Origin of the sequence: Massilia yuzhufengensis, from assembly GCF_900112225.1 — a bacterium.
GTDB classification, from domain to species: domain Bacteria; phylum Pseudomonadota; class Gammaproteobacteria; order Burkholderiales; family Burkholderiaceae_D; genus Telluria; species Telluria yuzhufengensis.
In genome coordinates this window covers 281,215-336,215 of sequence record NZ_FOLD01000002.1, presented here as the reverse complement: position 1 = coordinate 336,215, position 55,001 = coordinate 281,215, and the positions used below count along the sequence as shown (strand labels likewise).

Below are 55,001 nucleotides of genomic sequence, written 5' to 3'. Positions count from 1 at the left end.
AATGCGGCGCCGATTTCCTTGTGCAGGGTTTTCAGCTTGGCCTGGGGTGTCGCGTCTTCGCGGTACCAGCGCGAGGGATCGCCCTGGGCAATTTCGCGGGCCTGCTGTTTGGCGGCGACAGGATCGACCACGGCATCGCTGTTGGTCTGGGCGTGGGCGAGCAGGGTGCTGCCCAGCAGGAAGGCGCAGGCGCCGCGCATTACGGTTGAAGAAATTCGCATGGTGTCCTCCGGCATTCAGGTCGGCAGTGGCGTGATCTGGCATGCCGCCGCGGGTGAGCCGGGCAAGGCGTTCAGCCAGCAGGTGTGGCTGGGGCCCTGCGGCGCGAAGCGCGGGCAGGGCCCCAGCTGCCGGACTGCGAACAAAGGCGAGCCTTCCGCCATGTCTTCGCGGGTCCGGATACGGCGATCAATAGCGGTAGACGCGGCCGTCGACGATGCGAACGCGGTTGCCCACGCGCAAGTCATACACGCTGTCCTGGGACACGGCACGGTACTCGCCGTTATCCATGCGCACGTTGATCTGGTACTGCTCCTGGCCACCTTCATTGCGGTTACGCTCGACGTTGTTGCCGATCGCCGCACCGGCCACGCCGCCTGCGACGGTGGCTGCCGTGCGGCCGCTGCCGCTGCCGACCTGGCTACCGGCCAGTGCGCCGACCACGCCGCCCAGGATCGCGCCGGCGCCACTGGTACGGTTGGCGCCCTGCGTGACCTGGATCGACTCGATCGTGCCATAGCCCATCGACACATTGTTATAGCCACTGTTGTAGCCATTGTTGTACGGCTGCGAAGACGTGCTCGCACAGCCGGTGAGGAGGGCGGTGGTCGCCAGTACAGCAGCAGCAAGGGTACGGGTTGCTTTCATGTTGTTCTCCTGACAAAAGTATGGCTCCAGCTTAGTCACTGCCGCGCAAGGGGTCTGTGCGTTGCCTAACCGTCCTTGCCTGGCAAACTGAATCGTGGGGGTCATCGAAATACGGATGAGTTGTTGCATCGACGTTGATGTGTTCGGCACCGAACAGATAGCGCGGCTCGTGACGTGTAAAACGTCTCTTGCGTGTTGACAAATGGAGAATAAAAAATGAAAAGAACCCATGTATTCCTGCTCGTTGGCGCCGCGCTCGTCTGGGCAGGCCCCGGTCGTGCCCAGGCAATGCCGGACGCAAAAGCAAGCTTCGAAGCCGCCAAGGCCAATGCCGAAGCCAGTTTCAAGTCGGCCCGTGCCCGCTGCGACCTGATCGCCGGTAATCCGCACGACTTGTGCATGGCCGAAGCCAAGGCAGCCCGGGTACGCACCGAGGAAGAAGCCGAAGCCGCGTACAAGAACACGCTGTCGGCCTATACCCAGGCCCGCATGCGCATCGCCTCGGCCAATTATGACCGCGACAAGGTGCGCTGCGCGGCGGTCACCGGCAACCCTCGCGACGTCTGCCTGGAGCAGGCCAAGGCGACCCTGGTCGCCGCGCAGGCCGATGCCAAGGCCGACCGCAAGAGCATCGAGGCGCGCCTCGATGCGCGCGAAGACAAGCTGGCCGCCGAATACCGCGTCGCCATCGAGAAATGCGACGCCTACGCAGGCGCCGTCAAGGACCAGTGCGTCAGCGCTGCCAAGACGGCCTTCCGTAAATGATTTGCGGGCCGGCGTGCCGGTACCGCCCACCTGCCCGCACTGGGCTTTGTTTTAGTAGTTTGTTCATCCACAGTTTTTAACCAAGGAGCTATCATGAAAATCGCACAACGCATCGTTACCGCCGCCTTCACCGCTGTCGTCGCCCTCACCGCCGTCGGCTGCGCATCGACCTCGAACCGCGAAAGCGCCGGCGAGTACGTCGACGACGCTGTGATCACCACCAAAGTGAAAGCCGCCTTCGCTGCCGATCCAACCGTCAAGGCCACCGAAATCAACGTCGAAACCTTCAAGGGCGACGTCCAGCTGTCGGGCTTCGTGGCCCAGCCTGGCGACGCACAGCGGGCGGTGGACATCGCGCGCGGCGTGAAAGGTGTAACCTCGGTAAAGAACGACATCCGCGTCAAGTAATCCCCTGTGCCGGGGCGGCCCGGCTCCCTTGTCAAGGTACGATCCATGCAGCTTGCACCACCTGAACCGGCCCATCCTGCGACCGTACCCGACATTGCCGCCCCGGTGGCGCCGGTCTCTCCCGAGCCCGGCGTCGAGCCCGGCCCTGCAGGCGACGAGCTCACGATGCACGTGGGCGGCCTGCGGCTGCCGATCCACGTCAACGCACGCGGCCTGTCGCTCGGCATCCTCACCACCATCGCCTGCGTGTTCGCCCTCCAGTGGGCCCAGAAATTCTTCGTGCCGCTCCTGCTCGGCATCTTTATCGCCTATACCCTCAATCCGGTCGTGCGCTGGCTCGAACGCTGGCACATCCGCCGCGTCGTCGGCGCGACCCTCGTTACCGTACTGATCCTCGGCGCGATGGGCGGCACCCTGTACCGCTTGCAGGACGAATTCTTCAACATCATCGACGAACTGCCCGCGCTCACGCACAAGGTCACCAAGATCCTGACCAGCAGCAGCGGCGAACGCTCGACCATCCAGCAAGTGCAGGCCGCCGCCGCCGAGATCGAGCGCGCCGCCTCCAATGCAGGCGGCGGCGACCAGCGCCGCGCGATCCAGAAGCGCACCCAGAGCGTGCCTCCGGTCCCCGCGGCCGGCGGTGCGTCCAGCATCCGCGTCATGGACTGGGTGGTGGTCGGCTCGGTGGGCCTGGCGACCTTCCTGTCGCAGGCCACCATGGTGATCTTCCTCGTGTTCTTCCTGCTGCTGGCGGGCGACACCTTCAAGCGCAAGCTGGTCAAGCTGACCGGCCCTTCGCTCACGCGCAAGAAGGTGACGGTGCACATCCTGGACGACATCAACAACGCGATCCAGAACTACATGTTCATGCTGCTGGTTACCAACGTGATCCTGGCGCTGCTCACCTGGGCGGCGCTGCGCGCCATCGGCCTGGAGAACGCCGGCGCCTGGGCCGCGTTTGCCGGCGTGGCCCACGTCATTCCCTATTTCGGTCCGCTCCTGATCACGATCGCCACCGGTGCGGTGGCCTTCTTCCAGTTCGAATCGCTGCGCATGGTGATCCTGGTGGCCGGCGCCTCGCTCGGCATCGCCACCCTGGTCGGCATGGTCGTCACCACCTGGATGACCGGCAAGATCGCCAAGATGAACCCGGCGGCCGTGTTCGTGAGCCTGCTGTTCTGGGGCTGGCTGTGGGGGATGTGGGGCTTGCTGCTGGGCGTGCCCGTGGTGGTGGTGCTGAAGGTGGTGGCCGAGCGGGTGGAGGGGATGGAAGTGCTGGCGGAACTGCTGGGCGAGTAAGCGGACCTGCGCACGAGCTCTTTGCTTTACCTGGAATGTAGCTCGTGAAACGGATTCTCCCCTATATCAGCGTTGGGCTCACCCCTGAGATCATCGAACGAAACTTGTCGAAGCAGCGACCACGTTCGGCCAAGAGCGGACAGTGGTGTGATCACGGCAGATTTTACTGTGCGCCTACATTGAACACGTGGGCGGGAAGACCCGCCCACCCTACGATTACACGGCCCGGCCATCCTTCCAGGTAGCCATCGGCGCCTCCGCCGGCTCATCCTTTTTCTTGTCACCCGTTTCTTCCTTCGGCTTGTGCTTCAGGCTGCCCAGTTTGAGCGCGTACTGGCGCGCGAACTCGGCTCCGAGGAAGAAGATCTGCGCCGAGTAATACACCCACAGCAGCAGCGCGATCAGCGAGCCGGCCGCACCGAAGCTGTCGGCCGCGCCGCTATTGCCGATGTACAGGCCGATCAGGAATTTGCCCAGGGTGAACATGGCCGCGGTGCCGAGGGCGCCGATGGTCACGTCGCGCCAGGACAGCTTGATGCGCGGCAGCAGTTTGTAGATCACCCCGAACAGCGTGGCGATGACCAGGAAGCTGATGGCCCAGGCGACCCAGCCCATCACGACCGCGGCTTCTTTCCACATGCCGCCGATATACTTCTCGACGACGGCCAGTGCGGCGCTCACGACGAGCGAGATCATCAGCAGGAAGCCCAGCACCAGGATCAGCCCGAAAGAAAGCAGGCGGGTGCGCACGATGTCCCAGAAGCTGCTGTCCTTGGGCGGCGGCACGTCCCAGATTTCGTCCAGGCTGTCCTTGAGTTCGGCGAACACGCTGGTGGCGCCGATGAGCAGCAGCACCGAGGCGACGATGGTCGCGAACATGCCGTCTTCCTTGTCGCGCGCACCGGCCAGGATGGCCTGGATGGTTTCTGCCCCCTGGGCGCCGACCAGGCCGCGCAACTCATTGAGCAGCTGGCCCTGCGCCGCCTCGGGCCCGTAGAAGAAGCCGGCAATGGCGATCACCAGCACCAGGATCGGCGCCATCGAAAACAGGGTGTAGAAAGCAAGCGCCGCGCCCTTGCTGGAGGCGCGGTGCTCGAGCCATTCTGTCACGGCACAACGCATCACGCGGACCAGTTCGCGCGAATACGGCACCCATTTCTTACCATCCATGTTCTATTCTCCAAATTAATAAGGGGGCCGAAGCCCCCATAGTGCACCCGCCTCGCCTTTGGCGGCGGCACGCTGCTACCCGCCTGCGCGTGGCAGGGCAGCAGCGGCAGGCCGGGCCGGCTTACTGGACGCGTTTCTCGACGGTGATCTGCTCGACCTCGACGCGGCGGTTCGGTTCCAGGCAATCGATCAGGGCCTTGCGGTTCTTCTCGGTGCACTGGACCAGCGGATTGGATTCGCCCTTGCCGTAGGCCTTCAGGCGGTTGCCGTCGACACCCTTGCTGACCAGGTAGTCGCGCACGGCGTTGGCGCGGCGCTCGGACAGTTTCAAGTTGTATTTTTCGGAACCCAGGCGGTCGGTGTGGCCGGTGATGTCGACGTCGGTGATGCTGGTGTCGGCCATCAGGGCGGCAGCGATTTCATCGAGCTTTGGCGACGGCATGATGATGTCCGATTTATCAAACTCGAACAGCTTGGTCGCTTCCAGGGTGACTTTCTCGAAACGTGCCGGCGGCGGCGGCGGGGCGACCGGGGCTGGCGCCGGAGCCGGGGCTTCGACCACCGGGGCCGGGGCCGGCGCTGGTGCGGCTGCCACTGGCGGCGGGTTGAACGCGTAGTTCAGGCCGAGGGTCAGGTATTTGTTGTTGCTGCGGCGGAAGCCGAACTGTTCGTGGTCGCGCAGGAAGCCGCGCACGCTGCGCAGGTCGGCCTGGAACGACCATTGCGGGGTGAGCGATGCCTGGAAGCCGATGCCGGCGGTGAGGTAAGGGGAATTCTTGCCCACGTTGCGCAGTGGGTTTTGCACCTTGTCGCGCTCGAGGCCCAGGCCCACGAGGACGAACGGACGGAAGCGCTCGCGCGAGAACATCAGCAGGGCATCGGCGCCCAGCAGGGTCTGGCGGTAGCGGGCTGGGCCATCTTCGAAACGGACCTGGCTGGCGCCGAACTGGATGTCCCACATTGGCGACACGGCCTTGCCGAATTTCAGGCCGCCGCCCCAGTCGCGGTCATTCACGCCGAAGTCTCCATCCGGCTTCGCGACAATCACGTTCGGCTGGATATACCACGATGGGTTGACTTCTTGGGCCATGGTGGTACCAGCCGAGCACAGGATGGCGACGGCCAGGGCGATCTTCTTCGAATTATTCACAGGTAACTCCCATAAGGTGAAGGGTTGTTGACATCGCATGCCTTGACACAGATGTTGGATAAAGAATAACAGTGCAAGTTCCACGGTCTCGGTGCGGTACCGCACTCTCTGGACTGGCCTGTGCAATTTTACAACAGTGGTGAAAAAGCCACATTCAGCGCCGGAGAACCGGTGGCACCTTGTTTTTTTGATCACAACTTTCTGGCTACCCGGAAAGGCAAGCGGGTTTGTCAAAAGTGCCTGCAGGAATGTTCTCGAATGTTGGATGGCGCACAGACCGTGAGGGCTGACGCAGGCAATCTTGAGGCCAGTTAAGCGGAACCCGAAGTGTTGTCAGGGTGTCAAACGACACACAGCGACCCGGACCACACAGTCTCTCTCAATTTTGGAGCTCACCAATATGCATGCAACGACCCATCACAACGCGGTGCAAGGCGGCGACATCGGCGCAGTGCACACTTCCAGCAACTCTGCGCTGATCGAACGCGTTCCGCCGCAACCAACCGAGCGGGCACCCATTTCGCTGGCACCGATCGAGCGCGTGCGGTCGACGTCCGCCACCCAGCGCCGGATCGAAAACATGCAGAAGCTCATCAACGAGCTCTCCACCCACGAGATGCTGGCTGACGAAATCGCCTGGTTCCTCAAGTTCTCGCCATCGGGCGCCCGCAAGTACATCCGCGACCTGCGTGAAGCCGGCGTCATCGAACTGGCCCGCTACATCGAAGGCACCGCCACCTACCTGGGCAAGGCCGTGTACCAGATCTGCCCCGACCAGGACCGCGTCAAGGCCTTCCTGGCAGCGATCTGCCAGCCGAAGCGCGAAGGCGCCGCCCCACGCAAGGAGCGTCCGGGCCTGCGTGAGCAGAACATGGCAGGCAGCGGCCGTCACTTCCACATCCTGGCCGACGATACCCACTATGCGATCCGCGTGAACCGCAGCCCGGTCGCCCGCGACCCGCTGGTCGCCGCGCTGTTTGGCCCAGCCCCAGGCCAGCCAGCAGGCAAATAACGCGCCCTAGTGCGCCCCCGTCCTGCCGCGGAAGAGACCCGTGGCAGTGCCGGCCAGACGATCGCTGTCGTCATTCAGCCGCGCCTTGTGCGCGGTTTTGTTTTTCAAGCGAACAATTATTTAGCCACCGCGCGTTGAAATCCCGTCAAGTGTCCTTACCTCCGTCCCAACGCGGCGCAGGCTGCCGCTCCCAGGAAAGGACGACCCGATGACATCCAGCACCACCATCCCGAGCGCCGACTCGCTGCAGGGCCGGCCGGTCCCGAATGTGACCTTCAAGGCGCGCCCCGGCGACGCATGGCAGGACCTGAGCACCGACGAGCTGTTCAAGGGCAAGACCGTGGTCGTGTTCTCGCTGCCGGGCGCCTTCACGCCCACTTGTTCGTCGACCCACCTGCCGCGCTACAACGAGCTGGCGCCCGTGCTGCGCGCAAACGGTGTCGACGACATCCTGTGCATCTCGGTGAACGACGCGTTCGTCATGAACCAGTGGAAGGCTGGGCAGGACGCGGGCAACGTCACCGTGATCCCGGACGGAAACGGCGACTTTACCGAAGGGATGGGCATGCTGGTCGACAAGCGCGACCTCGGTTTCGGCAAGCGCTCGTGGCGCTACTCGATGCTGGTCAAAGACGGCGTGATCGACAAAATCTTCATCGAACCGCAGCGCGAAGGGGACCCATTCGAGGTCTCGGACGCCGATACGATGCTGAGCTATATCAACCCGGACGCAAAGATTCCCGAGCCGGTCGTCATGTTCTCGCGCCCCGGCTGCCCGCATTGTGCGCGCGCCAAGGCAGCATTGAGCGACAATGGCATCGTCTTCACGGACATTTCGGAAGACCAGAAAATCACGACCGGCGTGCTGCGTGGCCTGACCGGCCAGCTGACCTGGCCGCAGGTCTTCATCGGCGGCAAGCTGATCGGCGGCGCCGACGACGTGATGGCATTCGTTTCATCGAACCAGGGACGCTAATGGAAGGCATCATCGCCGGCCTGCTGGCGGCCGGACTGCTGGGCGCCTGGATGTGGCCCAGGTGGCGGCTGCGGCGCGCGCTCGCGCGTCCGCTGCCCGCGCCCCTGCGCGCCATCCTCGACCGCAACGTGGTCCAGTTCAAGGGCATGACCCCGGCCCACCGCCAGCGCCTGCAGCGCCTGGTCCAGCAATTCCTGCACGAAAAAGCCTTCGTTGGCTGCGCCGGCCTGGAAATCACCGACGAGATGCGCGTGACCATCGCCGGCCAGGCCTGCCTGCTGGTGCTGGGGCGCGCCGGCGACGCCAATCCGGCCTCGCTGTACCCGTCGCTGCACGCGGTGCTCGTGTATCCAGGCGCCTTCCTGGTGCCGCGGCGCGAAGTCGACGCGGCCGGCGTCGTCACCGAGCAGCGCCAGGACCTGCTGGGCGAATCCTGGGGCGACGGCCGGGTAATCCTGTCGTGGGACCACGTGCGGCGCGCCGGTATCGACGAGCCGCCCAGCCATAACGTCGTCCTGCACGAGTTCGCCCACCAGCTCGACAGCGAGTCCGGCAGCACCAATGGCGCGCCCTACCTCGGCAGCACCGAGCGCTACCGCAGCTGGTCCGAAGTGCTCTCGCGCGACTTCGCCAACTTGCAGCGCGACGCCATGTGGGGTCAGCGGGGCGTGCTCGACCATTACGGCGCCAGCAGCCCGGCCGAGTTCTTCGCGGTGGCCACCGAAAGCTTCTTCGAGCAGCCCTGGGAGCTGGCCGCGCGCCACCCGGACCTGTTCGGCGAGTTCCAGAAGTATTTCCGGCTCGACCCGCGCGCCTGGATGCCCGAACCGGCGCCCGCGGCCGACGACTTCCACGACGCGAACGTGGTGTACGGGCAATGGCGGTAAGGTGAACGGACTGCGTGCGTCCGCGTACAGAGCACGATGCGCGGCGCGGGCATAGTTGAGTTACAACGATCAGGAGAAATCGCTATGTCCACCATTATTGCAGGGCGTTTCCAGCTTCAGGACGACGTCGACCGCGCCCGCGCCGCCCTTGAAGCCGCCGGCTTCGACGCCAGCCGGATCAGCGGCTTTTACCTCACCCAGCCGGGCCAGCACGACCAGACCCCGATCGGTGGCGACCACCTCCAGTCGCCCGGCGCCAAGGAAACGCCGGAAGGCGTGGTCAAGGGTGTCGCCACCGGCGGCGCCGTCGGCATGGCGATCGGCGCGGCCACCTCGCCGGTCACCGGCCCGCTGGGCCCGATCGTCGGCGGCCTGGTCGGCGGCCACGTCGGCTCGCTGTTCAGCTTTTCCAAGATGAAGGACCGGGGCGAGTCGGAAGAGGGCGGCGAGAACCGCGTGCCGCCGCGCGAAGCGGGCATGCTGGTGGCGGTCGCGTTCGACGATGCCGGCCTGGCCGAGCGTGCGGTCGACGTGCTGCGCCAGCTCGGCGCCCACCACATCGAGCAGGCACAGGGCAATATCGTCGGTGGCGACTGGGCCGACTTCGACCCCGCCAGCCGGCCCCAGCTCATCGCCTGAGTACATGGGCACGCTTGATCTGCCTCAATAGGTTGCTCAGGCCGCTTCCCTACACTGGGTAGTTCGCGCCCCGGGAGTCCTCCCACGGGCGCGGATAACCATGTTCAGGGGACATTCATGATCAAACGCGTCGCCCTCGTCACCGGGGGCATGGGTGGGCTTGGCACGGCCATGTGCCGCCGCCTGCATCTCGACGGCTTCACCGTCGCCGCCACCTTCTCGCCCTCCAATCACCACCACCACGAATGGCTGGCCAGCCATCGGCGCGACGGCATGGAATTCATCGCCGTCGAAACCGACGTGGCCGATTTCGAGGCCGCCGGCCGCGCCGTGCAGCGCCTGCTCGACCATGCCGGACGAATCGACGTGCTCATCAATAACGCCGGGCTCACGCGCGACTGTGGCCTGCGCACGATGGGGCTGGACGACTGGCATGCCGTCATGGGCGTGAACCTCGACGGCGCCTTCAACATGGCGCGCCACGCGATCGCGCCGATGCTCGTGCAGCAGTGGGGCCGCATCATCAACATCGGCTCGGTCAATGGCCAGCAGGGAGCGCTGGGCCAGGTCAACTACGCCGCCGCCAAGGCCGGCCTGCACGGGCTCACCAAGGCGCTGGCGCTGGAATCCGCGCGCTACGGCGTCACCGTCAATACCGTCTCGCCCGGCCACCTCGATACCCGCACGGCACATGCGGTACCGCCTCAGTTGCTGCACGAGCGCATCCTGCCGCAGATCCCGGTCGGGCGCCTGGGGCAGCCCGACGAAGTGGCTGCCATGGTGTCCTGGCTGGTGTCGGAAGAAGCGGGTTTCGTTACCGGAGCCAATCTGGCGATCAATGGCGGCCAGCACATGTGCTGAGCGGTTTTGTACTCGTTGCCTCGGCGCGCTAGTCGGAATGCGAGCATCAGCGGGGGACGGCGTCGCGGCAGTGCATATGAAATTTGAACGCGCGCTCGGCATCGCCGCCGCTCATGGCCCGGAGCACCCTACGTCACCGGTGGTGTTGGCTTGGGCTTGAGCGCGCCCAGGGCCTTGGAATGCTTTTCCACTTTTTCGATGGCCGCAAGCAGCGGCATCGGCTGGCCCGTGATGGCGGCGCCGGCCAGCGTCAGCAGGCCGCCCACCAGGCCGGTGGCTTCGCCGATGACGGCGATCTTGCGGATCTTTTCAGCGGCGTCGGCGGTGAGCCTGGCCAGCTGGGCCTGCGGCTTGCCGAGTCCCTTGACGATGAAGGCGGCAGCATCGGCATACAAGCTGTTGGCGCGCTGGCGCATCAGGGTTTCGTCTTCCAGCAGCGCGCGCGCGGTGGCCTGGACGCCCTCGGGCACCGGCCCGCCCTGGTAGGAGCGGATTTCCTTCATGACGCGCTCGTGGATCTGGTCGGCGCAGGCGGAAAGCTGGTCGGCCAGCTCGATGATGTGCGCGGGAGAAGAGAGCGCGGCGGCGGCGGGGGCGGGGGCGGGTGCGGCGTCGGGGCCGGCAAGGGTGGCGGCGGCGGGACGGGTCGGGGTGGTAGCCATGTGCTCTCCTGTCAGTCGCCGGACAAGCCGTCGCGGATGGTGCGCAGGTCGCGTCCGTAGTTGGCCAGCAGGCGCCGGACTTCATCGTTCGACAGCTTGCCGAGGTTCTCGCGCATTTTCTGGTGCCCCAGCGCCACCTTGGTCAGGCCTTGCAGGGCCAGCTCGTAGCGGCGGTCGATGATCTTGTATTCGGTGGCCTTGTTCAGGTAATGCACCTTGGCCAGCGTGACCAGCATGCGGTCGGAATTGCGCGTCGAGAACGGGATTTCGACGTCAAAAATGCCGAGGATGGTCTTCTTTTCATTCTCGTTGGTCTTGTAGTAGAGCCGGGTGAGCTGGATCATGGCGTCGAGCAGCACCTGCACGTCGGCGTCGCCGTCGCGCACCATGGTTTCCACGCTGCGGTTCTGGTAGCCGGAGGCGATCACGCGGGTCAGCAGCCGGGTCATGCCGGTGTAGGCCGTGATGTGGCGCTGCTGCAGGCCAGACTCGGTATTCGCCTTCAGTCCGTTGCCGAGGTCGTCGATGCGCTCGGACAGGTCGTAGCGCGCGTCGCCGGCCAGCAGGCTCAGCGTCTGCATGTAGAGCACCATGGTTTTCTGGATTGCGATGAAATCCTCGAACACGGCGCGGCGCTTGGCGTCGTTGTCGCGCGCCAGCTTGTCGGCGGCCGGCGAGAGGTAGGGCTGCTCGCGCTCGTAGGTGTCCCGGTAGCGGCGCGCCAGCTCGGCGTAGCCGCCGAGGCGCGCGGACGCATCGGCGAACTCGCGCACCTCCTGCAGGCTGACCGGTCCGCCCGTGGAGGCGCAGCCGCCCAGGAACAGGGCACATACCAGGAACAGTCGGATCGAAAGATATCGCAGCATGTGGGTCCTTTCAGGCCGGAGGGGGCGGCCGGAAAGATCCCATTGTTTCAAACTCCGTCAGGCGGAGTTTTGCTGATGGTCAATTGACCGAGCTTACTCGACCTTCGCGCGGTCGAAGTGTGGGTTCTGGATCACGCCGAACAGGTTGCCGTCAGGGTCGCGCACGGTAGCGACGCGGATCCCGCCGCCCACGTCGGAGACCGGCGCATCCACTTCGGCGCCCAGGGCCACCAGGCGCGCCAGCTCGGCGTCGGCGTCGGCGGTTCCCCAGTAGGCGGTGGCGCCGCTACTGCCGGGTTGGCCATCGGGAATCAGGCCCAGTTCGAAGCCGCCGACCTCGAAGCCGACATAGAAGGCTTCATTGAAGTACGGGGCCTTGCCCACTGCCTGCTCGTACCAGGCGGTCGCTTCAGGCAGGTTGGTGACGGGGTAAATTACGGTGCGCAATCCCTGGATCATCGTACTTCCTCGGCTGGATAAAACCCCAATGTTGCCTGACCGATCAGGCCTTGTCCAGCAGCAGCGCCGCGGCCCGCTTGCGCTCCTGCGCGAGCCAGCCGAAGCTCGCCATCGTCTCGCCCTGCGGATGGTATTCGCAGCCGACCCAGCCGTCGTAGCCCAGTTCGTCGAGCAGGGTGTACAGGTAGGGGAAATTGATTTCGCCGGTGCCCGGCTGGTGGCGTCCCGGCACGTCGGCCAGCTGGATGTGGCGGATCAGCGGGAGGTACTGGCGCAGCGTGCCGGCCAGCTCGCCCTCCATGCGCTGCATGTGATAGATGTCGTACTGCATGAAGAGGTTATCGGCGCCGCATTCCTCGATGACGGCGGCGGCCTGGCGGCTACCGGTGAGGAAGTAGCCCGGGATGTCGCGCGTATTGATGGGTTCGATAAGCAGGTCGATGCCGTGCGGGCGGCACTGGGCCGCGGCGTAGCGCAGGTTCTCGACGTAGCAGGCGTGGGCGCGTTCCTGCGGCACGTTGGACGGCAGCTTGCCGGCCAGGCAGTGCAGGCGCTTCACGCCCAGTTCCAGCGCGTAGTCGATGGCCAGGCCGACGCTGTCCCGGAATTCGGCGCTGCGGCGCGGGTCGCAGGTGATGCCGCGCTCGCCCGCGTTCCAGTCGCCCGGAGGCAGGTTGTGCAAGACCAGTTCCAGCCCGTATCGCCGCAGGCGCTGGACGATCTGCTCCGGCTCGAACGCATACGGGAACTGGAACTCGACCGCGTCGAAGCCGGCGCTGCGGGCCAGGGCAAAGCGCTCGAGGAAAGGAGCGTCGGGGAACAGCGTGCTCAGGTTGGCGGCGAATTTCGGCATGGGATGAAGGCTTGCTGTGGCAATCCCTTCATCCTAGCCGATTCGCCCCCCGGCCGTCACGGCCTCCCACTCAGCCCTGTTGCGCGGCCGGCGTTGCGTCGGCCAGCCGGGCCATCGGCGTGAACTGCCAGGCCAGCAGGGCCGCCACGGTCAGGAACAGGCCGGCCCCCATGAACAGCGTGGCCAGGCTGATGAAACTGGCGAGCCAGCCGGCGACCGCGGCGCTCAAGGGCGCCAGGCCCATGAAGACGAACATGAAGATGCTCATCATCCGGCCCAGCATCGCTTTCGGCACGCTTTGCTGCAGCCAGGTGAATACGGCGACCTGGACAAAGCCGCCCAGCACGCCCATCGCCACCAGCAGCAGCATGCCCTGCCAGCTCTCGGTCACCATGCCCAGCGGCACCAGCAGCAGGCCGGCGATGCCGTCCACCAGCAGCAGGGTGATGCCGAGGTTGACCACGCGCCGCTTGCCCAGCACGCCGGACAAGGCCATGCCCGCCAGCGCGCCGGCGCCATGGGCGCCCATCAGGAGGGCCAGTGCCGAGGCGCCGTGCAGGCGTTCGCTGGCCAGCAGCGGCAGGCCTACCTGCATCAAGCCGCCGATCACGCAGGCGCACAGGCCCCAGTACAGGAAGGCGGTGCGCAGGCGCGGGTCGCGCCACACGGTGGCCAGCCCGGCGCCGACGGCGCGCAGCACGGGCTCCGGCGCCGCCTTGTCCTGGGCCGGCGCCGGGAGCGGCCGGACTTTCGACAGGGTCCAGGCCGACACAAGATAGGTGAGGGCGTCGAAGGCGAAGGCCAGGCCGAGGCCGCGCGCGTCCCCGGACCCGGCGCTGCCGTCGCCGGCCAGCACGAACAGCAGGCCCGCCAGCAGGGGCCCGGCCAGCATGGTGAGCTGGCGCATGCCCATCATCGCCGCGTTGGCGCCTCCCAGCAGCTGGAGCGGGACGGCATGCGGCAGCATCGAGGTGCCGGCCGGGATGCTGAAGGCCGACGCCAGGCTCAGGCCGATCGCCAGCAGCGCGACCAGCGGCAGGCTGGCCTGGCCCGACAGCACCAGCGCCGCGAGGATGGCCAGCAGCAGCGTGTTGGCATGCTTGGTCAGCATCAGCACGCGCTTGGGCGAGTAGCGATCGACCAGGGCGCCGCCGAACAGGATCAGGATGGCGCGCGGCACGCCCATCACCGCCACCATCACGCCGAGCATGAGCGGGTCGCCGGTGAGCTGCAGCACCAGCCAGGGCAGGGCGATCAGGGTGAACTGGTCGCCGAGGGCGGAAATGACGCCGCCGCTCATCAGCCAGGTGAAATTCGGATCCCGGCGCAGGGTGGTGGGCAGGCTCATGCTTGCTGGCTGCCGCCCAGCTGCGCCAGCAGCGCCGAGGTCGACGCGAGCAGTTCGCGCGACGGCGCCCCCAGCACGGCGCGGCTGACGTTGTGCACCACCACGCTGGCGTTCGTGACCAGCTCGCTGCCGGAGGGCGTGATGATGGCGTAGCCGACCCGGGCATCGCGCGGATCGCTCTGGCGGCCGACCAGGCCGATCTTTTCCAGCGGCAGCAGCGACCGGGTCACGCCCGAGGCGGTGAGGCCCAGTTTTTCAGCCAGGTCGACCCGGCGCAGGCGTCCGCCCGGCGCCCGGAGCAGGCTCAGCAACAACTGGTAATCGGCAAAGCTGATGCCGTGCAGGCTGCCGAGGGAATTGTCCAGCCGGCGCGACAGGGCCGCCCAGGCACGCGCCATGCGCAGGCAGAATTCGCTGGTCGGGCTGTCGAAAGGGGCGGCGGGGACGTCGTTGTTCAGGTCGCTCATGGCGGGCTCCGTTCATTGATAGATAGTTGATCGCTCAAATATATGCCGCTTTGCCCGCCCTGGCAAGTACTTGTGCATTCAAGTATTCAGAGAGAGGTCCGTGAACGCCGGTTCATCACGGATGAGCTTGAGCAGGGCGCCCAGCACCGGATCGTCGGGCGCCAGCGCTGCTTTCCCGAACAATTTCTCGGTGAACGCGCGCTGCTTGTCGAGCTGGATGATGCAGCCATGGTTGCCATCGTCGCCGGGCTGCAGGATCGCCCCCAGCATATAGCTGCGGCCGCCATTCTGGACGAACCCGCACCATCCCCAGTCCTCGGGAATCGGCTCGGACACCGGCGCCAGTAGGAAACGTTCCCGCACATAGTCCAGCAGCAGCTTGCCGGGCGCGTCGTTATGTGGATTCTCGGGCTCGTGCGCCAGGTCGAAGAGCCGTGAGTTGAAAAAAATAACTGGATGCATAAAAAAATGGGGTCAGGGTCGAATGGCTCGGAAACGTTTGACTGTTTCCCAACAATTCTACCCTGACCCTCATTGGCGGGTGGCTGCACGAGCCACCGGTGACGACTTAGCGGTCGCGGCCTGGGCGCGAAGCGCTGGCAGGACGGGGGCCGTTATTCGAGCGCTTGGCGCCGGCCGAGGCGGGTGCGCCGCCCGGGCTGCGCGGCTTGTTGCCGCCGCCATTGCCGCCGCGGTTGCCCGCCGGGGCGCCGCGGCCACCGCCGCCACCGCCACGGTTACCGTGGCCAGGCGCGCCGCTGCGCAGCTGGATCGGCTGCGCCTTGGCGTTCAGGTCCGGCTCGAAGCCAGGGATCACGTGACGCGGCAGGGTCTGCTTGATCAGCTTCTCGATGTCCTTCAACATCTGATGCTCGTCCACGCAGACCAGCGAGACGGCTTCACCGGTCGCGCCGGCACGGCCGGTACGGCCGATACGGTGCACGTAGTCTTCCGGGATGTTCGGCAGGTCGTAGTTCACCACGTGCGGCAGCTGGTCGATGTCGATGCCGCGCGCGGCGATGTCGGTTGCCACCAGCACGGTCAGGCTGCCGTCCTTGAACTCGGCCAGCGCCTTGGTGCGCGCGGTCTGGCTCTTGTTGCCGTGGATTGCCATGGCGTTGATGCCATCCTTGCCCAGCTGTTCGACCAGCTTGTTGGCGCCGTGCTTGGTGCGCATGAACACCAGCACCTGTTCCCACGCGTTGGACTTGATCAGGTGGGCCAGCATCGGGTGCTTCTTGTCGCGGTCGACCGGGTGGATTTTCTGGGCGATCACTTCCACGGTCGAGTTGCGGCGCGCGACTTCGATCGAGGCCGGGTTGTTCAGCAGCTTGTCGGCCAGGGCCTTGATCTCGTCCGAGAAGGTGGCCGAGAACAGCAGGTTCTGGCGCTTCGGCGGCAGCACCGCCAGCACTTTCTTGATGTCGTGGATGAAGCCCATGTCCAGCATGCGGTCGGCTTCGTCCAGGATCAGGATTTCCACTTTCGACAGGTCGACGGTACGCTGGCCGACGTGGTCGAGCAGGCGGCCCGGGGTGGCGACGAGTACGTCGACGCCCTGCTTGAGCAGCTTGATCTGCGGGTTGATGCCGACGCCGCCGAAGATGCAGGCCGAATTCAGGTTGGTGTACTTGCCGTACAGGCGCACGCTTTCCTCGACCTGGGCCGCCAGTTCGCGGGTCGGGGTCAGCACCAGGGCGCGGATGACGCGCGGGGCGGTCTTGCTCTTGATGGCGGCGCCGACCGCATCGGTCGACAGGCGCTGCAGGATCGGCAGGGTGAAGCCGGCGGTCTTGCCGGTGCCGGTCTGTGCGCCGGCCAGCAGGTCGCCACCGTTCAGGACGGCTGGAATTGCCTGGGCCTGGATCGGGGTAGGGGTGGTGTAGCCTTGTTCAGTGACAGCGCGAACGATCGCATCGGACAAACCGAGAGTAGAAAATGACATGAATTCTTTATCAAAAGTGGGCCCGCACCAACATGGCGCCAGTCCAGGAAATCGGATTAGTCATTGCAGGCGGGACGCGGTGACACCGCGGGAACGCCGGACGCTGCCGCTCGTGGATAGACGAGCAGGACAGCCGGGATTATAGAGGAGCTGTTTCTCTATGGAAAGTTTCTGACCGGGACTTTCCGTCCGGTGAAGCGGGGCGCGTTGATCACGCCCCAGAAGCACAGCGGGTATTTTACTTGAAAGCGGCGAGGAGCGGGACCATGGCGCCGAAAACCTTCGGACCGGCGGCGATGATGTCGCCCTTGTGCAGGTAATCCGACTCGCCGCTGAACTCGCCGACGATGCCGCCCGCTTCGGTCACCAGCAGGGCACCGGCGGCGATATCCCACACTTTCAGGCCCTTCTCGAAGAAGCCATCGATGCGGCCGGCGGCGACGTTGGCCAGTTCCAGCGCGGCCGAACCGGCGCTGCGCACGCCGTGGCAGCGCGAGGCGACGGTTTCGTACATGCGCAGGTATTCGGCCAGCGCCCGTGGGTCGGGGCCATGGCCCGCCGACAGCAGGGCCTTGCCGATGCGGTCGTGGTTGCGCACGCGGATGCGCTTGTCGTTGAGGTAGGCGCCGGCGCCCTTGGTGGCGGTGAACAGGTCGTTGCGCACCGGGTCGTAGACCAGGGCGTTGGTGATCACGCCGCGCTGTTGCAGGGCGATCGAGATGCAGTAGTTGGGGTAGCCGTGCAGGAAGTTGGTGGTGCCGTCGATCGGGTCGATGATCCACACGTTTTCGCTCTCGTCATTCAAATTCGCCGATGCACCGCTTTCTTCCGCCAGGATGGCGTGGTCCGGATAGGCCTTCAGCAGCGTTTCCACGATCGCCTGCTCCGCCGCCTGGTCGACGTCGGTCACGAAATCGTTGTGTTGTTTTTCAGAAACAGTGATACGGTCGATGTCGAACGACGCCCGGTTGATGACGGTGGCGGCGCGGCGGGCGGCTTTGATCGCCGTGTTGAGCATTGGGTGCATGGAGGCTTCCGTGGGAAAAACGCGAGCGCCCACCACGCCGCGAGGCGCCGTGAACGGTCAGCTAAATTAGAGGATGACAAAGAGCAAAGCGGTGCCGAACCCGTTAGAATCCCGGACTTGATCGTCCCGAATCCCAACCGTCCGCACCGCGCGATAGCGCTATTTTAAATGAACCCGACCGAAATCAACACGTCTCTTTTAAAACGGCTGCGCTTTGTGCTGGTCGAAACCAGCCGCGCCGGCAATATCGGCTCGGTCGCGCGGGCCATGAAGACCATGGGTTTTAGCGAGCTGGTGTTGGTCACCCCGCGCTGCGCCGAGCCCTTGACCGACCCGGAAGCGGTCGCCTTCGCCAGCGGCGCCCGCGACGTGCTGGACAATGCCCGCATCGTCGGCAGCGTGACCGAGGCGCTGGAAGGCTGCAACTTCGCGGCAGCGGTGTCGGCCCGCCTGCGCGAGTTTTCGCCGCCGGTGTGGACCCCGCGCAGGTTCGCTACGCATGCGGCCGCGCAGGGCGATCTGCGTCCCGCCATCATTTTCGGCAACGAGCGGGTCGGCCTGCCGAACGAGATCGTCGAGGGATGCAATGTGCTGATCAACATCCCCGCCAATCCCGACTACTCGTCCCTGAACCTGTCGCAGGCGGCGCAGGTGCTGGCCTACGAATGCCGTCTCGCCGCCCTCGGCGACACGGTCGACGAGCGCGGCGTCGGCTTCCATGGCGACGCCGCCAGCCTTGCCCAGGTCGAGGGCATGTACGCCCATCTCGAAGAAGCCCTGGTGGCAATCGGCTTCCTCAATGCCAACAACCCGAAAAAACTGATGCCGCGCCTGAAACGCCTGTTCGCCCGCACCGGCCTCGAGACGGAAGAAGTCAACATCCTGCGCGGCATCGCCCGCGAGATCATCAGCCAAGCCCCCAAAAAATAAACTTCGGGGTCAGGTCTGACAATCGGACACGGCCTGGGCTGTAGAAGCGAGCGATTGCGGCGGCGCGGCCCGATCGAAGCTGAGCTCGTGTCCAAATGTCAGACCTGACCCCGAAGTTTTGCGGCTAGACGGAGCCCTCTAGTCCAGCTTGCCTTGCTCGCTTGCCCTTGTCGTACACTTGGAAAAACACAAGAGGCGGCAATGGGGACTTCACGACGGACTTTCCTGGCATGCGGTGGGCTGGCGGCGCTTGCTCTGGCGGCGGGCGGCGCGCTTTACCGCGCCAGGCAGGGCGCAGCATCGCACCGTTTCGCGCTCGACGGCGAGGCGCAGGCGGCGCTGCATGCGATCGTGCCGGCGATCCTGGCCGGTGCGCTGCCGCAAGGGGCGGGGCGAGCAGGGGCGATATCGACCACCATCGACGGGGTCCACCAGGCCATCCTCGGCCTGCCGCCCGCCACCCAGCAGGAAGTCCAGGACTTGTTCGGCCTGCTCGCGCTGGCGCCGGCGCGCCGCCTGCTCACTGGCATATCGGGCGGGTGGGAGCGTGCGCGCAGCGAGGACGTGGCCGCCTTCCTGCAGGATTGGCGCCTGCATCGCCTCGGCCTGCTGCGCACCGCCTACCACGCGTTGCACGACCTGGTGCTCGGGGCCTGGTATGCGCAGCCAGCGAGCTGGGCCGCGACGGGCTATCCGGGGCCGATGAAGGAACTGGCATGACGGCGCCGCTGATCCTTGACCCGATCCGGGCCGGCATCGTACGCGGCTGGAGGGTCCTCGATGCGGCGACGCTCACTGCGGACCGCGGTCTGGAGGCCGACGTCGTCATCGTCGGCAGCGGCGCCGGCGGCGGCGTGACGGCGGAGATCCTGGCGCGGGCGGGGCTATCCGTCATCGTGGTGGAAGAGGGCGCGCTCAAGTCCTCCGCCGACTTCAGGATGCGCGAGGCCGAGGCCTACCCGTCGCTGTACCAGGAATCGGCTGCGCGCAAGACGGCCGACAAGGGCATCAACATCCTGCAGGGCCGCACCGTGGGCGGCTCGACCACCGTCAACTGGACCTCGAGCTTCCGCACGCCCGCCGCTACGCTTGACTGGTGGCGCACCCACCATGCGCTGCCCGACGCCACGCCGGAAGCGCTGGCGCCCTGGTTCGCCATGATGGAGGCGCGCCTGCAGATCGCCGACTGGCCGGGCGCGCCCAACGAGAACAACGATATCCTGCGCCGCGGCGGCGCGCAGCTCGGCATCCCGACGGGCCTCATCCGCCGTAATGTCCAGGGCTGCTGGAACCTCGGCTACTGCGGCATGGGCTGCCCGACCAACGCCAAGCAGTCGATGCTGGTGACCACCATCCCGGCTGCGCTCGAGCTGGGCGCGCAGCTCGTCACGCGCGCCCGCGCCGAGCGCTTCGTGCTGGTGAAGGACCGCGCCGACGAGCTGCTGTGCCATGCGCTCGATGCGGCCGGGGTCCACCCGACCGGGCGTGTGCTGCGCCTGCGCGCGCGCCATTTCGTCGTGGCCGGAGGCGCCATCAATTCGCCCGCGCTGCTGCTGCGTTCACAGGCGCCCGACCCCAGCGGCCAGCTCGGTAAGCGTACTTTCCTGCACCCGACCGTGATCTCGGCCGCTTTCTTCCCGCAGCGCGTGGAGGCCTGGGCAGGCGCGCCGCAAACCGTCTACTCCGACCATTTCCTGGCCGGTCCGGTCGACGGACCGATCGGCTACAAGCTCGAGGCCCCGCCGCTGCACCCGCTGCTGCTGGCCACCACCATGAACGGCTTCGGGCAATCGCACGCGCAGCTGATGCGCGACTTTCCGCACCTGCAAGGCATGCTCGCCTTGCTGCGCGACGGCTTCCATGAAGGCGCTCCTGGGGGCACGGTGCGCCTGCGCGCCGACGGCAGCCCGGAGCTCGACTACCCGCTGACCGATTACCTGTGGGACGGCGCACGCCGCGCGCTGCTGTCCATGGCCGAGATCCAGTTCGCCGCCGGCGCCAGCGCGGTACAGCCGGCGCACGAGATGGCGCGCCGCTACACCTCCTGGCGCGAAGCGAAGGCCGCGATCGCGGCGCTGCCGCAGCAGCTGCACCTGACCCGCGTGGCCTCGGCCCACGTGATGGGCGGCTGCGCGATGTCGGGCGGCGAGCGCCAGGGCGTCGCCACGCCCGATGGCCAATATCGCGGCATCGCCAACCTGTCGGTGCACGACGGCTCGCTGTTCCCGACCTCGCTGGGCGCCAATCCGCAGCTGTCGATCTACGGGCTCACCGCCAAGCTGGCCACCGGCCTGGCAAATCGCCTGGCGGGGAGCAGGACGGCATGAGCGCGCGCCTGATGCTGCGCCTGATCCTGGTGCTGCAGGCCTTGGCCGCGCTAGGCATCGGCGCCGCAGCCATCGAGGTGTTCGGCGCGACGCGCTGGCAGGCGCTGGCGGCGGGCCTGGGCAGCGTGGTGCTGGTGCGCCTGCTCATCAACGCCAACAACTTCTTCATGAGCGCGCGCTTCGCCAGCCCGACACCCAGCGAGTACCAGCTGGAAATCGGCGCGCGGCTGCGCATGTTCTTCGAGGAGTTCAGCGCCAGCATGCTGCAATCCTCCTGGACCATGCCGCGCGCCGCCGCCTGCACCCGCATCCACGCCGGTTCCGGCGCGCCACCGGTGCTGCTGCTGCACGGCTACGGCTGCAACAGCGGCTACTGGTCGCACCTGGCGCCGCGCCTGGATGCGGCGCGCATCAGCTACGCCACCGTTGACCTGGAGCCGCTCACCGGCGACATCGATGCCTACGCGCCGCTGGTCGAGGGGGCGGTCGATGCGCTGCTTGCGGCCACCGGCGCGCACAAGGTGGTGATCGTCGCCCACAGCATGGGCGGGCTGGTGGCGCGCGCCTGGATGCGCGCCTGCGGCATCGACCGGGTCGCGCGCGTCGTCACGCTCGGCACGCCGCACCATGGCACCTGCCTGGCCGCCTTCGGGGTCGGCCTGAACGCCGCCCAGATGCGGCGCGCGGCAAGCGCCGAACCGCCCGAATGCGCCTGGCTGCGCGAACTGGCGCGCGGCGAAGCGGCTGCGGCGCGCGCGCTGGTCACCTCGATCTACACCCACCACGACAACATCGTTTCGCCGCAGACCTCGAGCGAACTGGCTGGCGCGCGCAACCTGGCCTTCGGCGGCGTCGGCCACGTGGCGCTGGGCCGCAACCCACGCGTGCTGGACGCGGTGATGCGGGAAATCACGCAGCTGTGCGAGCACCCGGAACAGGCGTATTGACGGCGCGCGTGCTACAGTGGGCACAACGCCGCAATTTGGAGCGCCTCCTTGGCCCGCATCCTGATCATCGAAGACAATCCCGCCAACGTCGAACTAATGGCGTTCCTGCTTACCGCCTACGGTCATACCCCCATCAGCGCCCCGGACGGCGCGCGCGGCATCGCCGAGGCCCGCGCCCAGCGGCCCGACCTGGTGGCCTGCGACGTCAACCTGCCCGGCATGAACGGTTTCGCGGTGCTGGCCACGCTCAAGGCCGAACCCGCCCTGGCCGAGGTCCCGGTGCTGGCCGTGACTGCGCTGGCGATGGCGGGCGACCGCGAGAAAGTGCTGGCCGCCGGCTTCGACGGCTACATCAGCAAACCGATCGAACCCGAGAGCTTCGTCGCCGAACTCGAAGCCTTCCTGCCCGGCGCCGGCGTGCCGCCGCCGCCCGCCGCCGCCGCGCACCAGGCGCGCAACACTGCAGTGCCCGTGCCGCCCACGCAGTCGGCCTACCCGGCCGTGCTGCTGGTGGACGACGACCCCTTCATGCTGGCGGTGCTGGCCGACATGCTCGGCGACGAGCCGGTGCGCGTGCTGTGCGCGAACTCCGGCTTCGATGCGCTGGCGCTGCTCGAGCGCGAACCGGTCGAAGTGATCCTGTGCGACCAGGCGATGCCCGGCATGCGCGGCACCGAGGTGCTGGCACAGGTCGCCGCGCGCATGCCGACCACGGTGCGGCTGATGCTCACCGGCCAGCAGGACATGGCCGAGATCGAGGCGGCGCTGCGCAGCGGCGTGGCCGACGCCCACTACCCCAAGCCGGTGGCCGCGGCCAGCCTGCGCGAACGCATCCGCCAGGCGGTGGCCCTGCAGCGATCGCGCGTGGCGGTTTAGAATCCCGGTTCTAGCGTACGTGCCTAGAATGGACCGTACCAGCATCGAGAGGGAACATCCATGACCAAGAAACTCCCCGCGCCCGACGACGACGAGGCGCTCGCCCGCGCGGTGCGCGCATCGGCCCAGCAGATCTGGCAGGCCGGCCTGGGCGCATTTGCCAAGGCCCAGGAAGAGGGCGGCAGCGCCTTCACGCGCCTGGTGCGCGACGGCAGCGTGCTGCAAAAGCGCGCGCGCGAAGTCGAGGAAGCCACCGACACCGTGGCGCGCGCCGCCGAACGCGCCACCCGCCGCAGCGGCGGCTCCTGGGGCAAGCTGGAGCAGGTGTTCGAGGAGCGCGTCGCGCGCGCCCTGGCCACCATCGGCGTGCCCGCCGCCAGCGAGGTGGAGGCACTGCGCCGCCGCGTCGACCAGCTCGAACTGGCGCTGGCCGACCTCGCCGCGCGCCTGCCGGCCACGCCCGCCGGCGCCGCCACGCCGCGCACCCGCCGCGCCCCGAAGGCGGCCCCGCCACCGAGCGACGACGACGGCGCTTGATGAGCGCATGCCGATGCTGTCTCAATGACAGCATTTGGTGTTATCCTCGCGGCTGGAATCACAAACTTCGCCCTTCATGCAACAAAAAGCTCCGCGCCGGACCCGTGAACGCATCCTCGAGCTCTCGCTCAGGCTGTTCAACGAGTTCGGCGAGCCGAACATCACGACGACGGTCATCGCCGAGGAGATGAATATCTCGCCCGGCAACCTGTACTATCATTTCCGTAACAAGGACGACATCGTCAACTCGATCTTCAACCAGTTCGAGGCGGAGATCGAGCGCATCCTCACGGTGCCGGCGGGCCGCCGCTCGAACATGGAGGACGTGTGGCTCTACCTGCACCTGATGTTCGAACTGATCTGGCGCTACCGCTTCTTCTACCGCGACCTCAACGATCTGCTGTCGCGCAACCGCAAGCTCGAGCTGCACTTCAAGGCCATCCTCGCCCACAAGATCAAGGTCGCGCGCCAGCTGTGCGAAGACCTGCGCAGCGAAGGCTCGCTGGAAGCGGGCGACCAGCAGATCGGCGCGATGGCGACCAATATGGTGGTGGTGGCGACCTACTGGCTGTCGTATGAATACGTGCGCAACCCGCGCAAGTACAGCGAGCAGCAGGCGATCGCCGACGCACTGGCGCGCGGCTGCTACCAGGTGCTGTCGATGGTGGGCCCCTACCTGCGCGGCGACACCCGCCTGCTGTTCGAAAAACTGTCCGAGGAATACCTCAAGAAGCTCTCCGCCGAGGCCAGGCCCGGCGCCGATTTCCTGTAACAGGTTCGCCCCATGAAAACCCTTGCCGTCTACTGTGGCGCCTCGCATGGCGTGAACCCGCTCTACACCGATGCCGCGCGCCTGCTGGCTGCGGCGCTGGTCGAGCACAATATCGGCCTGGTCTACGGCGGCGGCAAGGTCGGCCTGATGGGCGTGATCGCCGACGAGGTGCTGCGCATGGGCGGCGAAGCCAGCGGCGTGATCCCGAAGGCGCTGGTCGAGCGCGAAGTCGGCCACGCCGGCCTGACGCGCCTGTTCGTGGTCAAGGACATGCATGAGCGTAAAGCTATGATGGCGGAGCTGTCCGACGGCTTCATCGCCATGCCGGGCGGGATGGGCACGCTGGAAGAACTGTTCGAGATGCTCACCTGGGCCCAGCTGGGCATCCACGCCAAGCCGATCGGCCTGTTCAACGCCAACGGCTTCTGGGATGGGCTGGTGGCCTTCGTGCGCCACCAGTGCGAGGAAGGATTCGTGCGGCCCGAGCACCTCGGCCTGATGCAGGTCGACGCCGATCCGCGCGCGCTGGTCCGGCGCCTGCAGGCCCGCTGAAAAAGCTGGAACTTTTTCCGCTCCCGGGCGGAATAGAGGCAATGGTCTCCCGAACCACCCCGGCAGAGCGCCTGCCCCCTACCGGAGCGAACACCGCCCCATGACTGCCGAATCGATTGCCCTTAACCGTTTTGGACTCGGCGCCCGTCCGGGCGACCCCGTGCCAGCCGACCCCAGGGCCTGGCTGCTGTCCCAACTGGACGCCTACGAGGCGCTGCCCGCTGCCTGGCAGGCCTTGCCGCATACGCAGGCGCAAACCCAGGCGTGGATCGCGCAGCAGCGCGCGGCGCGCCAGGCGCCGGAAGACCAGCGCGCCGCCATCCGCGATGCCTACCAGCGCGGCGCGCGCCAGGACCTGCAGGCCGCCATCGGCGCGCGCACCGCCAGCGCCCTGCAGACGCCCACGCCTTTCGTGGAGCGGCTGGTGCATTTCTGGTCGAATCATTTCGCGGTCTCGGTCGACAAGCAGCCGGTGGTGGGGCTGGCCGGCAGCTTCGAGATGGACGCGATCCGCCCGCACGTGCTGGGCCGCTTCGAAGACCTGCTGCTGGCCGCCGTGCGCCATCCGGCCATGCTGCTGTTCCTGGACCAGGCCCGCTCCACCGGGCCGGACAGCCCGGCCGGGCGCCGTTCGCGGCGCCGCCGCAATGCCCAGGGCCTGAACGAAAACCTGGCGCGCGAGATCCTCGAGCTGCATACGATGGGTGTGCGCAGCGGCTACACGCAGGCCGACGTGCTGGAGCTGGCGCGCGCACTCACCGGCTGGACCTTGCCGGACGAAGAGGGCGCCGACACTGACGCGGCCCCGTTCCGCTTCGCGCCCGCGCTGCATGAACCTGGCGCCCGCAGCCTGCTCGGCCGCAGCTACCCGGATACCGGCGAAGCGCAGGCGCGCGCCATCCTGCACGACCTGGCCACGGCCCCCGTCACCGCGCGGCACATCGCCACCAAGCTGGCGCGCCACTTCGTGGCCGACGAGCCTCCTGCCGGCCTGGTGGCGCGCCTGGCCGAGCGCTTCATGCGCAGCAGCGGCGACCTGGCCGCCGTGTACCGCGAACTGGTGATGGCGCCCGAGAGCTGGGCCGCGGGCACGGGCAAGTTCAAGTCGCCGTGGGACTGGGGCGTATCGAGCCTGCGCGCGCTGGGCCGGCGCGAGCTGCCCGCGCCGCAGGCGGCCAACCTGATGAATCAGCTGGGCCAGCCCGTATGGCGGCCCGGCTCGCCCGCCGGCTATGGCGACCTGGCCGCCACCTGGGCCGCGCCGGACGCGCTGCTGCGCCGGGTGGAAGCCGCGCAGCGCCTGGGCGCCCAGGCCGGCGCCTCCATCGACGCGCGGGCGCTGGCGCCGCGCATCCTGCCGGGCGGCCCGGGCGAGGCGACCGGCACCGCGATTGCCCGCGCCGACAGCCCGTCCACCGCGCTGGCGCTGCTGCTGGCCTCACCCGAATTCCTGCGGAGGTAAGATGGCCTTGAATCGACGTCACTTCCTGTCCGGCGCTGCGGCGCTGCTGGCCCTGCCCAGCGTCACGTTCGCGCAGGCCGCGGGCGAACGGCGCTTCGTCTTCATCATCCAGCGCGGCGCGGCCGACGGCCTGCACACGCTCATACCGCATGCCGACCCGCACTACGCCAGCCTGCGCGGCGCGCTCGCCATCGAGCCCGACGCCGCGCTGAAACTGGACGGCAGCTTCGCGCTGCATCCGGCGCTGGCCGAACTGGGCGCGCTGTACGCGGCCGGGCAGGCCAGCTTCTTCCACGCCGTCGCTTCGTCCTACCGCGAGCGCTCCCACTTCGACGGCCAGAACGTGCTGGAGACGGGCGGCCGCGCGCCCTACGCAGTGAAGGACGGCTGGATGAACCGCCTGGTCGGCTTGCTGGCGCGCCCCGGCAAGGATGCGATCGCGCTGGCCCCGACCGTGCCGATGGCGCTGCGCGGCGCGCTCCCGGTGACGTCCTATGCGCCGTCGACCCTGCCGCAGCCGAACGAAGACCTGTTGCTGCGCATCGAGCAGCTGTATGCGGGCGACGCCCAGCTGCACGCGCTGTGGTCGGCGGCCCAGGAAGCGCGCAGCATGGCGGGTGGCATCGCCAATGGCGGCAATCGCCAGGGTCCGGCGGAACTGGGACGCTCGGCGGCGGGCTTCCTGGGCCGCGCGGACGGCCCGCGCATCGCCATGATCGAGACCGGCGGCTGGGATACCCACAGCGGCCAGGCCGGCCGCCTGGCGGCCCAGCTGCGTGGCCTGGATGGCCTGATCGCCGGCCTGCGCCAGGGGCTCGGGCCGGCCTGGGACCAGACGGTGGTGCTGGTGGCGACCGAGTTCGGGCGCACGGCCGCAGTGAACGGCACCGGCGGCACCGACCACGGCACGGGCGCGGCGGCGATGCTGGTGGGCGGGGCGGTGCAGGGCGGGCGGATCGTGGCCGACTGGCCGGGGCTGGCGCCGGCCGATCTGCTCGATGGCCGCGACCTCCGCCCGACCCTGGCGCTGGAGGCCTTGATTGCGCAAACCTGCGCGGAGACCTTCCGGGTCGATCCGGGGAAGATGGGGCGCGCGCTGTTCCCGCAGGCGCTGCTGGGCAAGCCGCTGGCGCGGTTGTTGAAGGCTTAGGATCTCGCTGACAGGTAGGGTGGTCGGCGCAGCCGACCACCCTACCCCTGGATGCGCACCGCGGCGCAGCAGCTTACCAGGCCAGCACCACCGACGTCATGGCAGGCAGCGCGAGCGGCGTGCGCAGGTCCACCTTGGCCCCGGTGAGCACGTTGGTGGCCGAAGGCGCGCCCTTGATCATGCCGGCGAAGCGTTCCAGCGCGAGCCGGGTGTCGCCGGCGTTCTTGTTGATCACCACCATGACCGTCTGCTTGCCATCGTGCCGGAAGTAGACGTAGCTGCCGTCCTGCGGCAGGTAGTGGGTCAGCTTGCCGCCAGTGACCGCGGAACTGGTCTTGCGCCAGTTGAAGAGGGTGCGCACGAAGGCCTGCATGTCGCGCTGGCTGGCGCTCAAGCCGGCGCCGGTGAAGGCGCTGGCCCCGTCGCCGGCCCAGCCGCCGGGCATGTCGGCGCGCAGCACGCCGTCCTCGCGCTGTTTCGGACTGCCGATCAGCACCTCGGTGCCGTAGAAGACCTGCGGGATGCCGCGCGTGGTCGCCATCAGCACCAGGTTGCTCCTGGCGAGGTCGATGTTGTTGTCGACCTGCGCCAGCACCCGCGGCCGGTCGTGGTTGTCCGGGAAGACCATCAGCTTCATCGGATCGGCGTACAGGTAGTCTGCGGCCAGGATCTCGTAGATCCGGATCAGGCCCTTGCCGCTTGACTCAGGCGCGAGCAGGGCTTCCGGCGCGGTGTCGCTCAGGGGGAAGTCCATCACGGTGGGCAGCTCGGAACGGTAGCCGTCGCGATTGACGACGCCCTTCTGCCAGTAGGCCACCATGTGCGGCCGTGCATCCATCTCTTCGCCGACCACGTTCATGTGCGGGTATTCGCGCACCAGCGCCCGGTTCCACTCGTTGAGGAAGGCGGGATCGGAATACGAATAGGTGTCTTCGCGGATCCCCGCCAGGTCGGCGTACTCGACCCACCACAGCGTGTTCTGGATCAGGTAGCGCGCCACCAGCTTGTTGCGCTGGTTCAGGTCGGGCATGGTCTCGACGAACCAGCCATCGAAGAAGCGGGCCTTTTCTTCCGGCGCCGCGTGGATGTCCTGGGCCACCGTATGCTGGTTGTTGGTCGGTTTGAACACGGTGCCGTGGTTGATCCAGTCGCGTGCCGGCAGGTCGCGCATCCACCAGTGGCTGGTGCCGATGTGGTTCAGCACGATGTCGTGGATCACGCCGATGCCGCGCGCCTTGGCGGCGGCCACGTAGGCGCGGAAGTCTGCATTGCTGCCGAAGCGCGGGTCGATCTTGTAGTAATCGGTCAGCGCATAGCCATGGTAGGAGTAGGCCGGCTGGTTGTTCTCGAGCAGCGGCGTGGGCCAGATCATCGTGAAGCCGAGGTCGCGGACGTAGTCGAGCCCGGCCTGCATGCCCGCCAGGTCGCCGCCATGCCGTTTGTTCGGTGCCCTGCGCTCGGCGCCTTCCAGCATGCCGGCCTGGTCGTTGGCCGGGTTGCCGTTCGCGAAACGGTCCGGCATCAGCAGATAGATCGCATCGCTGGCATCGAAGCTGCGGCGCTCGGCCGAGCCGGCGCGGCGTGGGTCGAGCCGGTAGCGGTGGCGCGCCGCCACTTCCTTGCCGCGCTTGAACTGCAGCTCGAGTTCACCCGGCCGGGCATCCTTGCCGATGTCCAGGGTGACGAACAGGTAGTTGGGGTTGTCGGTGCGTTCGACGCCGGTGATGCGCACCCCCGGATAGGCCAGCGCCGGCTCGAGCCGGCCGACCTGCTCGCCGTGCACCATCAGCTGCAGGCTGGCCTGCTTCATCCCGACCCACCAGCTGGGTGGTTCGACATGCCCGATGGCGGGACTCGATGCGCCCGCCGCAAGGGGCAGGACCAGGATTGCCGCAAGAAGGAATTTGACCACCGAAGCTCCGATAGGATATGTCGATGTAGTAAAGTAACAGAAGAATGGAGGGCAGGCAATCACCTGCACCCCAGTTATCTGTAGTTTTACTTCGTCATCCGGCGATGAGGGTCAGGCCAGCACGATCCGGTCGCGGCCCGCTTCCTTGGCCTGGTACAGCGCATTGTCGGCCCGGTGGATGGCGTCGGCAAACGGCTCGCCCGCGCGCCGCGTGGCCAGGCCGGCCGAGAAGCTGATGCGGCGGCCCTGTACCCCCGGCACCGGCATGCCGTGCACGCGCTCGGCCATCCGCTCCAGCACGTGGCGTGCGTCTTCCGGCGCGGCGTCGGGCAGCAGCAGCAGGAATTCCTCGCCGCCCCAGCGCGCCAGCACGTCGTTGGCGCGCAGCGAGGCGCGCGCCGCGATCGAGAAGCTGCGCAGCACGGCGTCGCCGGCGGCGTGGCCGAACTGGTCGTTGACCTGCTTGAAGAAGTCGATGTCGAGCAGGGCGATGCAGGTGCCGTTCTCGTCCGGCTGGCGCCGCTCCTCGGCTTCCAATACCTCGTGCATGCGGCGCCGGTTCACCAGCGAGGTCAGTTCGTCGACGGTGGCCAGCACGCGGATGGTCTCGAGGGCATCGCTGAGCTCACGGCGCTGGCGCTTCAGGCGCGAGCGCAGCTTGCTCATCTCGCCGCTGAGCAAGGCGGTGGCGAGCAGGGCGCCGGCCAGGTAACCGAAGGTGAGCAGCTCGGTCATGGGCGGGTAGCGCAGCGGGTCGTGCGCCTGCAGCCAGTACATCACGCCGCCCGCACCAGCCAGCGAGCCGATCGACAGCAGCAGGGTCTGGCGCGGCCGCGCCGCGAACATGCAGAACGCGATGATCAGCACCGTCATGACGAGGACCGCGGCGCGCAGCGGCCCCGAGATCGCATACGCGCACATGGTGCAGATCATCGAGAACACCGCTTGCGATACCGCCAGCTGGTCCGGCTTCAGGCCCAGGCGGGCGCTGGCGCGAATCAGGGCGTAGAAGGCCAGCGCCCCCCAGCTGCCGAAGACGATCAGGCGGTGCGCGGTCTCGCCGTCGGTCATGCCGCGGCTGACCTGCACCAGCACCAGGCCGATGCACACCACGTACAGCACGCAGGTGGCGGCCCAGTACTGCAGCATGCGGCGCAGCGCGCGGTCGCTGCCGTACAGGAGCTCGACGAGGCGGCGCAGCAGGCTCACGGCAGCTCCCCGGCGCCAGGCTGTTGCGCCAGCATCGCGGCGATGCGCTCGGCCGGCACCGGTGGGCTGAACAGGTAGCCCTGCATCTCGTCGCAGTCGTTCGCACTCAGGAAGGCGCGCTGCTGCTCGGTCTCGACGCCTTCGGCAATCACGCGCAGGTTCAGCTTGTGGCCGAGCGAGATGACGGCCATGGCGATGGCCTGGTCGTCGGCGCTGTCGGCCAGGTCGGACACGAAGGACTTGTCGATCTTCAGGCGGCTGATCGGGAACGACTTGAGGGCCGACAGGCTCGAATAGCCGGTGCCGAAATCGTCGATCGACAGCGAGATCCCCATCGCCTTGAGCTCGCGCATCTTGTCCACCGAACGGCCCAGGTCGCGCATGATCGAGCTTTCGGTGACTTCGACTTCCAGCGCTTCGGGCGGCAGTCCGGTATCGCGCAGGGCCTGGGCGACGCGTTCGACCAGGCGCTTTTCCTCGAACTGGCGGGCCGACACGTTCACCGAGATGCTCAAGGCGGGCAGGCCGGCGGCGCGCCAGGCCTGGCCCTGGGCGCAGGCGCTACGCACCACCCATTCGCCCAGCGCCACGATCATGCCGCTTTCCTCGGCCAGGCCGATGAAGCGCAGCGGCGAGATCAGGCCGTGCTCCGGGTGGTTCCAGCGGATCAGGGCCTCGACCCCGAACAGGCGGCCGCTGCGCAGGTCGATCTTGGGCTGGTAGAGCAGGTGGAACTGGCAGGCGGCGCCGCCGCAGTCCTGGCTGTCCGTGCACGACTCGAGCGCGCTGCGCATGCCTTCGAGCAGCACCAGCTTTTCTTCCACGCTGGCGTTCATCTCGCTGGCGTAGAACTGGAAGCTGTCCTTGTTTTCCTTGGCGCGGTACATGGCCGCGTCGGCGTTCATCATGAGGGTGTTGGCGTCCCCGCCGTCGCGCGGATAGAGCACCACGCCCATGCTGCAGCTGACCTGGACTTCCTGTCCCTCGACCTCGACCGGTTCGGTGACGGCCTGGCGCACCTTTTCCAGCAAGGGCGTGATCGCCATCGGGTCGCCAGACAGGTCGGGCAGCAGGATCACGAATTCGTCGCCGCCGAAGCGCGCCAGGGTGTCGTTGCGGCGCAGGCAGCGGCCCATGCGCTCGCCCACCACCTTCAGCAGTTCGTCTCCGGCGTTGTGGCCCAGGCCATCGTTGACCAGCTTGAAGCCATCGAGGTCGATGAAGGCCAGGCCCACGCTCTTGCCCTTGCGCTCGGCGTCGCGGATGGCCTGGCCGAGGCGGTCGCGCAGCAGGCTGCGGTTCGGCAGGCCGGTGAGGTCGTCGTGGTGGGCCAGGTGGCGGATGCGCTGCTCGGCCAGCTTGCGCTCGGTGATGTCGCGCACGATCGCCACCACGCCGCCTTCGACCGGCACCACCTGGCGGTGCAGCCAGCGCTCGGCGACCGGCAGCAACTGCGACTGCCATTCGGCTTCGCGCGCCACGCCGTCGGTGGCCACCGCCGCCAGGTCGGCGAAGATGCCCATGCTGAAGTAGGTCGGCAGCATCACCGACATCGGCTTGCCTTCCATGCGCGCCCGCGACAGTCCGGTGAGCTGCTCGGCGCGGGTATTGGTGTCCTCGATCAGGAAGTCGCACACGGCGCCGCCGGCATCGCGCATGGTGCGCAGCACGAAGAAGGCGTCCAGGCTGGCCTCGGAAGCGGCGGCATAGGTTTGCTGCGCCAGCCGCTCGCGCCGGCGCGCCTTGGCCAGCTGCCACGACCAGGCGCTGACGAAGGCGACCACCAGCAGCAGCAGGGCAGTGCCGGCGCTGGCGCCCAGCAGCCAGGCGCGGCGCTGCTGGCGGAACCCGGCCATCTGCTCGGCTTCGGACAGGCCGGCCACGGCCACCAGCGGGAAGCCATTGAGTGCGCGCGTGCTGGTGTAGCGCAGTTCGCCGTCGGTGGGGCTGGCGCCCAGCTGCACGCCGTCGCTGCCGCCCATGGCCAGGCGCTGGCCCCACGACACGAATTCGCCGACGCGCACGGCGCGCACCACGCCGTCGCTGCCGGCCAGGCCCAGCAGGCCGCGCTCGCCCTGGCGCGAGCGCTCGTAGGAACTGGTGAAGTAGGCCGGGTCGACCGCCACCGTGGCCACGCCGGCGAAGCGGCCGGCGGCGTCGCTGATGCGGCGCGAGAACACCACGTGCGGCTCGCGCCGGCCGATGGTCTCGCTGACGAAAGGAAGGTCGTCCGGATGGTCGCGGTGCCAGGCGAACCAGCGCGCGCGCGTGACGTCGCCGCCGGTGTGCGTGCCCGGGTTGCTGGCCAGGACCCGGCCGCTGTCGCTCACCAGCGCCACCTGGAACACCAGTCCCGGCGGCAGCAGGCCCTTGGCCGACATCGCGCCCAGCGCCGCGCCCGGGCCATTGGTCTCGACCGCGTACTGCAGCACGCGCAGGGTCTGGTCGATGCCGCTCAGGCTGCGCGCCATCTGGGCTTCATAGGTGTCCACCAGTTCGCGCGTGGCGTCCTGCGCCGCTTCGCGCGCGGCCTGTTCGGCCGCGCCAATGGTGTGGAAGGCGGCGGCCCACAGCGCGGCCACCAGCAGCAGGGCGAACAGCGGCAACGAGACATGGGTCTCCAGGCCGCGCCCGAGCCAGCGCGCCAGCGCCGTGCGGCGGGCGCGGCGCCGGGCCGCCCGCGGGATCGAGGTAGGGACCAGGGTATGCATGGGGGTGGCCTAGCGCAGCACCAGCACCGGACGCACGCTGGCGTCCAGGGCGGCACGGTCGATGTAGCCGATCAGCGACGGGTTGTCCGCCACCATGCGGCGCACGGCCGCGCCGTCGGCCGCTTCGCGTGGCGGCTGGCCGCGGCCGGTGAAGACCAGCTTGGACCAGTGGGCCTTGAGCAGGGCAGGGGTCTTGCCCGCCACCTGCGCGTAGAACTGGTTGCGTTCGTGCGAGCCGAGGCGCTGGTCGAGCGCTTCGGCCTGGGCGCCGTCCGGGAAGCGCCTGGCCTGGCCGAGGAAGATCGCGGCCACCTGGTCGCTGCTGAGCAGCGGCGCCGGGTTGCGCGCCGAGACGATCACCACCAGTTCGGCCGACGCGTTGGCGCTGGCCGCCAGCGCCAATACGGCGGCCAGGCGCCGGATGCGGATTCCCATGCGCTTGGCCATGCGCGTCAGAACACGTAGTCGAGCGCGACGCTCGCTACATGGACCGTCTCGCCGCGGCGGAAGGCGGCTTGCTGGTTGATGAAGGCGCCGCGCGAGCCGGCGCCGGGACGGACCCGGTCGTACTGGAGCTTGAGGGCGACGTCGGTGGCCACGTCCCAGCGCAGGCCGCCGCCCAGGGTGGACTGCACCGGGATGGTCGACAGGTAGGCGTTCAGGCCGGCATTGAGCACGGCTGCCAGCGCCTGCGCCTGCGGCGGCAGGCCGGCCAGCCCCAAGCCCGGGTCGCGCGTGGCGCCGTGGGCGCGCACCCTGGCATAGCCGAGGTAGGGCGTCAGGTTGCCAGTGCGCAAACCAGCGCCGATATGCATCGAGGTGGTCTGGCCCAGCAGCGAACGGGAATGGGTGCGCCCGGCCTCGGCGCTGGCGAACCACGGACCCGGGTCGTAGCTGACGCCGGCGTTGACCATGCTCACGCGCTTGCTGTCGATCGCATAGCGGCCAGCCAGCGCCGCGCCTTGGGGACCAAGGCCGCGCAAGGCCGTGAACAGCTCGACGCCGATGCCGGTCGTCAGGTCGGCGCTCAGCGCCGACATGCGCGCGCTCAGGGGGCCGCGCTCGATGCTGTGCGACAGGCCGGCGATGCCGCGTCCCTTCAGGCGGCGGTCTTCATACAGGTGGGTATCGGTGCGGCCCAGGAAGGCCTGGGTGGCGTGGCGCGTGGCGCCGGTGCTCCAGCGCCAGGTGGCGTCGACGCCGTCGCTGCTGGACAGCGGCAGGCTGCCGTAGACCTCGACCGGGGGACGGACCGCGTGCATGGCATAGCCGACCTTGCGGTAGTCGGCCGCCAGGAACACCGGCAGCGCGATGCGCCCGAGCCGCAGCGCCAGGTCGGGACTCGCCTGGTAGCTGATGCTGGCCCATTCGACGCGCGGCCGGTAGCTGCCTTCCAGGTCCTGTTCGCTGACCAGCTGCAGCACCGCCGACCAGGGTCCCTGCACCACGTCGAGCTGGGCGCCGAGGCGGCTGTCCACTTCCGCGCTCCAGCGTGCGCTGCGGCCGGCGCCGGTGGCGCGCAGCACCGTCGACGTAAAGTCCGCCGTGCGGGTGCTCGCGTGCACGGCGCCGAGGGTGCCGAAGCCGGAAAGTTTCCACGCCGGCGCAGCCGCCGCATCGCCGGCCGTGGCTTCGGCGGCCCATGCGGCGGCCAGCACGCCACATGCGAGCACGCCGCCACGCAGGGCGGCCGGGACGGGTTTGCCGGGGAAAGAGGTCTGGACCATCATGGTGTCGGTTGCAGCCGGGAGGCGTAAAAGCGGGGAAGCCGCATGAAATATGCGCGGTCCCAAACTTTACCGAAGGCAATACTAGAAGTCGAGATATTTACATGCGGCAACGAGTCAATGTGACAATTGCTGTTGTTCGATGGCAACGAGATCGGCAGGCGCCGCCCACAGCCGCCGGCCGCCCAGGTCGAGCCAGGTCAGGTAGAGGCGCAGGTCGAATTCGAGCTGGTGGTATTGCGGCTCCATCCAGCTGCACAGCTTGTAGAAAGCCTTGTCATGCTCCTTTTCCTTCAGGTGCGCCAGTTCGTGCACCGCGATCATGCGCAGGAAGGGCAGCGGTGCGTCGCGGAACACGCTGGCGATGCGGATCTCGTGCTTGGCCTTGAGGCGGCTGCCCTGGACCCGCGAAATCTGCGTGTGCAGGCCGAGCGCGTGCTGCACCACGTGGATCTTGCTGTCGAAGGCGACCTTGGAGACCGGGTTGGCCTGGCGCAGGTAGTCGTCCTTGAGTTCCTGCACGTAGGCGTAGAGCGCCTTGTCGGTGCGGATGCCATGGGCCCCGGGATAGCGCTGCAGCAGCACCTCGCCCAGCTGGCCGGCGTCGATCAGCGCGGCGACCTGGGTGCGCAGGGTGTCGGGATAGGCGGTGAGGTAGGGAAGCTTGTGCATGGGGCCGCAATGTAGCACGACAGGCTGCATTGCGGGCCGGTTGGCGCCACGACGCCGGGCGGCGCCGTGGTGTGGTTGCATCGTTTGCGTGTGGCCGTTGTTTAAGTGCGCGGCCTGTCAGCCGTTCTTTTCGCCCTGCCGGTTGCCGGCGTTCTTGGCCGCAGCCGCGGCGCGCTGGGCCGATTGCCGGCTTTCGCCTCCCTTGCGCCCGATATCCGCCATGTGGGCGCGGTTGCGGCTGACCGCTTCGCCGCCTTTCTGGCCGGCGCGGCGTGCTTCCTCGGAGTCGAATTCGTGCGCGGTGCCTTTCTGGTGCGCCGCCTGTCCGCCCTTGCTGGCGATCTCGCGCTGCTGGTTCTGGTCCATTGCCGCGAAACCGCGCTTGACAGGCGCCTGGGTGCTGCCGGTGCCTCCCTTCTGGGCGTTGCCCTTGCCATTGTCTTTCGTTGTCGCCATGTCGCTCTCCTTGTCTGCCCTGTGCTGTCGAAGTGGGAACCCGCGAACGCGTATGGCTGCGCTCGTGCCGTTTAGAGGCAAGGCTGGAGCGTTAGTTCCTTGCCATTGAGGCTGCGATGGGTCTGGTGGCTGCATCCCCGTAGGGTGGTCGGCGAAGCCGACCACCCTACACGATGGTGGGTGGACCCTAGCGCGGCCGCGGCCGCGAGCGCCGTTCGCGCAGCGCCCTGGTGGCGCCGCGCAGCAGGTCGCGCGGCTCGGTGCCGTCGATCGCGGGCGGCGCGCTGGCGAGGTCGGACTGGAGCTGCGCGCGGCGCGCGTGCAGGCGCAGGCCCAGCCCGAGCTGGTCGACGCCGGCGCCGGCCAGCGCCGGGAACAGCACGGTTTCCTCGAACGCGACGTGCTGTTCGAATTCGTCGGCCAGCACCGCCACCGCGATGTCGAAATAGTCGTCGCCCGGGAACAGCGATTCGAGCTGGAGGATGAGTTCACGGGTGCTGTCGTGCTCCAGCGCGGCGTCTTCCAGCAGGCTGTCGTCGACCACGCCGCGCAGCGCCGGGTAGAACAATTCATCCTCGAGCGCGGCATGCAGCGCCATGTCGTCGCACAGGTCGTCGACCACGCGCTCGCGCTGCTCTTCTTCCTCGCGGTCGAGCATGGCGAACTGGTGGAACAGGGCGCGCACGTGCGCATGGTCGGCCCGCAGCTGCGCAAGGATGCCGGCGGGCGGTTCGGGTGGGGCGTGGGGATGCATGGCGCTATCCGGGGCCGGCGGCGCGCCCGCGCTGGGCGGGGACCGGGGAGGGCAGCTTGGCCTGGGCCTCGGCCATCACGCTGAACAGCCCGTGCTGGTAGTGGACCAGGTGCTCGCCGGAAGGCTGCAGCCGGCGCATGGCCACCGCCGCCACCTGGGATGGGTCCTGGCAGTCCAGCACCTCATGGCAGGCGGCAAAGCTGTCGCCGACCAGTTCGCGCGCCAGCTGCATGTTCAGCTGGGTCACGCGCTGCAGGGTATCGACGGTGCGCAGCGACAGCGCGCCCAGGAAGCCGACCTGGGCGTCGAGCTGCAGCTTGAGGGCCGGATTGCCGGCCAGGCCGGCGGCCATTTGGGGAAACTGAACCATGTTCACCTCACAAGCATGGAGACGTGCCAGCGCGCGTGCGCCGATTCGGCGTAGACCCGCGTTGAGGGGGGAAGTTCAGTCAGTTTATGCCATGATTTAGATGAATCAAGGACTTTGCCGGGAGGCGCTCACTCCCGGCCAAGGCCAGGGCCGTCAAGCGTCCGCCACCTTCAGCACCAGCTTGCCGAGGTTCTTGCCCTCGAACAGCATCAGCAGCGCCTCGGGGAAGCGCTCGAAGCCTTCGGTGACGTCTTCCACGCTCTTGACGCTGCCTTCCTGCATCCAGCCGGCCAGGGTGGCCACGCCTTCCGCATAGCGTGGCGCGTAGTCGAACACCACCATGCCTTCCATGCGCGCGCGGTTCACCAGCAGCGACAGGTAGTTGGCAGGGCCCTTGACCTGGCTGGTGGCGTTGTACTGCGAGATCGCGCCGCAGATGACGATGCGGGCCTTCATGTTGATGCGGGTCAGGACCGCGTCCAGGATGTCGCCGCCCACGTTATCGAAGTACACGTCCACGCCCTGCGGGCAGTGTTCCTTCAGGCCCGCGTGGACTGGTCCCGCCTTGTAGTCGATGCAGGCGTCGAAGCCCAGCTGCTCGACCACGAAGCGGCACTTGTCCTCGCCGCCGGCGATGCCCACCACGCGGCAGCCCATTTTCTTCGCCACCTGGCCGACCGTCATGCCGACCGCGCCGGCCGCGCCCGAGACCACGACCGTGTCGCCGGCCTTCGGCTGGCCCACTTCGCGCAGGCCGAAAAACGCCGTCATGCCGGGCATGCCGAGCGTATTGAGCCAGGCTGTCGGCGGCGCCAGGCGCGGGTCGATCTTGTTGAATGCCGCGGTCTTGTCGTCGGCCGGGCCGGACCAGTAGCGCTGCACGCCGGTGCCGCCGGCCACGTAGTCGCCCACGGCGAAACGCGGCGAGCGCGAGGCCACCACGACGCCCAGCCCGCCGGCGCGCATGACTTCGCCGATCGCCACCGGGCGGATATACGATTTGCCTTCGTTCATCCAGCCGCGCATGGCCGGATCGAGCGACAGGTAGAGGACCTTGACGACGATGCCGCCGTCCTGCGCCTCGCTCACGGCTTCCTCGTGGAACTGCCAGTCTTCCTTGCGCGGCATGCCGAGCGGGCGGGCGGCGAGGCGGAATTGCTGGTTCGGCGGGAACGCATTGGTCATTCTTGTCTCCTGGATGGTTTTGGCAACAAGACTATAACGCCTTCGATCCATGCCTGCTCGGCGCGTGCGACAATAGCGGGCTTACGTCTACTCACCAAGAATACCAACGACTCCCATGGCTATCAAAGCAACTATCTACAAGGCCGAGCTGTCGATCGCCGACATGGACCGCAACTACTACGGCGACCACACCCTCACCATCGCCCGCCACCCGTCGGAAACCGACGAGCGCGTGATGATCCGCGTGCTGGCGTTCGCGCTGCACGCCGCCGAGGGGCTGGCCTTCACCAAGGACCTGTTCGACGTCGAGGAGCCGGCCCTGTGGCAAAAAGACCTGACCGGCGCCATCGACCTGTGGATCGAAGTCGGCCAGCCGGACGAGAAGCGCCTGATGAAGGGGGCAGGGCGTTCGGAAAAAGTCATCGTCTACAGCTACAGCGCCACCAGCGACATCTGGTTCAAGGGCATCGCCAACAAGATCGAACGTGCGCGCAACATCACCGTGGTGAACATCCCGCACGAGGCCAGCGCCCAGCTCGAGAAAATGGCCAAGCGAAACATGCAGCTGCAGTGCACGATCCAGGACAGCCAGGTGTGGCTGACCGACGGCGTGGATACCGTGCTGGTCGAGCGCGAATTCCTGCGCGGATCGCTGTAACGCTATAATTCCTGCTTAAACAATTTCACATTCCCCGCCATGAAACGTCAGCTTTTCGCCCTGCTCGTGAGTAGCGTGCTTTCCGCTTCCTCCTTCGCCCAGGTGAGCGTGTCCGAGCCCTGGATTCGCGCCACCGTCCCGGCCCAGAAGGTGACCGGCGCCTTCATGCGCGTGCAGTCGGCCGCGCCCGCGCGCCTGCTGGGTGTGCAAAGCGAGGTCGCCGGCCGCGCCGAGCTGCACGAGATGGCGATGGACGGGCAAACCATGCGCATGCGCCGCGTGGAATCGATCGAGCTGCCTGCGGGGAAGCCGGTCAACCTGGCCAGCGGCGGGTATCACATCATGCTGATGGACCTGAAGCGGCAGGTGAAAGAGGGCGAGAATGTCGAGCTGACCCTGCAGGTGCAGGACGCGGCGGGCAAGCGCCAGGATGTGAAGGTGAATGTGCCGGTGAAGCCGCTGACGCATAGTGCGCATGCGGGGCATTGATTTTTAAAGGAACCGGCGTTTGCCGGTTTTTTTGGGATCGTTGCTGGTGGCGCGCGCAAAAATCAGGTTCCGGCCTGCGCCGGAACGACGGTGCTTACGTCGTGGGCCTGGATCGTGTTCGTTAGCTGTTAACTGTAAAACCGTCGTCCCGGCGAAGGCCGGAACAATGCCACTGGCATTGGCCCGCCCAAGTTCGTCGCAACCCGCTAACGTGTCATTACCGCGGCGCAGCCGCAACCCTGCGCGCATCCCCCGACCCCACCACCGACTTGCTCACCCGCGGATCGCCGTAATAATTCACGTCACCCGACCCGGCAATGGTCATGCTCAGCTCATGGCGCGCCCACACGGTCGCTTCGCCTGAACCGGCCACGCTGATGCTGGCGCTGTCCGACTGCACCTTGCCCATGTCGACGGTGCCCGAGCCCCCGATCGACACCGACAGCTTGCGCGCGTTGCCGCCGCCGGCCTTGAAGTCGCCGCTGCCGCCCAGGCTCACCGCCACCGATTCGCTGTCCAGGTTGCGCACATTGATTTCGCCCGAGCCGCCCAGGTCGATGTTCAGGCGCGGGGCGCGCAGCGTGTCGGCGTCGACGGAGCCGGAGCCGCCCAGCGCCAGGCGCTCGATCTGGCGTGCGGTGACCACGACCTTCAGGTTCTTGGTGCGCAGGTTCAGGTTGCGCTTGGACGGGCGGATTTTCAGGGTGCCGTTTTCCACCACGGTTTCCACCAGCGGCAGCAGGTTGTCGTCGGTCTCGATGGTGACCGATTCCGTGTCGCCCATGCGCAGTTCCAGCTTGCCGGGCACTTCGAAGGCCAGGCCGGTGAAGTGCGAGACCTGGCGCGCCTGGCGCTTGATGCTGCCGCTGCCTTGCACCTGTTCGCCGGACCAGGGCCAGCTGCCGGCCGTGGACGGCGCGGCGGCGCAGGCGAGGGCGGCGGCCAGCACGATGCTGCGCAGGGCGATGGTGGCGGGGGAGGTCTTGTTCATGGGGTGTCTCCTTGGGAAGCGATTGTCGATGCTGCCATCCTAGGGAAACGGGCAGGATTGCGCATGCCCAATGCGATGAAGCGCAAGGCACAGCGCCCAGGATGCACGCTGGCGTGACAGGCTGTAGCGCCATCATGTGGCGTGCACGCCTATCCGGAACGTCCGCGATGCACTAGAATCGTGCGCTTTTTGTCGCGGTCTGGAACAAGCATGAACCTGATTCTCTTCGTAATGGCCTTCTGCGTGGGCGTGGCCATGTCCGTCCAGGCGGCCGTGAATACCCAGCTGGCCTCGTCGATCGGCGCCAATTCGGTGGTCGCCGCCTTCGTGTCGTTTGCCTGCGGCACCATCGTGCTGGGCGGCATGGCCCTGTCGCGCGGCGGGCTGGGGCCGACCTTCGCCGCCCTGGCCGAGCAGCCGGCCTGGAAATTCGCCGGCGGCTTCCTGGGCGCGGCCTTCGTCTTCGGCACCGTCTTCCTGGCGCCCCGCATCGGTTTGCTCAGCCTGATCGTGCTGGTGATCGCCGGCCAGTTGCTGACCTCGATGGCGATCGACCACTTTGGCCTGATCAATATGGCAATGCGCAAGGTGTCGCCGGCCCGCGTGCTGGGTGTCGGGATCGTCGTCGTCGGCGTGGCGATCACGCTGTTCGGCGAGCGCATCGTTGCAAGTTTCACACGGTAAACCGGACTTGCAATTTTAATTTCAGTTTTGCAATCTTTCGGCGAGGCATGGTCCTATAATATCCGGCACTGTTCAACCCTTAACCACGTGCCGGCCAGATGGAACATCACCAGTCCTCGCAGATCCCCACCCTGACGTACATCGAGAACGAAGACCATCCGGTCTTCGGCACGCTGGTCGAGCAGATCCTGCACCTGCTGAACTCGCGGCTGGTGTTCTCGGACATCATCATTCACCAGAACAGCCCGCTGATGCTGCGCCAGCCCAAGGGCCTGGTGGCGGTGACCGATTCGCCGATCACGAAGGAAGAGCTGGAAGAATTCTTCGACGTGATCGAGCCGAACTGGAACGAGCGCATCGCGCTGCGCGCGTTCGACCGCTCGATCGACCTGCACACGGCGCGCATCCGCGCCAACTGCTTCAGCTTCCAGGGCAAGAAGCGCCTGGGCTGCGTGATCCGCCGCTTCCCGAAGGAGCCGGTGGCGCTGTCCGAGCTGGGCCTGTGGAAGGACGAGCAGGAATTCGCGCGCCTGAACAGCGGCCTGGTGCTGATCATCGGCGACACCTGCCAGGGCAAGTCGACCACCATCGCCTCGATGATCGACGAGATCAACAAGCAGCGCTCGGGCCACATCATCACCATCGAAGACCCGGTCGAGACCTTGATCCCGCAGCGCAAGTGCATCATCACCCAGCGTGAAGTGGGCGTGGACGGCGACGTCGAAAGCTACTACCTGGGCGCGCTGGACGCGCTGCGCGAGCGTCCCGACGTGATCGTGATCGGCGAAATCCGCGATGCCGAGACGGCGCAGGAAGCGCTGGCGCTGGCCGAATCGGGCCCGCTGGTGCTGGCCACGCTGCACGCGCGCTCGACCGAACTGGGCCTGCAGAAGATGCTGCGCCTGCTCGGCAATTCGGAAGCCCAGGCCCAGGCGCTGGCGCATGCGCTGCGCGGCGTGCTGTGCCAGGCCTTGCTGCCCTCGGTCGAGGGTAACCGCTACCACCTCGCCACCGAATGCCTCACGCCCAGCGCGGCGATCATGCGCATGCTGGAATCCGGCGACGTGGGCGGCATCCGCGCGCACATGAACTCGGGCCGCGACCCGGGCTGCCACACCATGAACGCTTCGCTCGAGCAGCTGCTGGCCGGGCACAAGGTGCGGGTCGAGGATGCGCGCAATGCGACGACTGACCGGGTGGGCTTCGCGGACATGGTGTAGCCAGCGCAGTCGTGCACCACGCCCGGATATCCTGCGAGCCGACGGTCCTCATTTCGGTCGGCAGGGCTTTCCCTCGTACTGGTGTCGGTTCAGTACGTACTCCTTGCCGTTCCAGCGCTCGACCGGGAAGCAGAAGCCGGGGCCGCCGATCTCGATGTCGGGCCAGCCATCCTTGCCCTTGGCCGGTAGGAAACTGGGAACACCTGTGCCTCCGGCGATCTTTTTCCAGCCGCCGTTTGCCTGTTTCGACACGATTGTGTACCCGGTGCCGGTATTTCCGAAACAGAAGGTGCCGCCCTCGGTGATCACGGCATCCAGCCTGCCGTCGCCGTTCAGGTCGCGCACTTCGGCGACTTCGCCCGGCGAATAAGTGGGCGTCGGGTCCTCGCAATTGCGCCATTGCTTCCCATTGAGTTTGAAACCGGCAGCCTTGAAGGCTGCCGCTTCTTCTGCTGGGCCAAGGGCGGACGGCGCGCCCTCGGCGCTGGCGCCAAGGACAAACAGCGCCACGACGGTCATGAGGGTACAGGTTTTCATGGGGGCCTTCCTTTCCGCGATGGGTGGAGACCGCCTGATTATGCGCCTTCCAGCAGCCTAGTCCAGCGGCACGCTGCGGTAGCGATTCACATCGTGCACCGACACCGGCGCCGCCGCATTGCCCCAGCTGGCGCGCACATACGTCAGCACGGCGGCGACCTGGGCGTCATCGAGTTCATGGCTGTAGGGCGGCATGCCGTAGGGCCGCGGGTTGCCGGCGGTGCCGGGCGGGAAGCCGCCGTTGAGCACCATGCGGATCGCGTTCACGGCCGGCGTGAGGGTCACCGCGCGGTTGCCGGCCAGCGGCGGGTAGGCCGGGGCCTTGCCCTTGCCGTCGGCGCCATGGCAGTCGATGCAATGGCTGCCATACAGGCGCCGGCCCTCGGCCAGCAGCTGGTCGCTGGCCGGCTCGCCCTTGGCCGGCGCCGGCGCATCGGTCGACGGCAGCGACTTGAGATAACTCGCCATCGCGCCCACGTCGCTGCCCGTCAGGTGCTGCAGGCTGCGCGCCACCACTTCGGCCATCGGGCCGGTGGCCGAGCCGCGTGGCGAGACGCCGGTTTGCAGCAGGGCGACGATGTGCGCCTGGTCCCAGTCCTTCATGCCCGCTTCGCCGCTGGAGGTGAGCGAAGGCGCGTACCAGCCGATGGTGGGAATCAGGCCGCCGGACAGGGTGTCGCCGCTGGCGCCGAGGCGATTGCGGGTGCTGTGGCATGCGCTGCAGTGGCCCAGGCCCTCGACCAGGTAGGCGCCGCGGTTCCATTCTGCGCCGCGCGCCGGCTGCGGCGTGAAGGTGGCCGGCTTGAAGTAGAGCAGGCGCCAGAGCGCAAGCAGCGCCTGCTGGTTGTAGGGGAAGTCCAGCTCATGCGCCTTGTTGGGCTCGCGCTGCGGTGGCAGGCTCCTGAAATAGGCGAACAGCGCGTCTGAATCGGCGCGCGAGACCTTGGTGTAGTTCGTGTACGGGAAGGCGGGGTAGAGCAGGCGGCCGTCGCGCGATTTCCCGTTGTGCAGGGCGTTCCAGAAGTCGTCGGCGTCCCAGCTGCCGATGCCGGCCTGCGCATCGGGCGTGAGGTTGGGGCCGTACAGGCGCCCGAACGGCGTGTCGAGCGCGCGGCCGCCGGCATATTCCGCACCGCCGCGCGCGGTGTGGCAGGCCAGGCAGTCGCCGGCGCGCGCGAGGTAGGCGCCGCGGGCGATGTTGTCGGGTGTCGCCGCCCAGGCGGTGGGCGAGGCGGACGGAATGAAGTCTTCGCGCGGCCAGGCGATCAGGACGGCTGCGACAAGGACCAGCAGGGCGGCCAGGGCGATCTTCTTCATGGTTGCTCCGGGGCGCTGCCGCAGGCCAGCGGCAGGGGACGCGCGATCGACGCGGCCGGGCGCGGATCGGCGGGCACAGGCTGGGCGGCGAGCCAGCTAGAGACGGCGTTCACATCCTCCAGCGACAGGCGGGCGGCGATGGCGGCCATGCAGTCGGGGACGTGGGCGCGGCGGTCCTTGTTGCGCCAGGCGCCGAACTGCGCGTTGACATAGTCGCGCGGCAGGCCAAGCAGGCCGGGGACGCCCGGCTCGACGCCGGTCAGGCGCTGGCCGTGGCAGGCGACGCAGGCGGGCAGCTTGCGCGCGCTGTCGCCCTGCGTCACGAGCTGGCGGCCACGCTCGAGCACCTGCGGCGCCATGGCCGATGCGGTGGCGGCGTGCGCCGCGGGCGGCATCGCGGCGAAGTGGCCGGCTATCTCGCGCAGGTAAGGGTCGGGCAGGTGCTCCACCAGGTAGGTCATCAAGGGGTACTGGCGCCGCCCTTCGCGGAAGTTGAGCAGCTGGTTGTAGAGGTAGCCGGCCGGCTTGCCCTGGAGGCGCGGGAAGTAGCTGTCGTTGACCTGGTTGCCGCGTGCATCGACGCGGGCATGGCAGGAGGCGCAGGCGACCAGGCGCTGGGCCAGGGTGTCGGGCACGGCTTGCGGCGCGGCGTGCGGCGCGGCGGCGGCCAGCAGCAGGACCGCGAGCAGCATGGGACGAAGAGGCATGGGGGAACCCGGTATGGCGATGCCCGAATGATAACGTGGATCGTGCTCGGGCGGCGGGGCGGCTTGCTATAATCCCATCCCTTTGGACCGCTGGGGTGCAGGATGGGTGTGAGCTATACCGAGGGTGTATTCAGGGACAGGAATCCCGTCAAGCGCTGGCTGCAGCAGCAACGCCTGCACAGCGCGATCGGCTTCGCGCAAAAGGCGCGCGAGGACGTCGCCTGCGTGCTCGATTTCGGCGCCGGCAGCGGGGAACTGTGCAAGCGCCTGGTCCATGCATACCCGAACGCCACCATCATCTGCTACGAGCCCTGCTCGGACCTGCTGGAAGAAGCCAAGCTCGAACTCAAGGACCTGCCGCGGGTCGAGTTCTACGCGGCCTTCGAGGACATCCCGAAAGGGCGGGTGGACGTGCTGTTCTGCCTGGAGGTGTTCGAACACATCCCGCTGTCGATGCGCGAGCGGTCGCTGGGCGAGGTCGATGCGCTGTTGAAGCCCGATGCGGAAGTGGTGTTCGGCGTGCCGGTCGAGGTAGGCCTGCCGGCGCTGTACAAGGGCGCGTTCCGGATGACGCGGCGCTACGGGGCATATGACGCCCGGCCGAAGCATGTGCTGATGGCCTTGTGCGGGATGCCGCCGCAGGACCGGCCGGTGGGTTTACTGCCACCGGACGTCGAGGTGCACAACGAGCATATGGGGTTCGACCACCGCGTGTTTCGCAAGGCGCTTGCGGAGCGGTTCGCGCTGGTGAAGGCGAGTGCGAGTCCGTTTCCGCTGCTGGGGACGGCGCTGTGTCCGGAGGCGTATTTTGTGGTGAGGAAGCGCTAAGAGCACCAGCTGACTAAGCACCGTCGCTAGCTTGGAGACCGTCATCCCGGCGAAGGCCGGGATCCAAGTTTGTGTGCGCGGCTGCGATCGCTAGCAGTTTGCGTAGGTGGGTGAGCGACGGAATTGGGGGCAACAATGCCAATGGCATGGTTGACGCCTGCGCCGGGACGACGTTTACAAGTACGGGGCCGAAGGGAACGTCGCGGCTTGCCATCTACGCCGGCGGATTCGCCTTCCAGAACCGGTACAGCTTCAGCGCCACATGCGCATCGTCCGCCGCATACAGCACCTGCTTGTCGCTCAGTTGCGGCAACGCCCAGTTGGTGGTGGTGATGCGCTTCGATTTTTGCAGGCGGCGCCCGAAGAGGCGTGCCACCGCCGTCTTGGCGCCGAGCGTATTGCGCTCGCCCCGTTTGCGCAGGGCGGTCGACAGGTCCAGCACGTTACGCGCCTCGATGCCGAGCTTGCCGCGCAGGCGTTTCAGGTCGTCGCCCAAACCAAACCCCACCTTCAGGATGCTGTCCGATTCCAGCACCGGCTTGAGCACGGTGAGCAGGTTCTGCGCGCTGGCGGCGCTGCCGATCTGGAACAGGTAGGCCAGGTCGTCGGTCGCCAGCTGCACCAGGTGCGGGCCGGTCGAGACTTCGCCCTTGGCGAAGGTGGGCTTGGATTCGGTGTCGAAGCCGATCACGTCGGCCTGCGACAGCGCCAGCAGGGCGGCGGCGGCGTCGCCCGGCGTGCGCACGATGCGCACGTCGGCCAGGCCGATGCCGTCGTAGGGCGGCAGCGCTTCGGCCGGATCGACGCCGTTCATCGACACCGGGTTAATTGCGCGAGAACTTGGTGGCCAGGGCCTTCAGCTTTTCCGCGCGCTGGCGGTTCGCTTCTTCTTCGGCTGCCGCGTCGCGTTCGGCCTTCTTGCGGTCGGCTTCTTTCTTGAAGCGCTGTTGCAGCTGTTCCTTGGCGTGCAGGCGGTGGGTGTCGGTGACTTCGGCGCCGGCGGTGCCGTCGAGGTCATGGCGGACCTTGGCTTTTTCCATGGCGCGCAGGTAGCGCATCGAGCCGGTGTGGATGCCGAGCGCGGCGCGCATGGTCTTGCGGTCCAGGCCCGGCATGCGCGCGAGCAGCTGCTTGTCGATGCCGATGGCCAGCGGCAGGCAATCGCGGAAGGCCGGGAATTCTTGCTGGAGCTGCTTGAGCAAGGCACGTGCCGAGGTGGCGGGTGCGGCCCCTGCGGCAGCCGGGGCTGCCGCAGGGGCGTCGGCCGGAGCGTCGGCAGGAGCGTCGGCCTGCGGAGCGTCGGCTGCCGGCGTGCCCGCCACGGCATCGGCCGCCGCGGCATCGGCTGCCGCAGCGTCCGGTGCGGAGCTTGCCTCGGCAGGCGTATCGGGAGTCTCGGGTGTGGCAGGCGCGGTGGTGTCGACGGTCTCGGCAGCGGTAGTGGTATTCATTGACTTCATTGTAAGAGCGGGAAAGCGAAGGATAGCACGGCGCCCGGACGCCAGTGCGGGCCGTATTGTACTTGTTCCATTAATCTTGAGAACGAACCAGCGTGCGGCATGTGAAGGCGTCAGGCGTGCGGGCATGAAATCGTGTATCATCCGCCTCTTGCCTTGCGCACGGCTTGCGCCGACGCATACGGGTCGGGAAGTTGACGGCGGGTGCCATATTCAATGTGGTGATATCCCATATGGGATATTTCAATTATCACCAATTCTTGCAATGCGGCATAATATCGCCTCCTTCTGTTCTTCGCTGGACATTAGAAGCTGCAAGCCCGTTTGACCCGACGGGCTTTTTTTCGTTCTGACATGCATACCGTGATTTCGACCATATTCCATTCCTCGCCAGAGCGCTGCCATATCCCGATCCTTGGCAGCCCCGCGGAATGCGTGCTTGAAGTCCGCGTGCCCGCCCTCAGCTAGGGCCCCTTCCATTCCCGTACCCGGATCCGTTCACGGGTCCCGCTGATTATTGACTTCGCAGGCGCGCCATTCGCCTCGACTGGAGAGAGTTTCACATGAAAAACACCGCCAAGACACTGACTCTGACCGCCAAAAAAACGCCCGCCAAGGCTTCGGCACAGCTGGCAGTGCCGAAAACCGCGACCTCCTACTTCCTCGAAACGGAAGACGCGGCCAAGGTGACGGTAGTGAAAACCCGCTCGCGCCTGGCGTCGGTCAAGGCAGCCCAGGCGGATGCGTCGCAGGAGTCGGCCAACGACGTGACCGCTGAAGCGGTCGCGGCGCCAAGCGAGGCCGCGGCTGCCCCGGTCGAAGTCGCTGCGCCAGCGGCGGTCGAGCCGGCGCCGTTCGAGGATTACACGGCTGCCGTGCCGGACGCGGCCGCCGTCGTCGTGCGCAAGCGCACCTCGAAGCTGGCGAGCCTGAAAGGCGCGGCGCATGCACAGCACGTCGAGCCGCCGGTCGCCGAAGCGCTACCTGCCGTGACCGCAGCTGCCCCGGCAGCCGGGGCAGAAGAAGCCGCTCCGAAGGTCGTGCGCACCCGCCGCCGCACCGACGCCCCTGCGCCGGCGGTCCCGGTGAGCGCCGTCGGCACCGTCAACTCGACCACCGACGCCGCCAAGCTGGCCGCGATCGACACCACCGGCTACCTGCTGCCGCAAGTGAAGGTCCCGGGCCGCCGCGGCCGCAAGCCGAGCGAGTTCGTGCCGGAAAACGACGAAGTCGCGGCGCTGAACACGATCGAGCGCACCGAACTGAAAGCGGCATCCAAGCTGCGCGAGCGCAAGGCCAAGGGCTTGCCTGGCGTGACTGGCGGCGAGACCGGTTTCTCGGAAGCGGAGCTGGAAAAGCGCCGCACCCAGCTGAAGAACCTGATCAACATGGGCAAGGAGCGCGGCTACCTGACCCATGCGCAGATCAACGACCAGCTGCCGGAAAACATCGTCGATCCGGAAGCGATCGAAGGCATCATCGCGACCTTCAACGACATGGGTATCGCGATCTACGAGCGCGCGCCGGAAGCGGAAATGATGCTGCTGTCGGACAATGTGCCGACCGCTACCAGTGAAGACGAAGTGGAAGCCGCCGCCGCGACCGCGCTGTCGACGGTCGACTCCGACTTCGGCCGCACCACCGACCCGGTCCGCATGTACATGCGTGAAATGGGCGCGGTGTCGCTGTTGACCCGCGAAGGCGAAATCGAGATCGCCAAGCGCATCGAAGATGGCCTGAAAGACATGGTGCAGGCGATCTCGGCCTGCCCGACCACGATTTCCGAAATCATCGCGCTGTCGCACAAGATCGCCTCGGACGAGATGAAGATCGACGACGTGGTCGACGGCTTCGTCGACCATAACGACGCCGCGCCGGCGCCGGTCGCCGCCGCCCCGCGCGCCAGCGACGACGAGGACGAGGAAGACGACGTCGAGGAAGAGGAAGAAGACGGCGCCGTCGGCGGCGGTGCGGCCGGCTACTCGACCGAGCAGCTTGCCCAACTGCGCAAGAGCGCGCTGGAAAAGTTCAACCTCATCGAAAAGCAGTTCGACCGCATGGGCCACGCCTTCAAGACCCAGGGCTACGGCTCCGACGACTACGAAGCGGCGCAGGCCATCATCTCGAACGAGCTGCTGGGCATCCGCTTCACCGCCAAGATCGTCGAGAAGCTGTGCGACACGCTGCGCCACCAGATGGACGAAGTGCGCTCCATCGAGCGCGCCGTGCTGGACATCTGCGTGAACCGCTGCGGCATGCCGCGCGCCCACTTCATCAAGGTGTTCCCAGGCAACGAGACCGACCTGCAATGGGGCGACCGCGAAGTCGACTGCGCCTACGCCTACAGCGCGGTGCTGAGCCGTAACCTGCCGGCCATCAAGGAACTGCAGCAGCGCATGATCGACCTGCAGGCGCGCGTGGCGCTGCCGCTGGCCGACCTGCGCCGCATCAACAAGCAGATGGCGGCGGGCGAGAAGCGCGCGCGCCAGGCCAAGCGCGAAATGACCGTGGCCAACCTGCGCCTGGTGATCTCGATCGCCAAGAAATACATCAACCGCGGCCTGCAATTCCTCGACCTGATCCAGGAAGGCAATATCGGCCTGCTCAAGGCGGTGGACAAGTTCGAATACCGCCGCGGCTACAAATTCTCGACCTACGCGACCTGGTGGATCCGCCAGGCCATCACGCGTTCGATCGCCGACATGGCCCGCACCATCCGCGTGCCGGTGCACATGATCGAGACGATCAACAAGATGAACCGCATCTCGCGCCAGATCATGCAGGAAACGGGCAGCGAGCCGGACCTGCCGACCCTGGCCCTGAAAATGGAAATGCCAGAGAACAAGGTCCGCGAGATCATGAAGATCGCGAAAGAGCCGATCTCGATGGAAACCCCGATGGGCGAGGACGGCGATTCGCAGCTGGGCGACTTCATCGAGGACAACACCACCCTGGCCCCGCTGGACGCCGCGCTGCACGCGTCGATGCGCAACGTGATCAAGGAAGTGCTGGACTCGCTGACCCCGCGCGAAGCCAAGGTGCTGCGCATGCGCTACGGCGTCGAGATGTCGAACGACCACACGCTGGAAGAAGTGGGCAAGCAGTTCGACGTCACCCGCGAGCGGATCCGCCAGATCGAAGCCAAGGCGATGAGCAAGCTGCGCCAGCCGTCGCGTTCGGACAAGCTCAAGACCTTCCTGCATAACCACTGATTTTTTACCAATCGGTAAAAAATTGAACATGCCGCTCAGTCTTGACTGAGCGGCATTTTTTTTACTCCGGCGCGGCGTGGCAACAACGCTTTTCCTGGCTCTTCGATAGGGATTGGGACGCGCGGATTGACGCGGCTGGACCAGTTGGGGGACTATTCCATACGGCAACTTTTGTCACTTCCTGGCAAAGCACGCCATCTCAACCTGTTTTGGAACCCCATGAAGCACACCGCCATCCTCGCCGCCCTGCTTGCCTGCGCAGCCACCGCCTCCCATGCCCAGGACCAGATCGCCACCGACCGTCCCGACTTCGTCGAATCGAGCAACGTGGTGGGCGATGGCCGGCTGCAGGTCGAAACCAGCCTGCTGCTCGAGCGCGACCGCCAGGGCGCGGCGCGCGACCGCACCGTTTCCACCCCAACCCTGCTGCGCTACGGCATGGGCGAGAGCTTCGAGCTGCGCGTCGAGACCGACGGCCGCATCGACCAGCGCAGTACGCTCGGCGGCGCGCGCGAGCGCGCCAAGGGCTATGCCGATACCTCGGTCGGCGTGAAGTGGCATGCGATGGACGCCGCCGGCAGCCTGCCCTCGGTGGGCGTGCTGCTGCATGCGGACCTCGACAGCGGCTCGCGCGCCTTCCGCGGCGACGGCGTGCGTCCTTCGCTGCGCGTGGTGGGCGAATGGGAACTGCCGGACGATTACTCGCTCGGCATCATGCCGGGCGTGGGCGTGGAACGCGGCGAGGCCGGTCGCTACCGCCACGGCATCCTGGGCGTGGTGGTGGGCAAGGCCATCAACGAACGCCTGCGCGGCTTCGCCGAAGTGGCGATGCCGCAGATTGCCCGCAGCGCCCATGGCGGCACGCAAGCCAGCTTCGACGTCGGCGGCGCTTATTTGCTGTCCGATACCGTGCAGGTCGACGCGATGCTCTCGCGTGGCCTGAACAGCCGCACTCCCGACCTGGCCTTCACGGTCGGCCTGTCCTTCAAACTCTGACCCGACCCGCGATGAAACTGACCATCAAGCACCAGCTGCGCCTCTCTTATTTCGTCACGCTGCTGTTCTGCGGCGTGGTCGGCCTGATCGGCTTCCTGTCGGTGAAGTCGCTCGATGGCTCGATGGACGCGATCAGCGTCAATGGCTCGGTGCTGCGCGACCAGATGCAGGCCGACATGATGCACGACGCGCTGCGCGCCGACGTGCTGGCCGCGCTGATGGCGGCCAGCCCGGAAGAACACGCGGCCGCAAAGCGCGACGCCGACGAGCACGCGGCGATCTTCAACAAGATGATCGCGGCCCTCGACGGCCAGGCCACCAACGGCGGCGTCAAGGCGGCGATCGCCACCGCGCGTCCGGACGTCGAGGCCTACCTGAAGAGCGCGGCCGCCATCGTGGCGCTGGCCGGCAGCGACCAGGCCGCGGCGCGCCAGGCCTTCGGCGGCTTCATGGACGGCTTCCGCAAGCTGGAAACCACCATGGGCACGGTGAGCGAACTGATTGAAAAGGATTCGGATAGCGCCCGCGCCAAGGGCGACGCCGTGGTGGTGTCGGCCCTGCTGGAGATCCGGCTGGTGGCGCTGGCCGCGATGGTGGCCACGATCGTGATGGGCTGGTTCCTGATCCGCGCCATCGTGCGCCCGCTGGAAGACGCCATCGTGTTTGCCGACCGCATCGCCGAAGGCGACCTCGGTGGCGAAGGCGCCGCCGTGGCGCCGGACGACCGCACCGAGACCGGCCGCCTGCGCCGCGCGCTCGAATCGATGCGCGCCAGCCTGCACCGCATCGTCAGCGAAGTGCGCGACGGGACCGATTCGATCGGCACCGCGTCGCAGGAAATCGCCGCCGGCAACCTCGACCTGTCGCGCCGCACCGAAAGCCAGGCCAGCGCGCTGGAAGAAACCGCGTCCTCGATGGAAGAACTCACTACCACCGTGCGCCAGAACGCCGACAACGCGCGCCAGGCCAGCCAGCTGGCCGCATCGGCCACCGACGTCGCCACCCGCGGCGGCGCCGTGGTGAACCAGGTGGTGCAGACCATGGGCGCGATCGACGAAGCCTCGCGCAAGATCGGCGACATCATCGGCGTCATCGAAGGTATCGCCTTCCAGACCAATATCCTGGCGCTGAACGCGGCCGTCGAAGCGGCGCGCGCCGGCGAGCAGGGCAGGGGCTTCGCCGTCGTCGCCAGCGAAGTGCGGGCCCTGGCCCAGCGCTCGAACGCGGCAGCCAAGGAAATCAAGGTCCTGATCGACACCACCACCAGCACCGTCGGCGAAGGCAACCGCCTGGTCGGCCAGGCCGGCGGCACCATGGGCGACGTGGTGGCGAGCGTGCAGCGGGTGAGCGACATCATGTCCGAGATCAGCGCGGCCAGCCGCGAGCAGGAGGCGGGCATCGGCCAGGTCAACCAGGCCGTGACCGAGATCGACGCGGCGACGCAGCAGAATGCGGCGCTGGTGGAAGAGGCGGCGGCGGCGGCGGAGTCGCTGGAGACGCAGGCGGCCAAGCTGGGGAATCTGGTGGGGGTGTTCAAGCTGGGTGTCGGCGCTTCCAGCGTCCACCGCACAGCTGCTTCGATCTCCACGACGCCAGTGCTGGCGCTGCGTTGATTCGCGCGTTGTAAATCAACGTCAACTTGGGTTCCGGCCTTCGCCGGAACGACGGTTTTACGTGTAACTAATTGGATCGGTGAGTACGGTGCGCGCCGTTTGCACGTCGCTCCGGCGCAGGCCGGAGCCTGATCTCCCCCGCACTCCCCCAGCGCCACACCTGCCGACAAGTGTGACAAACCAGCCACATGCGCCGCGGTTATGCCGGCGCATCCGAATTTCATTGGTTGTCAAAATTGCTCCGGCGTACTCTCTTTTGCGGATGGCAACACCGCGGCGCTTGGAGAGGCGTTGCGGACCGCCACTAGCGCCCCTGGCTGCATCGGGGCGTTCACGACAACCCGCAAAAAATCCACAACATGAAAAAACTTTTGCTCGCAGCGGCAGCCGCCATGCTCGTCGCTTCCTATTCCCACGCCGACGCCCAGACGGTCGCCCCGAAACGCGAGATGCGCGGCGTGTGGATCAGTACCCACATCAGCCTGGACTGGCCGAACCGCACGCAGACGCCAACCCAGCAGCAGACGGCCCTCAAGGCCATCCTCGATCACAACAAGGCCACCGGCATGAACGCCGCCTTCCTGCAGGTGCGCAGCCAGGCCGACGCCCTGTACCCGAGCAACCTCGAACCCTGGTCCTACTACCTGACCAACCAGCAGGGCAGTGCGCCTTCGCCGGCCTGGGACCCGCTGCAGTTCGCCATCGACGAGACCCGCAAGCGCGGCATGGAATTCCACGCCTGGATCAACCCCTACCGCGCCGTCGCCACCGCATCCAACCAGGCCAATACTGCGATGTACGCGGCCAACCACGTCTCGCGCGCCCATCCGGAATGGATGCTCACCGTGGGCAGCGTGAAGATCCTGAATCCTGGCCTGCCGGCGGTGCGCGACCACGTCGTGGGCGTGATCATGGACATCGTCAACCGCTACGACGTCGACGGCATCCACTTCGACGACTACTTCTACCCGAGCGGCACCACGGGCGACGACGACGCCTATAACGCCGACCCGCGCGGCTTCCCGAATACCACCGCCGGCCGCGCCGACTGGCGGCGCGACAACATCAACATCCTGATCGCGCGCGTGAACGACAGCATCCGCGCCGCGAAGCCGTGGGTGAAGTTCGGCGTCTCGCCATCGGGCATCTACCGCAGCAGCACCGACCCGGCGGTGGGCTCGCCGACGTCGGCCGGCGCCTCGCAGCACTACAGCACCATGTTCGCCGACACCCGAAAATGGATCCAGCAGGGCTGGGTCGACTACCTGGCGCCGCAGGTCTACTGGTACATCGGCCAGGCGGGCTCGGACTACAAGCTGCTGGTCCCCTGGTGGAACGACAATACCTACGAGCGCCACATGTACATCGGCCTGGCCGACTACAAGATGCGCGACACCGCCGGCTGGAGCAACCCGAACGAGATCAACAACCAGATCGCGATGAACCGCGCGCATGCGAACGTGGGCGGCCAGATCCACTTCCGCCACGCCTTCCTGCAGGCCGACCCGCTGGGCTACCGCACCTCGCTCAAGAACCTTACCTACGCGCGCCCGGCGCTGCTGCCGGTGATGGGCTGGAAGGGCCTGCAGGCGCCCGGCGCGCCGGCGCAGCTGGCCGCTACTGCGGGCGAGAACAACGCCCTGCAACTGGCCTGGGCGCCGGCCACCGAGAGCGCCGACGAATTCGAGAAGACCCGCAAGTACGCCATCTACCGCTCGCAGCAGCGCGAGATGGACCTCGAGGCGCCGGCCAACCTGCTGGGCGTGACCGACACCGCCACCACCGCGTTTGCCGACACCACGGTGGGCGCGGGCCAGTACTACTACTACACGGTGACGGCGCTGAACCGCCTGAGCGTGGAAAGCACGCGCGCCAACACGGTCAGCAACGACTTCGAAGCGCCCAACGTGCGCACGCGCGACGTGGCGGTGACGCTGGCCAACGGCACGGCGTCGATCGTGGCGAACGACCTCGATGGCGGCACCACCGACAACTGGGGCGTGGAGTCGCTCAGCGCCTCGCGCACCAGCTTCTCGTGCTCGGACATTGGCGCGCAGAAGGTGGCGCTGGCCGCGCTGG

56 protein-coding genes (2 of these 56 only partly in view) are annotated in these 55,001 nt (G+C 67.2%); 27 read left to right on the top strand and 29 right to left on the bottom strand.

What is annotated here, in order from left to right; all coding sequences use genetic code 11:
* Both BM031_RS03480 and BM031_RS03475 read right to left on the bottom strand, forming a co-directional pair.
* A protein-coding gene (locus BM031_RS03480) for a hypothetical protein (protein WP_091871260.1) crosses the window boundary here: on the bottom strand, window positions 1–221 show its 5' portion. Its footprint begins 136 nt before the window's first position; only the first 221 of its 357 coding nucleotides appear in the window; it begins with the start codon at window positions 219–221; the stop codon falls past the left edge of the window.
* Window positions 222–408: 187 nt separating this feature from the next.
* A complete protein-coding gene (locus BM031_RS03475; RefSeq protein WP_091871120.1) occupies window positions 409–867 on the bottom strand; it encodes an outer membrane lipoprotein in 459 nt (152 codons plus the stop codon).
* A gap of 216 nt (window positions 868–1,083) precedes the next feature.
* Here BM031_RS03475 and BM031_RS03470 point away from each other — a divergent pair, with 216 nt between their 5' ends.
* The 3 genes from BM031_RS03470 to BM031_RS03460 all read left to right on the top strand — a co-directional run bounded on the left by BM031_RS03470 (window position 1,084) and on the right by BM031_RS03460 (window position 3,342).
* Window positions 1,084–1,632 (top strand): hypothetical protein, encoded by a 549-nt coding sequence (locus tag BM031_RS03470; RefSeq protein ID WP_091871117.1) that lies wholly within the window; start codon window positions 1,084–1,086, stop codon window positions 1,630–1,632.
* A gap of 93 nt (window positions 1,633–1,725) precedes the next feature.
* Window positions 1,726–2,040, top strand: a complete 315-nt coding sequence (locus BM031_RS03465) for a BON domain-containing protein (protein ID WP_091871114.1) — start codon at window positions 1,726–1,728, stop codon at window positions 2,038–2,040.
* Window positions 2,041–2,085: 45 nt separating this feature from the next.
* On the top strand, window positions 2,086–3,342 hold the full coding sequence (locus BM031_RS03460) for an AI-2E family transporter (protein ID WP_091871111.1): 1,257 nt from the start codon (window positions 2,086–2,088) through the stop codon (window positions 3,340–3,342).
* A 216-nt stretch (window positions 3,343–3,558) separates the two neighbouring features.
* Here the strand turns inward: BM031_RS03460 and BM031_RS03455 are convergent, their stop codons facing one another.
* Together BM031_RS03455 and BM031_RS03450 are read right to left on the bottom strand one after the other, a co-directional pair.
* Complete coding sequence (locus tag BM031_RS03455; RefSeq protein ID WP_091871110.1) at window positions 3,559–4,512, bottom strand: YihY/virulence factor BrkB family protein; 954 nt, start codon at window positions 4,510–4,512, stop codon at window positions 3,559–3,561.
* Between the two features lie 121 nt (window positions 4,513–4,633).
* Window positions 4,634–5,662, bottom strand: coding sequence for an OmpA family protein (locus BM031_RS03450; protein ID WP_091871107.1), 1,029 nt, complete (start codon window positions 5,660–5,662; stop codon window positions 4,634–4,636).
* A 400-nt stretch (window positions 5,663–6,062) separates the two neighbouring features.
* Between BM031_RS03450 and BM031_RS03445 the strand changes: the two genes are divergently transcribed.
* From BM031_RS03445 to phbB, 5 genes are all read left to right on the top strand, one after another.
* Window positions 6,063–6,674 carry a winged helix-turn-helix domain-containing protein gene (locus BM031_RS03445; RefSeq protein WP_091871104.1) on the top strand — a complete coding sequence of 204 codons (612 nt, stop codon included), beginning with the start codon at window positions 6,063–6,065 and terminating at the stop codon, window positions 6,672–6,674.
* Between the two features lie 208 nt (window positions 6,675–6,882).
* On the top strand, window positions 6,883–7,650 hold the full coding sequence (locus tag BM031_RS03440) for a glutathione peroxidase (RefSeq protein WP_091871102.1): 768 nt from the start codon (window positions 6,883–6,885) through the stop codon (window positions 7,648–7,650).
* On the top strand, window positions 7,650–8,537 hold the full coding sequence (locus BM031_RS03435; protein ID WP_091871099.1) for a M90 family metallopeptidase: 888 nt from the start codon (window positions 7,650–7,652) through the stop codon (window positions 8,535–8,537). The genes BM031_RS03440 and BM031_RS03435 overlap by 1 nt, the downstream gene beginning before the upstream one ends.
* Before the next feature lie 84 nt (window positions 8,538–8,621).
* Window positions 8,622–9,176, top strand: coding sequence for a hypothetical protein (locus BM031_RS03430; protein ID WP_091871098.1), 555 nt, complete (start codon window positions 8,622–8,624; stop codon window positions 9,174–9,176).
* A gap of 117 nt (window positions 9,177–9,293) precedes the next feature.
* Window positions 9,294–10,037 carry an acetoacetyl-CoA reductase gene (phbB, locus tag BM031_RS03425; RefSeq protein WP_091871096.1) on the top strand — a complete coding sequence of 248 codons (744 nt, stop codon included), beginning with the start codon at window positions 9,294–9,296 and terminating at the stop codon, window positions 10,035–10,037.
* A gap of 128 nt (window positions 10,038–10,165) precedes the next feature.
* Here phbB and BM031_RS03420 read toward each other — a convergent pair whose 3' ends face one another.
* The 9 genes from BM031_RS03420 to BM031_RS03380 form a co-directional block, all read right to left on the bottom strand.
* On the bottom strand, window positions 10,166–10,699 hold the full coding sequence (locus BM031_RS03420) for a hypothetical protein (protein ID WP_229408471.1): 534 nt from the start codon (window positions 10,697–10,699) through the stop codon (window positions 10,166–10,168).
* A gap of 11 nt (window positions 10,700–10,710) precedes the next feature.
* The gene (locus BM031_RS03415; protein WP_091871093.1) at window positions 10,711–11,565 is read right to left on the bottom strand and encodes a hypothetical protein; all 855 of its coding nucleotides are present in this window, start codon (window positions 11,563–11,565) and stop codon (window positions 10,711–10,713) included.
* A 93-nt stretch (window positions 11,566–11,658) separates the two neighbouring features.
* On the bottom strand, window positions 11,659–12,024 hold the full coding sequence (locus tag BM031_RS03410; protein WP_091871090.1) for a VOC family protein: 366 nt from the start codon (window positions 12,022–12,024) through the stop codon (window positions 11,659–11,661).
* Between the two features lie 43 nt (window positions 12,025–12,067).
* Complete coding sequence (gene hyi / locus BM031_RS03405; RefSeq protein ID WP_091871088.1) at window positions 12,068–12,877, bottom strand: hydroxypyruvate isomerase; 810 nt, start codon at window positions 12,875–12,877, stop codon at window positions 12,068–12,070.
* Window positions 12,878–12,947: 70 nt separating this feature from the next.
* The gene (locus BM031_RS03400) at window positions 12,948–14,225 is read right to left on the bottom strand and encodes an MFS transporter (RefSeq protein WP_091871085.1); all 1,278 of its coding nucleotides are present in this window, start codon (window positions 14,223–14,225) and stop codon (window positions 12,948–12,950) included.
* Window positions 14,222–14,692, bottom strand: coding sequence for a MarR family winged helix-turn-helix transcriptional regulator (locus BM031_RS03395; RefSeq protein ID WP_091871083.1), 471 nt, complete (start codon window positions 14,690–14,692; stop codon window positions 14,222–14,224). The genes BM031_RS03400 and BM031_RS03395 overlap by 4 nt, the downstream gene beginning before the upstream one ends.
* A 78-nt stretch (window positions 14,693–14,770) precedes the next feature.
* Entirely contained in the window at window positions 14,771–15,154 is a 384-nt protein-coding gene (locus tag BM031_RS03390; protein ID WP_091871080.1) for a hypothetical protein, read from the bottom strand.
* A gap of 106 nt (window positions 15,155–15,260) precedes the next feature.
* Entirely contained in the window at window positions 15,261–16,637 is a 1,377-nt protein-coding gene (locus tag BM031_RS03385) for a DEAD/DEAH box helicase (protein WP_091871077.1), read from the bottom strand.
* 238 nt (window positions 16,638–16,875) lie between these two features.
* Window positions 16,876–17,655, bottom strand: a complete 780-nt coding sequence (locus BM031_RS03380) for an inositol monophosphatase family protein (RefSeq protein WP_091871074.1) — start codon at window positions 17,653–17,655, stop codon at window positions 16,876–16,878.
* A gap of 177 nt (window positions 17,656–17,832) precedes the next feature.
* Between BM031_RS03380 and BM031_RS03375 the strand changes: the two genes are divergently transcribed.
* The 10 genes from BM031_RS03375 (at window position 17,833) to BM031_RS03330 (ending at window position 27,217) form a co-directional block, all read left to right on the top strand.
* Window positions 17,833–18,594 (top strand): RNA methyltransferase, encoded by a 762-nt coding sequence (locus BM031_RS03375; protein ID WP_091871071.1) that lies wholly within the window; start codon window positions 17,833–17,835, stop codon window positions 18,592–18,594.
* A 201-nt stretch (window positions 18,595–18,795) separates the two neighbouring features.
* The gene (locus BM031_RS03370) at window positions 18,796–19,314 is read left to right on the top strand and encodes a hypothetical protein (protein WP_091871068.1); all 519 of its coding nucleotides are present in this window, start codon (window positions 18,796–18,798) and stop codon (window positions 19,312–19,314) included.
* Complete coding sequence (locus tag BM031_RS03365) at window positions 19,311–20,921, top strand: GMC family oxidoreductase (RefSeq protein ID WP_091871066.1); 1,611 nt, start codon at window positions 19,311–19,313, stop codon at window positions 20,919–20,921. The genes BM031_RS03370 and BM031_RS03365 overlap by 4 nt, the downstream gene beginning before the upstream one ends.
* Complete coding sequence (locus BM031_RS03360) at window positions 20,918–21,868, top strand: esterase/lipase family protein (RefSeq protein ID WP_091871063.1); 951 nt, start codon at window positions 20,918–20,920, stop codon at window positions 21,866–21,868. The genes BM031_RS03365 and BM031_RS03360 overlap by 4 nt, the downstream gene beginning before the upstream one ends.
* 48 nt (window positions 21,869–21,916) lie before the next feature.
* Window positions 21,917–22,744, top strand: a complete 828-nt coding sequence (locus tag BM031_RS03355; protein WP_091871061.1) for a response regulator — start codon at window positions 21,917–21,919, stop codon at window positions 22,742–22,744.
* Window positions 22,745–22,804: 60 nt separating this feature from the next.
* Window positions 22,805–23,281, top strand: coding sequence for a phasin family protein (locus tag BM031_RS03350; protein WP_091871058.1), 477 nt, complete (start codon window positions 22,805–22,807; stop codon window positions 23,279–23,281).
* 76 nt (window positions 23,282–23,357) lie between these two features.
* Entirely contained in the window at window positions 23,358–24,053 is a 696-nt protein-coding gene (locus BM031_RS03345) for a TetR/AcrR family transcriptional regulator (protein WP_091871055.1), read from the top strand.
* A 12-nt stretch (window positions 24,054–24,065) separates the two neighbouring features.
* Entirely contained in the window at window positions 24,066–24,605 is a 540-nt protein-coding gene (locus tag BM031_RS03340) for an LOG family protein (protein WP_091871052.1), read from the top strand.
* A 100-nt stretch (window positions 24,606–24,705) separates the two neighbouring features.
* A complete protein-coding gene (locus tag BM031_RS03335) occupies window positions 24,706–26,067 on the top strand; it encodes a DUF1800 domain-containing protein (RefSeq protein ID WP_091871050.1) in 1,362 nt (453 codons plus the stop codon).
* 1 nt (window position 26,068) lies between these two features.
* Window positions 26,069–27,217, top strand: a complete 1,149-nt coding sequence (locus BM031_RS03330; RefSeq protein ID WP_091871047.1) for a DUF1501 domain-containing protein — start codon at window positions 26,069–26,071, stop codon at window positions 27,215–27,217.
* Between the two features lie 73 nt (window positions 27,218–27,290).
* On the opposite strand, the gene BM031_RS03325 is transcribed toward BM031_RS03330, so the two are convergent.
* The 10 genes from BM031_RS03325 to BM031_RS03280 form a co-directional block, all read right to left on the bottom strand.
* Entirely contained in the window at window positions 27,291–29,129 is a 1,839-nt protein-coding gene (locus BM031_RS03325) for a glycoside hydrolase family 13 protein (RefSeq protein ID WP_091871045.1), read from the bottom strand.
* Between the two features lie 111 nt (window positions 29,130–29,240).
* Window positions 29,241–30,338 carry a GGDEF domain-containing protein gene (locus tag BM031_RS03320; protein ID WP_091871042.1) on the bottom strand — a complete coding sequence of 366 codons (1,098 nt, stop codon included), beginning with the start codon at window positions 30,336–30,338 and terminating at the stop codon, window positions 29,241–29,243.
* Window positions 30,335–33,049 (bottom strand): bifunctional diguanylate cyclase/phosphodiesterase, encoded by a 2,715-nt coding sequence (locus BM031_RS03315; RefSeq protein WP_091871040.1) that lies wholly within the window; start codon window positions 33,047–33,049, stop codon window positions 30,335–30,337. The genes BM031_RS03320 and BM031_RS03315 overlap by 4 nt, the downstream gene beginning before the upstream one ends.
* A 9-nt stretch (window positions 33,050–33,058) precedes the next feature.
* Window positions 33,059–33,484: a phosphate ABC transporter substrate-binding protein gene (locus tag BM031_RS03310; protein WP_091871255.1), complete on the bottom strand. Its 426-nt coding sequence runs from the start codon at window positions 33,482–33,484 to the stop codon at window positions 33,059–33,061.
* Window positions 33,485–33,501: 17 nt separating this feature from the next.
* Window positions 33,502–34,779, bottom strand: coding sequence for a hypothetical protein (locus BM031_RS03305; RefSeq protein WP_229408470.1), 1,278 nt, complete (start codon window positions 34,777–34,779; stop codon window positions 33,502–33,504).
* A 114-nt stretch (window positions 34,780–34,893) separates the two neighbouring features.
* On the bottom strand, window positions 34,894–35,448 hold the full coding sequence (locus BM031_RS03300) for a M48 family metallopeptidase (RefSeq protein WP_091871037.1): 555 nt from the start codon (window positions 35,446–35,448) through the stop codon (window positions 34,894–34,896).
* Window positions 35,449–35,565: 117 nt separating this feature from the next.
* Window positions 35,566–35,904 (bottom strand): KGG domain-containing protein, encoded by a 339-nt coding sequence (locus tag BM031_RS03295; RefSeq protein WP_218147555.1) that lies wholly within the window; start codon window positions 35,902–35,904, stop codon window positions 35,566–35,568.
* Between the two features lie 187 nt (window positions 35,905–36,091).
* Window positions 36,092–36,658 (bottom strand): hemerythrin domain-containing protein, encoded by a 567-nt coding sequence (locus BM031_RS03290; protein ID WP_091871035.1) that lies wholly within the window; start codon window positions 36,656–36,658, stop codon window positions 36,092–36,094.
* Window positions 36,659–36,662: 4 nt separating this feature from the next.
* Window positions 36,663–37,028 carry a phasin family protein gene (locus tag BM031_RS03285; protein ID WP_143084503.1) on the bottom strand — a complete coding sequence of 122 codons (366 nt, stop codon included), beginning with the start codon at window positions 37,026–37,028 and terminating at the stop codon, window positions 36,663–36,665.
* A 153-nt stretch (window positions 37,029–37,181) separates the two neighbouring features.
* Window positions 37,182–38,213, bottom strand: a complete 1,032-nt coding sequence (locus tag BM031_RS03280) for an NADP-dependent oxidoreductase (RefSeq protein ID WP_091871029.1) — start codon at window positions 38,211–38,213, stop codon at window positions 37,182–37,184.
* 115 nt (window positions 38,214–38,328) lie between these two features.
* On the opposite strand from BM031_RS03280, the gene BM031_RS03275 reads away from it, so the two are divergent.
* Together BM031_RS03275 and BM031_RS03270 are read left to right on the top strand one after the other, a co-directional pair.
* The gene (locus BM031_RS03275) at window positions 38,329–38,871 is read left to right on the top strand and encodes a YaeQ family protein (protein WP_091871027.1); all 543 of its coding nucleotides are present in this window, start codon (window positions 38,329–38,331) and stop codon (window positions 38,869–38,871) included.
* Window positions 38,872–38,910: 39 nt separating this feature from the next.
* A complete protein-coding gene (locus BM031_RS03270; protein ID WP_091871024.1) occupies window positions 38,911–39,360 on the top strand; it encodes a copper chaperone PCu(A)C in 450 nt (149 codons plus the stop codon).
* A 217-nt stretch (window positions 39,361–39,577) separates the two neighbouring features.
* On the opposite strand, the gene BM031_RS03265 is transcribed toward BM031_RS03270, so the two are convergent.
* A complete protein-coding gene (locus BM031_RS03265; RefSeq protein ID WP_091871021.1) occupies window positions 39,578–40,351 on the bottom strand; it encodes a head GIN domain-containing protein in 774 nt (257 codons plus the stop codon).
* A 210-nt stretch (window positions 40,352–40,561) separates the two neighbouring features.
* Between BM031_RS03265 and BM031_RS03260 the strand changes: the two genes are divergently transcribed.
* Together BM031_RS03260 and BM031_RS03255 are read left to right on the top strand one after the other, a co-directional pair.
* The gene (locus tag BM031_RS03260; RefSeq protein ID WP_091871019.1) at window positions 40,562–41,035 is read left to right on the top strand and encodes a DMT family transporter; all 474 of its coding nucleotides are present in this window, start codon (window positions 40,562–40,564) and stop codon (window positions 41,033–41,035) included.
* Between the two features lie 98 nt (window positions 41,036–41,133).
* Entirely contained in the window at window positions 41,134–42,255 is a 1,122-nt protein-coding gene (locus BM031_RS03255) for a type IV pilus twitching motility protein PilT (protein ID WP_091871016.1), read from the top strand.
* A 48-nt stretch (window positions 42,256–42,303) separates the two neighbouring features.
* On the opposite strand, the gene BM031_RS03250 is transcribed toward BM031_RS03255, so the two are convergent.
* From BM031_RS03250 to BM031_RS03240, 3 genes are read right to left on the bottom strand one after another with little or no spacing between them, the layout of a single operon-like run.
* A complete protein-coding gene (locus tag BM031_RS03250) occupies window positions 42,304–42,792 on the bottom strand; it encodes a hypothetical protein (RefSeq protein WP_177207643.1) in 489 nt (162 codons plus the stop codon).
* Between the two features lie 57 nt (window positions 42,793–42,849).
* Window positions 42,850–44,109, bottom strand: a complete 1,260-nt coding sequence (locus BM031_RS03245; protein WP_091871013.1) for a c-type cytochrome — start codon at window positions 44,107–44,109, stop codon at window positions 42,850–42,852.
* Complete coding sequence (locus BM031_RS03240; RefSeq protein WP_229408468.1) at window positions 44,106–44,816, bottom strand: c-type cytochrome; 711 nt, start codon at window positions 44,814–44,816, stop codon at window positions 44,106–44,108. The genes BM031_RS03245 and BM031_RS03240 overlap by 4 nt, the downstream gene beginning before the upstream one ends.
* A 102-nt stretch (window positions 44,817–44,918) precedes the next feature.
* On the opposite strand from BM031_RS03240, the gene BM031_RS03235 reads away from it, so the two are divergent.
* On the top strand, window positions 44,919–45,644 hold the full coding sequence (locus tag BM031_RS03235; RefSeq protein ID WP_229408466.1) for a class I SAM-dependent methyltransferase: 726 nt from the start codon (window positions 44,919–44,921) through the stop codon (window positions 45,642–45,644).
* A 214-nt stretch (window positions 45,645–45,858) separates the two neighbouring features.
* Here the strand turns inward: BM031_RS03235 and BM031_RS03230 are convergent, their stop codons facing one another.
* Window positions 45,859–46,458, bottom strand: a complete 600-nt coding sequence (locus BM031_RS03230; protein WP_091871005.1) for a 3'-5' exonuclease — start codon at window positions 46,456–46,458, stop codon at window positions 45,859–45,861.
* A 10-nt stretch (window positions 46,459–46,468) separates the two neighbouring features.
* Complete coding sequence (locus BM031_RS03225; RefSeq protein ID WP_091871245.1) at window positions 46,469–46,966, bottom strand: ProQ/FINO family protein; 498 nt, start codon at window positions 46,964–46,966, stop codon at window positions 46,469–46,471.
* Window positions 46,967–47,664: 698 nt separating this feature from the next.
* Here BM031_RS03225 and rpoD point away from each other — a divergent pair.
* From rpoD to BM031_RS03205, 4 genes are all read left to right on the top strand, one after another.
* On the top strand, window positions 47,665–50,313 hold the full coding sequence (gene rpoD / locus BM031_RS03220) for an RNA polymerase sigma factor RpoD (protein WP_091871002.1): 2,649 nt from the start codon (window positions 47,665–47,667) through the stop codon (window positions 50,311–50,313).
* Window positions 50,314–50,532: 219 nt separating this feature from the next.
* Window positions 50,533–51,309, top strand: coding sequence for a transporter (locus tag BM031_RS03215; protein ID WP_091870999.1), 777 nt, complete (start codon window positions 50,533–50,535; stop codon window positions 51,307–51,309).
* 11 nt (window positions 51,310–51,320) lie between these two features.
* Window positions 51,321–52,922: a methyl-accepting chemotaxis protein gene (locus tag BM031_RS26280; protein WP_091870996.1), complete on the top strand. Its 1,602-nt coding sequence runs from the start codon at window positions 51,321–51,323 to the stop codon at window positions 52,920–52,922.
* Between the two features lie 359 nt (window positions 52,923–53,281).
* Window positions 53,282–55,001, top strand: the 5' portion of a protein-coding gene (locus BM031_RS03205) for a family 10 glycosylhydrolase (RefSeq protein ID WP_091870993.1). Its footprint extends 479 nt past the window's final position; 1,720 of the gene's 2,199 nt are visible here — the first part of the coding sequence; its start codon is at window positions 53,282–53,284; its stop codon lies off the right edge, out of view.

What these genes read in the sequence shown, in the direction of transcription:
- BM031_RS03395 (WP_091871083.1), bottom strand. Translation starts at nt 14,692, where the DNA reads ATGAGCGACCTGAACAACGACGTCCCCGCCGCCCCTTTCGACAGCCCG.
- BM031_RS03240 (WP_229408468.1), bottom strand. Translation starts at nt 44,816, where the DNA reads ATGCCTCTTCGTCCCATGCTGCTCGCGGTCCTGCTGCTGGCCGCCGCC.
- BM031_RS03285 (WP_143084503.1), bottom strand. Translation starts at nt 37,028, where the DNA reads ATGGTTCAGTTTCCCCAAATGGCCGCCGGCCTGGCCGGCAATCCGGCC.
- BM031_RS03270 (WP_091871024.1), top strand. Translation starts at nt 38,911, where the DNA reads ATGAAACGTCAGCTTTTCGCCCTGCTCGTGAGTAGCGTGCTTTCCGCT.
- BM031_RS03460 (WP_091871111.1), top strand. Translation starts at nt 2,086, where the DNA reads ATGCAGCTTGCACCACCTGAACCGGCCCATCCTGCGACCGTACCCGAC.
- BM031_RS03365 (WP_091871066.1), top strand. Translation starts at nt 19,311, where the DNA reads ATGACGGCGCCGCTGATCCTTGACCCGATCCGGGCCGGCATCGTACGC.
- BM031_RS03255 (WP_091871016.1), top strand. Translation starts at nt 41,134, where the DNA reads ATGGAACATCACCAGTCCTCGCAGATCCCCACCCTGACGTACATCGAG.
- BM031_RS03445 (WP_091871104.1), top strand. Translation starts at nt 6,063, where the DNA reads ATGCATGCAACGACCCATCACAACGCGGTGCAAGGCGGCGACATCGGC.
- BM031_RS03235 (WP_229408466.1), top strand. Translation starts at nt 44,919, where the DNA reads ATGGGTGTGAGCTATACCGAGGGTGTATTCAGGGACAGGAATCCCGTC.
- BM031_RS03370 (WP_091871068.1), top strand. Translation starts at nt 18,796, where the DNA reads ATGGGGACTTCACGACGGACTTTCCTGGCATGCGGTGGGCTGGCGGCG.
- BM031_RS03430 (WP_091871098.1), top strand. Translation starts at nt 8,622, where the DNA reads ATGTCCACCATTATTGCAGGGCGTTTCCAGCTTCAGGACGACGTCGAC.
- BM031_RS03380 (WP_091871074.1), bottom strand. Translation starts at nt 17,655, where the DNA reads ATGCTCAACACGGCGATCAAAGCCGCCCGCCGCGCCGCCACCGTCATC.
- BM031_RS03410 (WP_091871090.1), bottom strand. Translation starts at nt 12,024, where the DNA reads ATGATCCAGGGATTGCGCACCGTAATTTACCCCGTCACCAACCTGCCT.
- BM031_RS03265 (WP_091871021.1), bottom strand. Translation starts at nt 40,351, where the DNA reads ATGAACAAGACCTCCCCCGCCACCATCGCCCTGCGCAGCATCGTGCTG.
- BM031_RS03340 (WP_091871052.1), top strand. Translation starts at nt 24,066, where the DNA reads ATGAAAACCCTTGCCGTCTACTGTGGCGCCTCGCATGGCGTGAACCCG.
- BM031_RS03250 (WP_177207643.1), bottom strand. Translation starts at nt 42,792, where the DNA reads ATGAAAACCTGTACCCTCATGACCGTCGTGGCGCTGTTTGTCCTTGGC.
- BM031_RS03465 (WP_091871114.1), top strand. Translation starts at nt 1,726, where the DNA reads ATGAAAATCGCACAACGCATCGTTACCGCCGCCTTCACCGCTGTCGTC.
- BM031_RS03415 (WP_091871093.1), bottom strand. Translation starts at nt 11,565, where the DNA reads ATGCTGCGATATCTTTCGATCCGACTGTTCCTGGTATGTGCCCTGTTC.
- BM031_RS03260 (WP_091871019.1), top strand. Translation starts at nt 40,562, where the DNA reads ATGAACCTGATTCTCTTCGTAATGGCCTTCTGCGTGGGCGTGGCCATG.
- BM031_RS03245 (WP_091871013.1), bottom strand. Translation starts at nt 44,109, where the DNA reads ATGAAGAAGATCGCCCTGGCCGCCCTGCTGGTCCTTGTCGCAGCCGTC.
- BM031_RS03440 (WP_091871102.1), top strand. Translation starts at nt 6,883, where the DNA reads ATGACATCCAGCACCACCATCCCGAGCGCCGACTCGCTGCAGGGCCGG.
- BM031_RS03375 (WP_091871071.1), top strand. Translation starts at nt 17,833, where the DNA reads ATGAACCCGACCGAAATCAACACGTCTCTTTTAAAACGGCTGCGCTTT.
- BM031_RS03305 (WP_229408470.1), bottom strand. Translation starts at nt 34,779, where the DNA reads ATGATGGTCCAGACCTCTTTCCCCGGCAAACCCGTCCCGGCCGCCCTG.
- BM031_RS03295 (WP_218147555.1), bottom strand. Translation starts at nt 35,904, where the DNA reads ATGGCGACAACGAAAGACAATGGCAAGGGCAACGCCCAGAAGGGAGGC.
- BM031_RS03350 (WP_091871058.1), top strand. Translation starts at nt 22,805, where the DNA reads ATGACCAAGAAACTCCCCGCGCCCGACGACGACGAGGCGCTCGCCCGC.
- BM031_RS03335 (WP_091871050.1), top strand. Translation starts at nt 24,706, where the DNA reads ATGACTGCCGAATCGATTGCCCTTAACCGTTTTGGACTCGGCGCCCGT.
- BM031_RS03290 (WP_091871035.1), bottom strand. Translation starts at nt 36,658, where the DNA reads ATGCATCCCCACGCCCCACCCGAACCGCCCGCCGGCATCCTTGCGCAG.
- hyi (WP_091871088.1), bottom strand. Translation starts at nt 12,877, where the DNA reads ATGCCGAAATTCGCCGCCAACCTGAGCACGCTGTTCCCCGACGCTCCT.
- BM031_RS26280 (WP_091870996.1), top strand. Translation starts at nt 51,321, where the DNA reads ATGAAACTGACCATCAAGCACCAGCTGCGCCTCTCTTATTTCGTCACG.
- BM031_RS03475 (WP_091871120.1), bottom strand. Translation starts at nt 867, where the DNA reads ATGAAAGCAACCCGTACCCTTGCTGCTGCTGTACTGGCGACCACCGCC.
- BM031_RS03310 (WP_091871255.1), bottom strand. Translation starts at nt 33,484, where the DNA reads ATGGGAATCCGCATCCGGCGCCTGGCCGCCGTATTGGCGCTGGCGGCC.
- BM031_RS03360 (WP_091871063.1), top strand. Translation starts at nt 20,918, where the DNA reads ATGAGCGCGCGCCTGATGCTGCGCCTGATCCTGGTGCTGCAGGCCTTG.
- BM031_RS03300 (WP_091871037.1), bottom strand. Translation starts at nt 35,448, where the DNA reads ATGCACAAGCTTCCCTACCTCACCGCCTATCCCGACACCCTGCGCACC.
- phbB (WP_091871096.1), top strand. Translation starts at nt 9,294, where the DNA reads ATGATCAAACGCGTCGCCCTCGTCACCGGGGGCATGGGTGGGCTTGGC.
- BM031_RS03470 (WP_091871117.1), top strand. Translation starts at nt 1,084, where the DNA reads ATGAAAAGAACCCATGTATTCCTGCTCGTTGGCGCCGCGCTCGTCTGG.
- rpoD (WP_091871002.1), top strand. Translation starts at nt 47,665, where the DNA reads ATGAAAAACACCGCCAAGACACTGACTCTGACCGCCAAAAAAACGCCC.
- BM031_RS03315 (WP_091871040.1), bottom strand. Translation starts at nt 33,049, where the DNA reads ATGCATACCCTGGTCCCTACCTCGATCCCGCGGGCGGCCCGGCGCCGC.
- BM031_RS03275 (WP_091871027.1), top strand. Translation starts at nt 38,329, where the DNA reads ATGGCTATCAAAGCAACTATCTACAAGGCCGAGCTGTCGATCGCCGAC.
- BM031_RS03330 (WP_091871047.1), top strand. Translation starts at nt 26,069, where the DNA reads ATGGCCTTGAATCGACGTCACTTCCTGTCCGGCGCTGCGGCGCTGCTG.
- BM031_RS03390 (WP_091871080.1), bottom strand. Translation starts at nt 15,154, where the DNA reads ATGCATCCAGTTATTTTTTTCAACTCACGGCTCTTCGACCTGGCGCAC.
- BM031_RS03435 (WP_091871099.1), top strand. Translation starts at nt 7,650, where the DNA reads ATGGAAGGCATCATCGCCGGCCTGCTGGCGGCCGGACTGCTGGGCGCC.
- BM031_RS03345 (WP_091871055.1), top strand. Translation starts at nt 23,358, where the DNA reads ATGCAACAAAAAGCTCCGCGCCGGACCCGTGAACGCATCCTCGAGCTC.
- BM031_RS03455 (WP_091871110.1), bottom strand. Translation starts at nt 4,512, where the DNA reads ATGGATGGTAAGAAATGGGTGCCGTATTCGCGCGAACTGGTCCGCGTG.
- BM031_RS03215 (WP_091870999.1), top strand. Translation starts at nt 50,533, where the DNA reads ATGAAGCACACCGCCATCCTCGCCGCCCTGCTTGCCTGCGCAGCCACC.
- BM031_RS03230 (WP_091871005.1), bottom strand. Translation starts at nt 46,458, where the DNA reads ATGAACGGCGTCGATCCGGCCGAAGCGCTGCCGCCCTACGACGGCATC.
- BM031_RS03385 (WP_091871077.1), bottom strand. Translation starts at nt 16,637, where the DNA reads ATGTCATTTTCTACTCTCGGTTTGTCCGATGCGATCGTTCGCGCTGTC.
- BM031_RS03400 (WP_091871085.1), bottom strand. Translation starts at nt 14,225, where the DNA reads ATGAGCCTGCCCACCACCCTGCGCCGGGATCCGAATTTCACCTGGCTG.
- BM031_RS03420 (WP_229408471.1), bottom strand. Translation starts at nt 10,699, where the DNA reads ATGGCTACCACCCCGACCCGTCCCGCCGCCGCCACCCTTGCCGGCCCC.
- BM031_RS03280 (WP_091871029.1), bottom strand. Translation starts at nt 38,213, where the DNA reads ATGACCAATGCGTTCCCGCCGAACCAGCAATTCCGCCTCGCCGCCCGC.